We start from the raw sequence: 57,671 nt of genomic DNA, 5'->3' as shown, positions 1-57,671 counted from the left end.
CAACTCCCAGCAGCGCAACCGTCGCCGCTTGATCGCAGCAGGAGCAACAGTGCTCTCGGCCGGACTCCTCGTTGGCTCCATTTATCTTGACGATGCAGCAACTCCGCCGGCTAACGCCATCTCAGCGAGTGCAGCAGAAGGCGTGCAGTCCAGCTCGCACATCCAGCTGACGTCGTTCCTCACGCCGAACCGCGAGCGCACCCACGAGTACGCAGAGTCAACCATCGCATCGGCCAACCAGGTCATCGCCAGCGCGCAGGGCAAGGTTGACGCCACTCCGCTCGTGTCATCGGTCGCCTCACTCGGCAACTACCGTTCTCTAGACTCCGTCACCATTGCCAGCCTCGCGAAGACGACACAGACCACTGCACAGTCGGTCCAGGCCGCCGCCGCAGAGGTTGACCGTGTTGCAGCAGAGGCCGCCGCGGCTGCACAGGCCGCCGCAGAAGCACAGGCAGCAGAAGCCGCAGCCGCGGAAGCTGCAGCTCGGGCCACTGCACAGGCCGCGGCAGACGCCGCAGCCCTCGCTGCCTCCAGCGCTTCGAAGACGCCGGCCGCCGCGAAGGCAGTCGCCCGCAGCATGGCCTCCTCTAACTATGGCTGGGGCGAGGGTGAGTTCAGCTGCCTCGTCAACCTGTGGCAGAAGGAATCCGGCTGGTCTTACACGGCATACAACTCGAACGGTGGCGCCACCGGTATCCCGCAGGCACTTCCGGGCAGCAAGATGGCCTCTGCCGGCTCAGACTGGCAGACCAACCCGAGCACGCAGATCGCCTGGGGACTCCAGTACATCAAGAGCTCGTACGGCTCACCCTGCTCCGCATGGTCACACTCCCAGGCAATGAACTGGTACTAAACCCGCATCAGCAGCATCACGAAGCGCGGCCTCGGTTTTCGAACCCGGGCCGCGCTTCTGTATGTCCGGGAGCAGACCAGCCCTACTGCAGACCCGAGGTCAGCCTGGCCAGGTTGTCGAGCACGCTTGAGCGCAGCGGCCGCTTCAGCCACTCTTCCAGCGTCAACTCCCGACTGACGGCGCGATAGCCGGCTTCGATCTCGCGCATGTCAGCAACGAAGCTGCGCCCGCGCACCATCAGAGACACCTCCATGTTCAGACTGAACGAACGGATGTCCATATTGCTCGACCCGATCACTGCCACGTCTTCATCGATGGTGAAGTGCTTAGCGTGCAGGATGAACGGCGCTTTGTACATCCAGATCTGCACACCGGCCCGCAACAGCGCCTCGTAGTACGAGCGCTGCGCGTGGAAGACGAGTGCCTGGTCGCCGATCTCCGAGACGAACAGCTGCACCTCGACGCCCCGCTGCGTCGCGGTCGTGATGGCGTACATCATCGACTCGTCTGGCACGAAATACGGACTCGTGATGATGATGCGCTCTTCTGCGTTGTAGAGCAGCGCGAGAAACAGGCGCAGATTGTTTTCACCCTCGAACCCCGGCCCGCTCGGCACGACCTGGCAGTCGAGCGGTGCGTTCGGGTTGTCCATGACATCCGCTTTAATCGGTTCGATCTCGCGGCTGAGCAGTTCGTCGGTCTCGCTGAACCAGTCGGTGATGAAGATCGCGTTGACGCCAGACACGATCGGACCGTGCAGCCGCGTCATGAGGTCTTGCCACTTCAGTCCCCGTTTGATGTTCTTCCGGATGTTGTAGCTGCGGTCGATCATGTTCTGCGACCCCATGAACCCGACATGGCCATCGATCACCAACAGCTTGCGGTGGTTGCGGAGGTCCGGGCGCTGGTACTTACCCTTCAACGGCTGCACAGGAAGCATGAAGTGCCACTGCACACTGATTTCGTTGAGCTTGGCCACCGTCTCCTTATGCCGCGGAGACCGCATGGATGCCACGTAGTCGAGAAGTACCCGCACGACGACACCGCGCTTGCCGGCGTTGTCGAGGGCCTCGAAGAAGTCGGCAGTGACATCGTCGTACGACATGATGTAGAACTCGCAGTGCACGAATCGCTCAGCGCGGTTGACGTCGGCTGTCATCGCAGCGATTGACTCGCCATAGTCGCCGAGCAAGGTGGCCGAGTTACCGCCAACGAGGGGCATCGCGCCCAGGGTGCGATTCAACCGCACCACAGACTCCAGCCACTTGGGCCACGGATGCTTGCGCAGCACCAGATCCATGCCTTCAGTGCTGTCAAGGATGAACGTATTGATCTGTTCCTGCTTCAGACGCCGTGACTTCGGCAGCTTCGAGCTGCCGATCAACAGGAAGAACAGCAGCCCGACATACGGAATGAAGAACACGGCCAGCAGCCAGGCCGTGGCGGCCGTCGGTTTGCGATTGCGCGGAATGACGATGAGCGCGACGATTCGAATGATGAAATCGATCACCAGCAAGGTGGGACTTATCACAGCCGACAGGTCGAAATCGGTCATCTGATCCCCCGTCTAAAGCGCAATGTTTTCCCTCACCGTAGTCTGTATCAACGGGTTAGGGTGGGCAGCATGGCACTCGTCCAGATCCCCTTTCCCGGGCTCCCCCTCGAGTACGGCCGCACCAGCAACCCCGTTGTGGTCATCGTGCACGACTGGTACGGGCGGCTCCCGTGGCTGGAGGACTACGGTCGCGCCATCGCCCAGCAGGGCTTCCACGTGCTCATTCCCGATCTCTACAACGGATGGGCGACCACCGACGAAGCAGCCGCAGAGGGCCTGCTCGACAAACTCGACCTGGCTGGCGCGCTCGACCACATCGGCGACCTCGCACGCAGTGAACGAGCAGCAGGAGCGCCTCACATCGGATTGATCGGCTTTTCGATGGGCGGCTGGTTCTCGCTCACCCTGGCCAAGTCGGGTGAGATTGATGCCGCCGTCTCCTATTACGCCACACTCGACGATGACGAACATCGGGTGCTGCCGTGCCCGGTGCAGCTGCATTTCGCCGAGATCGACGAGTGGGCGCCGTCCGGCGACCCCGACTCGTTCGTCGAACGGCTCAGGGAAGACGGCACAACCGTCGAACGCCACGACTATTTCGGCACGGAGCACTCATTCGCCAACGCCTCAGTCCCCGATCTGCTCGACAAGAACGCCGCGGCACTCGCTTTTGCGCGCACCACGTCATTTCTGCAGCGCCAGCTCATCGACTAACCGCTAGGCGGTCGCGAGCACCAGCTGGCTGGTCGTGACCGTGCGCTTGCGCGCGATGGCCAGCGTGGTGATCAGGAGTGAGGCGAGAGCCCAGACGACAAGTCCGACGATCGCTCCGCCACCGGCGCCGCCCGAGATCACAGCGCGGAAGGCCTCCTGGGCTGGCTGCACCGGCATCACGCCGAGCACGTCGTCGAGCAACGCCGGAGCCGTCGCAATGATGCTCGTGCCGATGAGGACCAGTGCAATGATCATCGAGACGAACCGACCTGCGCCACCGAGCAGGGCTACGAGCGCCTGGTTGGTCGCGGCGAATGCGATGCCGACAAGGACGGCGATGCCCGTGAAGGCGAACCATCCGCCCACGTCGAGATCGACCACAGTAGACAGGATCCCGGTGACGAAGAGCCCTTGCAGCGCACCGACGAGTGCGGCGGGCAGCAGCGCCTTGACGGCGAGCGAGAGTGACGACCTGGTCGAACCGAGCGCGCTGGTCGGGACCGCGCGAAGCACGATCAGGCTTGCGAGACCGCCGAGCCACAGGGCGAGCGTGGCGTAGAACGGAACGCCGTTCGTGCCGAAGCCGATGCCGCTTGAATCGTTGGTGACCACAGGCTGGGCCACGACAGTAGCCAGCTGGGTGCGCTCATCATCCGAGTATGTGGGCAGCTGGTCGACAGCCGTTTTCAAGCCGGTGGCCAGCGAGGCCGCACCATCGTTCGCGCTTGCAACGCCATCGGCGAGGCCCTGTGCGCCCTCGGCCAGCGTCGAGACGCCGTCCGACAGCTCTGCGGTGCCGGAGTTCACAGCGGATCCGGCTGCGGCCAGGGCTGCAGCACCGGATGCCGACTGACCGATTCCGGCGGTCAGCGCGGGCATCCCAGCAGCGAACTGCGACATTCCGGCTGCGACCTGACCTGCTCCGCCCGACAACTCGGTCGAGGAAGACACAGCGCTGAGGGTGCCTGCTGCCGTGCCGACAACAGTCGCAATCGAACCGACCTGCTGCTGGATCGACTGGCAGAGGGCGGGGTCCGCCGGTGCCGAAGCTCCGGCCGACGGGGTGCAGACTGCCACCGCTATGCCCTGCAACGCGGCGAGCTGCGCCTGCAGCTGCTCAGCCTGCTGGGCCATGACGCCGTTGACCTGAGTGATGCCGGTCGCGACACCCTGCGCACCGCTGGCCAGCTGGCCAGCCTGGTCGGGGAGGGCTGCCGTCTGTTGCTGCAACGTAGTGAGTCCGCCCGACAGCTGCGAAACACCATCGGTCAGCTGCGAAATACCTGATGAGAGGCTAGAGGCACCTGCCGCGAGCTCTGAGGTTCCGTCGGCGAGCGACGTGGCGCCATCCGACAGCGCTGTCGCGCCGGAGGCCAGCGAGCCAGCCCCGGTCGCAGCTGTTCCCAGCTGGTCGCCCAGCGTATTGAAGCCGAGGTAGATGTTCTCGAGGTAGGTCGTGGTGAGCTGGTTGCCGACCAGGCCGGCAGCCGTGGTTGTGATGACCTGGCTGATGGCGTCATCCACGAGCCGACTCTTGTCGCTCGTCGAGACGTCGATCGTCGCCTGCTCGGCATCCGCTGCATCGCCAGAGAACGAGGTGGCCGCTGCCGAGAAGTTCTCTGGAATCGTCACCACAGCGGCGAAGCGGCCACTGGCCAGCCCATCCGCTGCGTCACTCTCATCGGTGATCACCCAGTTGTAGTTGAACGAACTGTCAGTGCTGGCGGTATCGCTCTCGCTGCCGGACGCCGAGTCGGCTCCCCCGACGAGGCCTGCAGAGAGTTGCCGACCGAGTGGAACCATCTGGCCGTCGATCGTGACGGGTGCGTCGTTGTTGACTATCGCGGCATTCACGGTGTCGAGGCGGTCCTGTGGGTTCCAGAGGGACCAGATCAGGATGCCGGCGATCACCAGCGGTACCAGGATGACGCCGACGATCGATAACCAGGTCACCCTGCCGTTCGTGCGGGCGAGACCAAGACGTGCGAGCGGGGTGCTCATGCGGTCACCTCTTCGGTGTGAGACAGGTCGGACGAGGACAGAAGCACGGTTTCGGCGACATCAGCGCCGGGAATTGCATCGAGGATCAGGTCGGGATGCGTGGTGCCGACGACGATCGCCAGCGTGCGTCCCGACTGGCTGGCCGTGACGCCGGCCGAGACCAACAGGTCGTAGATGTTGCGGCGCACAACTGCATCGCTCACGTGGTCAAGACCGTCGATCGCGATCATCCGCGGCTTCTCCCGCAGCGCCGCAGCCATCGTGCGTGCCGGGTCAGCAGCCTCGCCGAGCGAGACGAATGCGACCCGAGAGCGCACCGATGCCGCCCGCACAGGCAAGACGAAGCCGGCCACTTTGAGGCGTCCCGCATCCGCTTCCATTCGGCCGGAGACGGTGAGCACCAGCGCGGTGACTGACACCTCACGCTCGCTGCTGATCACCAGCGTGCCGTTCTCGGGCAGCGAGAACGCGACATCCGAATACAACGGGGTGCCGGCGGCAGACAGGGTGAGACCCTCGGCATTCGCCACGTCGTGCGAGCCGGCTGCCGGCCAGTTGCGCAGCGCAAGTTCCTTGTGCAGGCCATCCCCCTCGACGTCGAACGACGGCAGGATGCGGTCGAGCCACTTCGGCATGTACCAGGCCTTGTCGCCGAGCAGCGCGAGCACTGCAGGCACCAGGGTCATCCGCACGATGAATGCGTCGACGAATACACCGACGGCCAGACCGAGCGCGATGGGCTTGAGGTTGACGTCGCCCTCCGGAACGAATGCGGCAAAGACGGCAAACATGATGATCGCGGCAGCCGTGACGACCTTGGCCGAGCCGACGAAGCCGGTCTCAACCGACTGCCTCGCCTTGCCCGAATGCACGAAGTCTTCGCGCATGCGGGCGACGAGGAACACCTCGTAGTCCATGGCCAAACCGAAGAGCACACCCATCAGGATGATCGGCATGAAGCTGATGACCGGGCCTTCTCTCGTCACGTTGAGCAGGTCGGCGAACCAGCCGTATTCGAACACCAGGGCGACGACGCCGAACGAGGCGGCAACACTGAGCAGGTAGCCGAGCGTCGCCTTGATCGGTACGGCAATTGAGCGGAACACCATGGTGAGCAGGATCAGCGAGAGGCCGACGACGATCAGGCCGAATGGAACCAGGGCGCCGCCGAGCTTGTCCGACACATCGATGCCGACGGCGGTGAACCCGGTGACCGACACGTCGATGCCGTATTCGTCGAGGAAATGCTGGTGCAGTGAGCGCAGTTCACTGACAAGCGCCTTGGTCTCTTCAGAGTCGGGGCTGCCGGTGGGGATGACCTGCACGATTCCGGTGTCTGCTGCCTCGTTCGGGGTGGAGAGCGGCACAGCTGCGACACCGTCGAGGCCAGCGATCTCGTCGCCCAGGTCATCCATCAGGCCAACGGGGTCAGTGCTCGAGACGATGCTGCCCGTGACGATCAGCGGACCATTGAAGCCCTGACCGAAGTGCTCAGAAACGAGGTCGTACGTGATGCGCGCCGAGTTGTCCTCCGGCAGCCCCCCGGCATCCGGCAGGGCCAGGCGCAGTCCGAGCGCTGGGGCGGCAACGAGCCCGAGCCCGACGACAACGGCGACGATGGTTACGATCGGGAAGCGCGTGACAGCACGCACCCAGCCCACGTAGAAGCGGTTCTTGCCGGCGTGCAGTTCGGCGGATGAGGCGCCAGCGGCTGCGGGGTGGCCGGTGTACTCGCCGCTGGTTTCGTCCGTTGTCATGGTGGCTGTTGGCGCATCTGCTGCCGTGGTGGCTGGCGCGGTTGCCAGCGCGGCTGCCGGCGTCGCGACGGCCTTGCGGCCCCGGCGGCGCGAGCTCGTGGTGCGCGAGCGCTTCGGACGCAGACGGTCGCCGGCGAATCCGAGGAAGGCGGGGATCAGCGTCAGCGAAACAAGCACCGCGACCGCCACACCCACGGCGGCTGCGACACCCATTGTGGTGAGGAACGGGATACCGGCGACGCTCAAGCCGACGAGCGCGATCATTACGGTCAGACCAGCAAAGATGACGGCGGAACCGGCGGTTGCCACGGCGCGTGCCGCCGACTCCTCGGCGTCGAGGCCGTCTGTGAGCTGCTCCTGGTGTCTCGCAATGATGAAGAGCGCATAGTCGATGCCGACCGCCAGTCCCAGCATGAGCGAGAGCATCGGGGTCGTCGAGGTGATCGGGCCGAAGGCCGTTGCGACGAAGATCAGCGCGATGGAAATGCCAACACCGAGCAGGGCGCTTGCGAGCGGCATGCCGGCGGCCAGGAACGAACCAAAGGTGAGGATGAGCACCAGCAGGGCAACTCCGACACCGATGAGCTCGATGAGGCTGAGCGCTGGGAAGCTCTGACTGAACAGCTGGCCGCCGAGCGAGGCGACAGCGTCCTCCGGAAGCGCGGCCTGCAGTGCGGCAGTCTCGTCTTCGAGTGCCTGCGTGGTGTCGGGGGTGATGTCTGAGGCTTCGCCGTCGAGTTGCACGCTGATGAGCGCGGCCGTCGCGTCGTCGCTTACCGCACCAGTGAGGTTTTCATCGAACGGTGAGACTGCCTGCGCGACCTGGTCGAGGTCGTCAATCGCGGTGATGGCATCCGTGATGGCTGTCTTCATCGCGTCGTCTTCGACGGTGCTGCCCTCTGGTGCGACGACGATGATCTGGGCCGATGCCCCACTCACCTGCGGGAACGTTGTCGCCAGGGAGTCGAGTGCTTCCTGCGATTCTGTTCCGGGGATGGAGATCGCGTTGTCGAGGCCCTGATTGAAGACCAGCGCACCACCACCAACGAGGGCGAGCACCAGGATCCAGCCCACGAGCACCAGTCGCCTGGCCTTGAACGCCCAGCGGCCGAGCGAATACAGCAGTGAGGACACGCGATCTCCCTAGAAGAGTGTGCTGATGTGGTGCAAAGAAAAGTCTCGAGGAGTGAACGCGCGCAGTCGCTGCGGGCGTTCTAAATACAACGCCGTATCCAATACGCAAACGTATCCAATACATTCGTGTATCGCAATTTCTCCCAGCAACGTTTCAGCCTGTGCGTGTCGATTCAACGCATAAGAGGCACTTGCGCATCAAATATCCCCCAGATTCGATACAGTGGTGTATCGCAATCTACTGTTTTTAAGGTGGCAAGATGCAGCAGCATGTGGCCCACGAGGTCGGTCAGGGTGACACCGCCCGGCGACGCAAGACCCGCGAGCGTCTGCTCGAAGCCGCATACGAGGTGTTCGCAGAAACCGGCGTGCACGCCTCAAGCGTCGAGGCGATCACCGAGCGCGCCGGGTTCACCCGCGGCGCCTTCTACTCGAACTTCGACTCAAAAGAAGAGCTGTTCTTCGCGCTGGCCGAGCGCGAGATGCTCGCCCGCTTCAATGAACTGCAGCAGGGCATCGATGAGATCCTCCCTGGCCTTGACGCGACGTCGGCGACAGACAGCGTTTCTGTCTCAGACATCGTCACCTCCTTCCTCAACCTGCAGATGGATGATCGACGCTGGACCCTCATGCAGTCAGAATTCCGCCTCCACGCCATGCGCGACATCAGCCAGGCCGCACGGTTCCTTGAGTATCAGCACGATTTTCGACTCCGCCTGGCCGAGCGGCTCGATGCGGCCCTGGCCAGCGTCGGGCTGAAGTTCATCATGGATTCAGTGGACGCCACGCGGATGATCATCGATGTCTGCGAGTCAGCAATGCAGGAATCGATCCTGTCAAACGATAAATCCCCGAACGTTGCAACCTCGCCATATGCGGTCCGCACGCTCCCGCTGGTGATCATCGCGCTGACAACGCCCCTCTGACCCTGATTCGGCGTCAGCTCACATCGTGCAGGTGATGGGCGGGGTCATGCACGAAATACTGCCCCATCGTCGTCACGGTGAACGATGCACCGTCGCTGCGACGCCCCGACCTGTCGCGTTCGTCTGCAGGAACAGCTTCGAATGCGGATGCCACCACCTCGGCAGCTGCCGCCAATTCTGTGGCGACCGTCGCCGGGTCTTGCTCGTTGTATCGTTCGGCAATCGCCGTGGCGTCCTGGTCCCAGTTCGCAAACAACGGGTCATCCTCGTTGCGCATCAGCGCCAGGCGTACGGCAAAGATCCGAAAGACGTCTCGCACGTGCACTGCGTATTCCAGCGCGGACCAGGTGTGGTCATCAGGGCGCACCGCGACATCCGCTCGCTTGAGAACGGGAACCCACGCGGCAGCATTCTCCCTGACCAGAGTCGGTATTTCGTCGAAATCCACCGCCGCAGACACAAAGCCGCATTCGGGGCAGGGTCGCTCAAGTACCCAGGTCCAGTCTTTGCTGTCAGGCGTGATCGTCATGCCTCAAGCCTAAGGATCGAGCAGAATCGACGCCCCCGATATCGTGCCAATGATCAACGAAGTACTGACAGCGGATGCCCGGTGGGCGACCACTGGACGGGTCAACCTGCAGGCGGCTGGCACACGGCACCGGCCTTCATCGCCGCAGTTGCCTGATCTTCTGACCACGGCAGCTCGAGCCCGGGTGCTCGGGCTCCCCCGACGGCAGGGGCCTGGGCGGCGATCGACACGAATCGCTCCGCCAGCGCCTCGGCGAAACCGACTCCCGCCGTCGAGTTGTTCAGCATCACCACGACGGTCAGGCCGCTGTCCGGGTCGGCAAACGCCGCAGTGACGAAGCCAGGGATCGAACCGCTGTGCCCGCGCATCGGACCCAGTTGCTGCACGCCGAGACCGTAACCCTGCCAGGACGCCGCGTTGGCGCCCTTCGGGATCGTTGTCCACTGCGCGGTGGCCGACTTCTTCGACACCAGAGAACCCTCAGCTAGTGTGCGCGCCCACTTCGACAGGTCGCCGACAGTGGATACGACTCCCCCAGACACCCACGACATCGAGTTCGACAACGCAGTGTCATTGACCATCGGGTCGCAGACAGTTGAACCGTCGGCATTGATCCCAGCTGAATAACCCTGAGGAGCCGGCGCGGGAAGCGAGAAATCGCTGCGGTCAGGGAACGAGGTGTCGTCCATTCCCACGGGATCAAAGATGTACTGCTTGTACAGCGAATCCCAGCTCTGGCCGGTGGCCGCCTCTAGCGCGAGTCCGAGCATCACGAACCCGGAGTTGGAATCCGCCCACCCGCCACCGGGAGTTTCCGTCCGTTCCTTGGCAAGCCCGGTCGAGAGCAATTCCACAGGTGGCCAGATCCTCGTCGGATTGCGCACGAACTGTGTGGCGAGATTGGTGGTGTAGTCAGCGATACCCGACGTGCCCTGGCAGAGCTCACCGAGGGTGAAGTCCTCGGCATCCGGCATCCGGGTGAGGTATTTCGAAACCTTGTCGTCGAGCGCAACCTCGCCGGTATCGACAAGCTTGAGCAATACGGTGCAGGTCATCGGCCTGGTGGTTGAGCCGATGCGAAAGTGCATGTCCGCTGCCATCGGCGTCGCGCCGCCAATCGTTGTCGTGCCGCTGCCGACGACCCATTTGCCGCCCCAGGGTGCCGACACGTCGGCGATTCCGCCCGAGGACGCCGACCAGGCGATTCCGTCGGCAAGAGCGGCGTTCAGCTTCTCGGTGGTCGCCGCGTCGAAGGCACTTGAAAGCTGCCCGTGGCCGTCGATCGCCGCATCTGCAGCTGGTGTACACCCCGAAAGTCCTAGTGCTGCGATGGTGAGCATCGCCAGCAGTGCAGCACCCCTGGCGTTCTTTTTGTGCATATTCATGGCTTCCCCAAACCGACGAACTTCCCCCTGTACTTGGGATACTACCTGCGCCGAAAGCGCAGAGGGTCATTCCTAAGAATGACGTTCTGGCCACAAATTTACTCAGCGTCATGCAAGGTAAGAACCGTGCATCAATGCCCGAATCGGCACTAGTGTCGAGCAATGACCGGCCGCCCAGATAAGCACCTGCCCGCAACGCTCGCCGAGTTCTCTCGAGCCGTGCATGCCGGCAACGTGGTGGATGCCGGCAGCGGCGCCATCCGCACACCGATTGTGATGGCGAATTCATACGCGTTGCCGGCGGATCCATCGTCGGTGAGCTGGTCGGGCACCGACATCCCGCTGTACACGCGCAATTCCGGCGCCAATCAGCTGGGCCTGCAGCAGAAACTGGCGGCACTGGAAGGCGCAGAGGATGCCGTTGCATTGGCCAGCGGAGTTGCCGCCCTGCACGCGGTGTTCTTCACCCTGCTGCGTAGTGGAGACCATGTCGTTGTCGCGAGTGTCACGTATGAGGCGACCTACCGTCTGCTGACCGAGCTGCTGCCCGAGAAATACGGCATCCACGCCACACTGGTCGATGCCAGTGACCCGGAGGCGGTGCGTGCAGCGATCACCCCCGAGACCCGGCTCATCCACGTCGAGGCCATTGCCAATCCGACGACCGCCGTCTCCGACATTGCGGCAATCGCCGAGGTCGCGCACGAGGCAGGCGCACTGCTCGTGGTCGATTCCACCTTCACTCCCCCGCCGCTGCTCCGGCCGATTGAGCTCGGAGCCGACCTCGTCGTGCACTCGCTCACCAAGTACATCAACGGGCACGGGGATGCCATGGGCGGTGCCGTCATCGGCCGTCGCGACCTGGTGCAGCTGGTCAAGAACGACGCGATGGTCGATGTGGGCGGTGTGATCAGCCCGTTCAATGCCTGGCTGATCATGCGCGGATCGGTGACGCTGCCGCTCCGGCTGCGTCAGCACATGGCATCCGCCGCCCGGATCGCCGAGTTTCTGGATGCCGACCCCCGTGTGGCATACGTGGCGTACCCCGGTCTGGCCTCGCATCCGCAGCACAACGTCGCAGTGCGACAGTTCAGCCATGGGTTCGGCGCCATGTTGGCATTCGCCGTCGATGGTGATTCCGAAACTCAGAACCGCTTCGTCGCCAACCTGCGCCTGATCACCTCGGCAGTGTCGCTTGGGCATGACGAGTCGCTCATTGTGCACGTGGGCACTGAGGGTGCACGAGTCGCGCACTATCCCGAGGAGTTCAAGCGCTTCGGGCACCTGCGTTTCTCGGTGGGGCTGGAAGACACCGACGACCTCATTGCAGACCTGCGCGGAGCGCTCGATGCAACTTTCGCGGTCTGATCAGGTAATTAATTCCGGTCAGACCGGGCGCGCACTCGCGCTCATGAAGCGCTGCACGTTCTCGTCGACCATGATGTCGCTCGGGCGCAGTGGCCTGGTGAGATAGAGACCCTCCAGGCTGGTGAGCCGGCTGAGGGCGACATATGTCTGTCCGGGGCTGAAGGCGCGGGCACCCAGGTCGACGACTGCACGCTCGTAGGTCGCACCCTGCGACTTGTGAATGGTGACGGCCCAGGCCAGGCGCAGCGGAAACTGGGTGAACTCGGCGACCACGTTGCGGCTGAGTTTCTTTGTTGTCGGGTTATACGTGTACTTGTACTTTTCCCAGATCGCCGGCTCAACCTCGTGCGTTTCACCGTCGATGTCGACATAGACCGTCGAATCGATCTTGGTCACGGTACCGATGCTGCCGTTCACCCAGCGAACGCCACCGTCGGCAGGTGAGTCGTTGCGCAGGAACATCACCTGCGCGCCGACCTTGAGTTCAAGCGTCTCGTCGGCAGGGAACGTGCGGCCACCGAAGTCACCTGTCACGTCGGCTTTCGCCGTCAGCGCGCGGCCGGAGAGCTTTTTCAGAGCCGATGCGTTGATGCGGTTCACCGCGTCGTTGCGGGTCGCCAGGGTGATCGCGCCCTCTGTCGGCGCTGGGCGTGCGCCCATCGCGTTGAGCGCGCCGGCGATCTCGGCGGTGACCTGGCCGTGGCGCACAGCGTTGAGCATGAACTTGAAGTCGGCATCACGCTGGCGGTGCACATTAGACAGCTCGAAGATGCGCAATTCGGCATCGCGCCACACCTTGGCATCGAAGAACCAGAGGGAGCGATAGGTATCGGCAAAGTAGGCGCGCTCATCGGCATCACCCGGCACGGGAGCCAGCTGGTACGGGTCACCGAACAGCACGATCTGTACGCCACCGAATGTGTCATTCGGGCGCTGCCTGGCCTGCCTGAGGCTGCGGTCGATGGCATCCATCAGGTCGGCATTCACCATCGAGACCTCGTCGATCACCAGGGTGTCGATGGTGTTCAGGAGTTTGCGCACCTGGTCGTTCTGATCGATCGGGTGGTCGGCGATCACACCGATGGGCAGCCGGAACAATGAGTGGATGGTCTGGCCGCCCACGTTGAGCGCGGCGACACCGGTGGGCGCTGCAATCACGATCTGCTTGCTGGTGTTCCACGACAGGTGGTTCAGCAGGGTTGACTTGCCCGTACCGGCACGGCCCGTGACGAACACGTTCTGCCTGGTGCCCTCGATGGCGGCAAACACTTCTGCCTGCTCGAGCGACAGCGGAAACTCAGACACAATGACACTCTCACCTTGACGACCGGGACATCCAACTGTAACCGTCCTCGCCGGTAACCGGCTGGTTATCCCCACCCTGCCACGCCAGCTGGGTCATCACCGCGAGGTTACCCAGTCAGGGTTGCATAGAATGGGGCGGTGAGCACCGGGGGCGAGGGGAAAAAGCGCGGTCAATTTCGCGCGATCATCGCTATTTGTGTTGTCGCGATCCTGCTCGTCATTGCCCTCGTTTCGGCCATCGGAGCACTCAACCGCGATGTATACAGCGCCGGTGGCTTCGTTCGCCAATACCTTGACGCCCTCGCCAGAAAAGATACTGTCGGCGCCCTCGCGCTTGCCGGCGTTGAGCCCACGAACGCATCCCTCGAGGCAGCTGGCCTCCCCCAGAACCTGCCAGACACGCTGTTGCGTCCCTCTGTCCTTGGCGATCTGACCGACATCAGGCAGGTCAGCGACACCGAGACATCACCCGGCACGCACACCGTCGTCTACGAGTTCAGCGTCGACGGCGAGGTCGCGAGTATGTCGTTCTCCGTCCGCGGTGATGGCACATTCGCTGGCGTCTTCAACAGCTGGAGCTTCGCAGCCAGCCCACTCGCGGTTCTCCAGGTCACCGTGCTGCATGCGGCGACCTTCACGGTGAACGGCCTCACGCTCGACACCCGAGCGCTCGACAGCGCTGACGACCCTGCAACCTTTTCGAACCAGGCCGCTTACCTCGCTTTCGCTCCCGCGCGCTATACGGTGCAGCACGATTCAACACTGCTGGGCTCTGATCAGGTCATCACAACAGTGACGCAGGCAGCCGCCGTGGACGTCACTGTTGACGCCCAACCGAACGCGAACATGATTTCGCAGGTTCAGAGCGAGCTCAACAACTACCTGGACAGCTGCGCAGAGCAGCAGGTGCTCCAGCCCTCGAACTGCCCGTTCGGCATCGAGATCAATGATCGAGTCAAGGGCCTTCCGACCTGGAGTATCCCGAATTACCCCGCCGTCACGCTCTCACCCGGCCAGACAACCTTCGACATGGCGCCCACTCCTGGCGTCGCGCACATCGTCGTCGAGGTGCAATCACTCTTTGATGGTGAGATCAGCACCAAGAACGAGGATGTCGATTTCGAGGTGGGCCTGAGCGTCACCGTCAACGGTGACGGCTCCCTCGTCATCCAACTGCACTAGTCCGGCTGCACTCGTCCGGCTGCACTCGTCGCGCATCCGCTCAGCTACTTGCTGTCGCGCGCCGACAGCTTCTCGAGGCGCGCGTTGTACTCGGTGAGCTCTGCTTCGCCGGTGCGGTCGGCATTACGGTCGAGGCGCCGGGTCTCTTTCTCGTCGCTTCGGCTCCACTGGATGGCCACGGTGATGGCCAGCGCAATCGTCGGGATCTCGCCGATGCTCCAGGCGATCCCGCCGCCGTTCTGCTGATCGAGCAGCGGGTTCGGCCCCCACGTGCGCCCCATGGCGCCGTACCAGTCGGCCAGGAACAGCCCGGTTCCGGTCATGATCGCCAGGCCGAAGAAGGCGTGGAAGGCCATCGTGCCAAGCAGCAGGAGCAGACGGAAGGGATACGGCAGCCGGTATGGCACCGGATCGATGCCGATCAGGGACTGGACGAACAGGTACCCGGTGATCAAAAAGTGGATGATCATCCACTGGTGCCCGATGTGGTCGGTTGTCGCCCAGCTGAACAGCGATGAGTAGTAGAACACCCAGAGCGACCCCGCGAAGAGCAGCGCTGCGACGATCGGGTTGGCCAGGAAACCGGCCGGCTTTGAATGCACGGCGAGCAGCACCCACTCGCGCACTCCCCTGCTGCCGTCCTTGCGCTTCTTTACGGCCCTCGCAATGAGCGTGACGGGCGCACCGGGAACCAGCAACACGGGTACCAGCATTGTCAGCACCATGTGCATCATCATGTGGGTCGAGAACAGGTACTTCTCATACACGCTTACGCCACCGTTGGTGATGTAGAACAGCACGAGCATGCCTGCGATCCATAGCGCCGTGCGGTAAATGGGCCACTTGTCGCCGCGACGGCGCAGGCGCACCACTCCTGCAACGTAGAAGAATATGCCGAAGCCGCAGAAGAGCATCCAGGCGATATCGAAGTTCCACACCGTGAAGTACTGCGAGAACGTGAGCTCGGGCGGCAGTGCCTCGCCGGTGAGGATCTGCGCCGGAGTCGATGTCGGGATTTCAGTCACCACGGTCTGGGCGACCGGGGTTGCGGTGCGCGCCAGTGCGGCGGCCACACCGGATGCCACACCCATGAAGGCGAGTTCGGCGACGACAAGCCACCAGAACCAGCGTCCTGCAGGGTTGGCGCTCTTCTGCATCTTGCTGATGAAGTAACGACGCTGCAGGATGCCGAAGAAGCCCAGCACGATGAGCGAAGCGACCTTCATCAGCACCAGGATGCCGTATGGGGTGAGCAGGTTGTCAAGGGTGCCGATGCGCAGCTCGGCGCTGACGTAACCGGAGGCAGCCACCACCACGAAGCAGACGATCGCCAGCGTTGAATATCGGCCGATGATCGCCGTGAGGCGTCCGCCATCCAACTGCTTTCGCAGTACGACGATGGTGAGCAGCCCGCCCAGCCAGACGGCGGCGAATGCCAGGTGCAGGCCGAGGGCGGTGATTGCGGCGTTGTGGCCCTCAGCGCCCGCTGAGTGGCCCTGCTGGGCCATCGGGACCAGCGCGCCGATAGCCAGGACGGTGACAAAGACCAACGCTGTCTGGTTACGCACGGCAAAGCACAGCACGGTGACCGCCGCGGCAATGAGTGTCGTGGCGAGCCACGCCTGTCCGAGAGCGATTTCCGAGATGAACTGGCCGAGAGTGGCGCTGAAGCGATCATCGAAGCTGAGCGGCACGTTCGTGACCTGCAAGAACGTGAAGAAGCCCGTCGCAGCCGACGCGACGGTGAAGAATGCAGCGGATGCCGCCGCAAAGTCGAGCGCGCTGTTGAACTCACGTTCCTTGGGGCTCAGCGCAAAACAGGTGAGGACCAGGGCGCCGATCGTGCCAGCTGCGCCGATGTTGACGAACAGCTTGACGATGGGGAGTCCCCACCGAACTGCGGGGCCGGGGTCTGCCAGCAACTGCGGGTCGGCTCCCCCGCCGAACGCCAGTCCAAGAATCGTCGAGAGCACTGCGGCAAGCAGGAGGACGCTGGGGCCGATGATGCGTACTGAACGGGACACTAACCAAGCTTAACCGCCCCCGACCGCACCGAAGTCCGCCTCTGTCCGCCATTCCAGTGCGCGAAACCGGAGTTGTGGTCGTTATGACACCCACATAACGACCACAACTCCGGTTTCGCGGAGACATGCAGACACGAAAAAGGACATGCAGACACAAAAAAGGACATGCAGGCACAAAAAAGGACATGCAGGCAGGAAAAAGGACATGCAGACATAAAGAAAGGGCGCCGACCACTGGTCGACGCCCTTTACTCAGTATTGAAGACTACTTGGCGGCAGCCTTGAGCTTGCTACCAGCGGTCAGCTTGACGCGGTGGCCGGCAGCGATCTTGATCTCTTCGCCGGTCTGCGGGTTACGGCCGGTGCGAGCAGCGGTTGCGGTGCGCTCGACGCCGAGCCATCCCGGGATGGTGACCTTGCCGTCGTTTGCAACGGTGTCGGCGAGGGTCGCGAAGAAAGCGTTCAGAACGCCATCGACGGAAGCCTGGCTCTGACCGGACGCCGCGGCAACGGCGGCAACGAGCTCGGTCTTGTTCAGCGACTTGTCAGCCATTGAGTGTCCTCCTCGGACCTTGGTCTGTAAAAACAGCAATTTCTTTGTTCCAGAGAAGCTCAGAAAAACTCCGCTGGTGGTCGGTTCGACCGCGTTGAATCTAGCAGAAATCCGTGAAGTTCCGCGGATTTACGCGACTTTTGGGCCATTTCTCCCGGCGCGTCGCCCTGTTTTCGCTGTGCGCGGAAAACTACATGCGGTTGAACGGATATTCGGGGACGATAAAAAACGACGAAAGACAACAGAAGGGGATGCCGACTCGAAAGTCGACATCCCCTTCTGAAAGTTTCAGACCGGAATTACCAGCTGGACTTGGTGATGCCCGGCAGTTCACCCTTGTGGGCCATGTCGCGGAAGCGAACACGTGAGATACCGAACTTGCTGAGGTGTCCGCGGGGGCGTCCGTCAACAGCGTCGCGGTTGCGCACGCGCACCGGCGAAGCGTTGCGGGGGAGCTTCTGCAGGCCGAGGCGTGCAGCTTCGCGGGACTCGTCGGTTCCGTTCGGGTCGACGAGAGCCTTCTTCAGCTCCAGGCGCTTGGCTGCGTAGCGTGCCACGATCACCTTGCGCTTGTCATTCTTGGCAATCATGCTCTTCTTCGCCATGTTTAGCGCTCCTCGCGGAAGTCAACGTGCTTGCGCACTACGGGATCGTACTTCTTCAGCACGAGACGGTCGGGGTTGTTGCGACGGTTCTTCTTGGTGACGTAGGTGTAACCCGTGCCAGCCGTCGAACGAAGCTTGATGATCGGACGTACGTCCTGAGCCTTAGCCATTAGATTTTCTCCCCACGTGCGAGCAGGTCCTTAACAACCGACTCGATGCCACGGGCGTCAATGACCTTGATTCCCTTAGCTGAAAGCTGCAGCGTGACGCTGCGGCGAAGCGACGGAACAAAGTACGTCTTCTTCTGAATGTTCGGGTCGAAACGACGCTTGGTGCGTCGGTGCGAGTGCGAAATGTTGTGTCCAAAGCCGGGAATGGCTCCGGTCACCTGGCAAGTTGCTGCCATGGTTTCCTCCATATACCGAAGGGCGAGTGCCCTTCCCAAGATCTCTTGTCGGCGAACCAGAAACCACGCACTTCGAGAAGAGTGTGGGAGGCCAGTCCGCAATGCGCGCACAGATATGCACAGCAGCTATCAACATTACGCGCTCCGGGCGTGTCGCGCAAACCGAGGGTCGGGCGGATCCGGGATGGCGCGGTGCCGCTGACCCTGCGTCATCGTGAAGCCGTCACTCCGACGCCGCTGCGGGCAACGTCTCTTGCTGGATGGCGTCGAGCTTGCGGGGGCGGGGGATGGCCAAGGTGGTGATCAGGCCGAGCACGAGTACCCCAGAGCCGGTGAGCGCGACGAGCTTCGATGCGTCGATCAGGGCATCCGCTGCCGCCTGCCCCTGCTTGGCCGTCTCGGGATTGGCCTTCAGCTGGGGAATGATCGACCCGTCGGATGCCGTCACGGCGTCGGTGATCTTCGTCACCTGTGCGGTCGGAAGATTCTGGTCCTCGAGCGACGCCCTGGTTGAAGACCCGAGTACGGCGAGCAAGATCGCCCCCATAATTGCGATGCCAAACGCCGAACCGATCTGTCGCCCCGTCGACTGCGCGCCTGAGGCCTGGCCCGACTCGGCCTCCGGCACCTCGCTGAGCACGATGTTGGTCAGCTGGGAGGTGGTCATTCCTGTGCCGATGCCGTAGATGAACAGCCAGGCGGCGATGCCCCAGCCGGTGATGTCGGCCGAGATGCTGAGTCCGAGCCCGAACAGGGCCACTGCCTCAATCGCGACACCGATACGCACGATTGTGCGGGTGCTGAGGTGGTGCGCAAGGTTGGGAACCAGCGCAGAGATGAAGAACGTACCGATGGCGAGCGCAAAGATCAGCCAGCCAGTACCGAGCGCACTGAATCCGAGAGCGTTCTGCAGCAGCAGGGGCAGCACGAACAGCAGCCCGTACTCACCGAGCGCGATGATGAGCGACGTAGTGGCACCGAACCTGAACGTTTTGATGCGAAAGAGTGTGAGATCGAGCAGCACCGTCTTGCCCGCGCGCCGCCTGGAGCGTTCAAGCAGGATGAACCAGATCAGCGCGACGATCCCAATGCCGAAAGCGAAGGGGACGGGCGAGACAGAGCCATCCTTTTGCACGAACCAGCCGTAGAACTGTCCTTCGATCAGCCCGAAAACGATTCCGCCCATACCGATCGCCGACAGCACGGCTCCGCCGACGTCCAAGCCATGCGCACCCTCTTCAGAGTTCTCCTTGAGGAACAGAAACGCCCCGATGAGGACCAATACCGCAAACGGAATATTCAGCCAGAACGCCCAGCGCCACGTCACATCCGTTGCTAGCCAGCCGCCGACAAGCGGCCCGACTGCAGCCATACCGCCGATCACCGCCCCGTAGGTGGCGAAAGCAATAGAGCGATCGCGGCCGACGAACATCACGTTGAGAGTCGACAGGGCAGTCGGCATGATCATTGCCGCGCCGACACCCTCGATGAACCGCGCAGAAATCAGCATCTCGCCGCTCACCGCCGAGCCGGCGAGCACCGATCCGATGAGAAAGACGATCATCCCTGACACGAAAACGCGACGCCTGCCGTAGAGATCTCCGACTCGACCGACGGTGAGCAGCAGGGCTGCAAACACCAGGGAGTAGATGGCCGTCATCCACTCAACCTGCGAGGAGTTCATCTTGAGGTCACGGAGCACGACAGGGGTTGCGACATTGGCGATCGTCGAATCCATGATCACCAGCGCAACGCCGACAACAATCGTGTAGAGCGCCGGCAACTTTGCGGGATCAAGGTGACGCGCTGACCGTCCCCGCTTTTTACCGCCTGCAGCTGCTTTTTCCATTACCGAGCTCCCCCGAACGTCTGACGCTCAACAAGCCTGTATCTTTCGAGACTACGAGCATTGCCGGGGTTCGACGACCCCTCGGTTTCACAGCGGATGACGTACCGTAAACGGATGACGTATCTGCGGATCAATGAGGTGGACCTGTATTCAGAGGTCGACGGTGACGGCGATCCCGTACTTCTGCTTCATGGTGGTTTTTGCTCACTCGAGTCGTTGCGGGCCCAGTCCGATTCCCTGACGCAGCACTATCGTGTGTACGCGTTCGAACGCCCGGGTCATGGGCGGTCGGCCGACATTGCCGAAGACTTCAGCTACGCCAGGGGACTGGCAGACACAATCGCATATCTCGATGCCCATGGCCTCGAATCGGTGCATGTCATCGGCTACAGCGACGGCGCCATCCTCGGTGTGATGCTCGCGCTTGAGCATCCGGAGCGCGTCCGTTCCCTGGTCGCAATCAGCGCGAATCTCGACCCGTCTGCCTTCGATACCTCGGCCGACCACCAAGCCCTCCTGCTCACGCCACGCCCGCCTGCTGAAGCGGACGCCGGGGGACCGGCCGTCGAGAATCCTGACGTCGAGAAGCCCGACGTCGAGCGGATGCACTACGACAGGTTGTCTCCCGACGGCCCCGAGCACGCCGATATCGTGCTCAACAAGCTGTTCCGCCTGTGGACCACTGAGCCGCACATCGACCCGAGTGATCTCGCGGCGATCACCGCACCAACCCTCGTTGTCGCGGGCGACCGCGACTCCATCAGGCCTGAACACAGCCTGCGCATCGCGGCCTCGATTCCGGGTGCCCAGCTCTGCATCGTTCCCGGCGCGTCACACGGGCTCCTCGCCGAACGTCCAGAGCTGATCAGTACCGTCATCCGCGAGTTCTTGCCCTAGTCGACACCGGGCCGACGCGGACTCCCGCTACTCGCGGGAGCGGTGCAAGAGCCAGATGAAGTATGGCGCCCCGATCAGCGCAATCATCAAGCCGGCAGGTACCTGCGCCGGCGAGATGACGGTGCGACCGAGCGTGTCGGCGACGCACACGAGAAGGCCACCAAGCACCATTGCCATCGGAATCGTGCGACCGTGCTTGGCACCGACGATTGCCCGAGCCAGATGCGGGGCGACCAGGCCAACGAAACCGACTGCTCCGATGGCGACCACGCTGAGCGCAGCGAGAATGGCGGCGAGGGCGAGCATCCCCAATCGTGTGCGCTCGAGTCGCACGCCGAGGATACGCGGGGTGTCTTCGTCGATCGCGAGCAGGTCGAGCTGCCGCCGCATCCCGATCAGCAGCGGGATGGCAATAACAAGCGCGACGGCAACGGGCGCCACGTCGGGCAGCGTTCGTCCGTAGGTCGTTCCAGAGAGCCAGGTGAGGATGCGCGGAGTGTTCCACGGGTCGGCGCGGAGCAGCAGGAACGTGGTGATCGCGCTCAGACCGTAGCCGCAGCCGATTCCGATCAGGACGAATCGATCGGGCAGGAATCCGCCGCGCCACGTGAGCAACGCGATCAGGCCGAAGGTGGCCAAACCCATCACAACCGCCATGACGACGAGGAGTGGCCGCCCGCCACCCAGCGAGGTGACGACGATTACCGCGCCCAGGCTGGCACCGGCGGTGATGCCGAGGATGCCCGGTTCGGCGAGGGGGTTTCGGACAGTGCCCTGCACAACGCACCCGGAGAGCGCGAGTGCTGCGCCGGCGAGCACAGCGGCGGCCACGCGCGGCAGCCGATCGTCGAGCGCACGGCCGACAAGGTCAGAAGCACCACCCTGCAACCACAGGCCGATGTCTCCTGTGCGCAGCCACAGGCTGCCGGCCAGCATGCCGACAATGATCGCCCCGACGAGCAGCGCGGCCGCGATGACCAGAGCAGTCACGAACCGACGATGGGAACGCGGGCCACCGCGCGCCTGCGGAGGTTGGCGGACCGGACCTGAGTCGCGCAAACGGAGCGCAAGGATCACAATCACTGCTGCGCCGAGCAGCGCCGTCGGCACGCCCGTCGGGATCGACGTGGCGCCCTCAGCACCGAGGATCGCGCGCAACGTCGCGTCGGCGAGCAGGATCAGCAATGCGCCCAGGAGGCCGGAGACGGGGATGAGGTAGATGTGCCGGTTGAGCACTCGAATGCGGCTCGCGAGCAAGCGGGCGAGAACCGGGGCGCCGAGGCCGACGAAAGCAATGGGGCCGGCAAGCGTCACCGAGACACTCGTCAGGAAGACAGCGCACACCACGGCGATAATCCGCGTCGAACGCACAGGCACACCGAGCGACGATGCAGTGTCGTCGCCGAGGCCAAGCACGTCGAGGCGCCGCGACAACAACAGCGCTATCGCCAGCATGACAATGATGACTGGTGCAGCACGCACCGAGGCATCGAGATTGAGTTGTGCCAGCGATCCGCTGCCCCAGGCGAACAGCCCTGTGGTGTTCTCCTTGAACAGGATGAGGAGCATCGCCGTTGCCGCGTCGAGCGCCATTGCTGTCGCGGAACCGGCGAGGATGAGCCGGGTCGTGCCGGTACCCGCCGAAGTGCCTGCAAGGCCAAGCACGAGTGCGGCCGCGAGTAATCCGCCGATGAAAGCGACGCCGCTTGACGCCCAGAGAGGAACTGACAGGCCGAACGCGGCCACAGCGGAGAGGGCGAAGTACGACCCAGCGGTCACCGCGAGGGTGTCAGGAGACGCAAGCGCGTTGCGGCTGATTGACTGCAGCAATACACCGGCGACGCCGAGCGCGAAACCGACGGCCACACCGGCGAACAGCCGAGGAAGGCGTGATCCGGTCAGCACATCACTGACCGGCACGCCGTTCACGCTCTCCTGCGCGCCACCGAGGAGGCGCAGCAGACCCCACATGTCAACACCGGACGTTCCCTGAGTCACATGCCATAACCCGACGAGGATGACGGCAACGAGCAGGACAGCCAGTATGGCTGTCCCGCTCATTGCACTGCGGAGACCGATAGCGGATGACGGCCGCCTGAGAGTCGTGTCCACGCTAGGTGCTACTCGGGCGGGAAGGCTCAACCCTGCTGCTGCGTGAGGATGTCAACGTAGGCGTCGATTGCCTGCTGGTTGGACAGCGGACCGCCCGCACCCCATACGCCGGCGGGGAAGGCGTACGCCCGACCATCCTGTACAGAGGGGAGTGACGACCAGATGGAGCTCTTCTCGAGCTCGGCGACATAGCCATCAGCCGCTTCATCGCTTGAGTAGAAGAGAGTGGCGTTGCCGACGGCGATCAGGCCCTCAATGTCGGTCTGGCCGAGGCCATACGCGGGGTCGACGCCGCCGCTGCCGTATGCGGCATCGATTTCATCGGTCCACGCTGCGGTCAGGCCGAGCTCCTCGCCGAGCGCGGTGAAGAGGGCGCCCTGCCCGTAGGGGCGGATGGTGACGTTACCGCCCTCGATCCAGCCGTCGAAGAAGAGGAAGTCGGTGGTTGGCAGGGTCACAGATGCGACCTTGTCCTTGGCCGCAGCGAGGTGGGCGTCGAACTCGTCAAGTACCTGGCCGGCGCGCTCGGTGCGTCCCGTTGCCTCGGCGATCATCGAAAAGACGTTCTTCATATTGCCGATCTGGTCGGCGCCATCTGCACCCACAGTGGCGAGCACGGGAACGCCGCGCTCCTCAAGCTGGGCGATGAGTTCGTCGTCGGCGCTGAAGGCCTCGACGATGATGAGGTCAGGGTTCGTGGCGTACAGCGCATCCATGTCCGGCTCGCCGCGGGTGCCGATTTCGGCGACGCCCTCTGGGATGGTCTCTGCACTCACGTAGGTGGAGTAGCCGTCGGAGTCCGACACCGCGACGGGCGTGACACACAGCGTCAGGGCATCCTCGATCTGCTGCCATTCGAGCACGGCGATGCGCTCGGCAGGCTTGTCGAGCTCAACAGTGCGACCGACGCCGTCAGTCATGGAGACCGGATCGGTCGAGGTCTTCGTCGTGTCGGCCACGCACGCCGCCGAGGTCGATTCAGCGACGTCAGAACCCGCCGCGTCGACTGTCGTCGTGCCACAGGCGGTCAGGGTGAGAGCCGCGATGGCAAGCGTTGCCGCAGTGGCCGCGAAGGAACGGGGGCGGATCATTGATGGTCCTCTCAAAGGGGTCAGGGTCAGGAGTGAAGCTGAGCTGAGACGGCCCCGCGGGCGGAGTGTCGTCCGACAGGGTCGATACGGATACGGAGCGTGCCTGGATCGACGGTGACCTCGACGGGGATTTCGTAGACCTCGCTGATGTTCTGAGTCGTCAAAACGTCACTCGGGTCACCGGCAGCGTGGATGCGCCCGGCGGATAGCAGCAGCAGCGTGTCGGCGATTCTGGCCGCGTGATCGAGGTCGTGGAGCACGATGCCCACCGCCACACCATGCAGGTCGGCCAGATCGCGCACAAGGTCGAGGGTCTCAATCTGATAGCGCAGGTCGAGGTGGTTCGTGGGCTCGTCGAGCAGCACGACTCCGGTCTCCTGCGCTACACATGCAGCCAGCCAGACGCGTTGCACCTCGCCACCTGACAGCTCGCCGACAGGCCGGTCACCCATGTCGTGAACGCCAGTGGCACGCATCGCGTGATCGATCGATGCGCGGTCGGCGGGGGAGAGGCCCGCGAATCCTCGGCGATATGGATGGCGTCCGAACGCGACGACATCGCTCACCGTGAGGCCCTGAGGCGCAGGCCTCGATTGCGAGAAGAGAGTCACCTCGCGAGCGAACTGCCGTGCGCTGAGTAGCGACACCGCACGCTGGGGATGCCCATCGCGCGCGCCGAGCGTCACCTCGCCTGAATCAGTGGGATGCAGCCGGGCAAGTGAGCGAAGGAGCGTTGATTTTCCGCTGCCGTTCGGTCCGATGAGGGCGGTGACACGGCCAGGTTCGAGCGCCATCGAGACGCCGTGGATCACGGTGTCTTTGCCATACCGCAGGACGAGTTCTTCGCCACTCAGCGCAGTGTTCAACGTCATGCGTGTGATTCCTGGCAGGCGGCAATCGCGCGAGAAGCGCAGGACTGTGCGTCTGTCGTGGGCATGGGAACCTGTGTCCGAACGAAGGGGAGAGGTGAGAAGGTAAGCCTATCCTAATCGGACGCACGTGGTCGTGGAGCGCAGGGTGCCGCTATTCCGCAGGCGTGGCCGCGAGCGCAGAGCAGGTGGCGCAGAGCCCGAACACGTCGACGACGTGCGCGGCCTGGGTGAAGCCGTGCTCAGAGGCGACCGACCGCGCCCACTCTTCGACGGCATCCGCTTCGATCTCGACGGTGAGCCCGCAGTTGCGGCAGATCAGGTGGTGGTGGTGACTGTCGGTGCTGCAGGCGCGGTACAGGCTCTCGCCCTCCGGCGACTGCAGGGAATCGGCCTCACCCTGGGATGCGAGGTCGGAGAGCGCCCGATAGACGGTGGCCAGGCCAATGGGGGAGCCGGTCGCATGCAGGCTGGAGTGCAACGCCTGAGCACTGACGAATCCGTCGGTGGAATCGAGTGCGTCACGGACCGCTTCCCGTTGCCAGGTGTTCCTTTTCACTGCCATCACGTCACCTCGTTTCGTCGATCGGATGATTCTGCTGCCACCCTCGGCAGTACCTACAACCGTAGCGGCCCGCCGGTTATGCCACCTGTCGCCCGGCTTCGCATCGCGCGTGCTGCCCTAGGCAGCGCTCAGCACTCGCCCGTTCACGCCGCGGCGAACCTTCCAGGCCGCGATAAGTCGGCAGACCACGTAGATCGCGAACGAAATCGTCGTGACGTACGGGCTGATCGGAATCGAACCGCCGAGCGCCAGCATGATGCCACCGACGAGTGAGACGACCGCGAATAGCATGCTGAGTATGGGTACGACAACGGGGGAGGACGAGAGTCGGAGTGCGGCGGCGGCCGGAGTCACCAGGATCGACAGCACGAGCAGTGATCCGACGATCTGTACTGAAACCGCAACGGCCAGGCCGAGAAGCAGCATGAAGAAAATCGACAGGCCACGTACCGGGATGCCCCGCGCTGCGGCTACCGCCGGGTCGACGCTGGCAAACGTCAAAGGCCGCCAGACGAGCAGCAGACCGATCACGACGATGACCGAGATAATGATGAGCGATTCAAGACTCGGGTTGTCAACGGCCACGATCTGACCGGTCAACAGGCCGAATTTGTTGGCGGTCCTGCCCGGATAGAGCGCCAGACACAGGATGCCAAGGCCAAGCCCGAAGGGCATCAGCACGGCGATGATCGAGTTACGATCCCTCGATTTTGAGCCCAGGATGCCGATCAGGAGCGCCGCGATCATCGACCCGATGATCGAGCCTTCGACAACACCGATACCGAACAACAGTCCGGCGGATGCCCCGGCGAACGACAGCTCGCTGATGCCGTGCACGGCGAACGCCATGTCGCGTGACATCACAAACACACCGATCAGGCCGCCCACAACGCCGAGCACGGCACCGGCGATGATCGAGTTGTGCAACAGGGCGAGGAGCTCGCCGTAGTTGGAGAAGTTGAAGATCTGCGACCACAGGTCGTCAGAGGTCTCGAGTGCGATCACGGAAGCCGTTCCTGTGGAGAGATGACCGACGTCTCGTCGTGATGCGCGGCATCCGTCTGGCCATGCGGACTATCGGGGGCACCCACCACGATCACGCGACCCCTGGTGCGGATGACGTCGACGGTTGAACCATAGAGCTCGCTCAGCACATCGGAGCGCAGCACCTCGTCTGGTGTGCCGATCCTGAATGAGCCACCGGCCAGGTAGAGCACCCGGTCGACCATGCCGAGGATGGGATTGATGTCGTGGGTGACGAACAGCACGCCCAGATTGCGCTCACGTCGGTGGCGGTCGATCAGCTCACTGACGCCGGCCTGGTGGTTGAGGTCGAGGGAGATCAGTGGTTCGTCACAGAGGATGAGTCTGGGGTCGCCGGCCAGCGCCTGCCCGACCCGCAGCCGCTGCTGCTCGCCGCCGGACAGCGTCGAGATCGGCACGTTGGCATATTCCGTCGCACCGACAGCGGCCAGCAGCTCGTCGACCTCGCGATTACGGGCCCTCGATGGCCACGGTGGTCCCCAGACGTGACCATTCAGGCCGAGTGCGACCAGGTCGCGCGCCCGCAGTGGGGTTCCATCGTCCGCGAGCTTCTGCTGCGGAATGTAGCCGATCTGCCGACTTCCCCTGCTGACCGGGCGTCCGAGGAACGAGATCTCGCCTGCACTGAGTTGGTTCTGCCCCAGGATCACCTTGAGCAGGCTGGTCTTGCCTGACCCGTTGGCGCCGAGCACCGCGATGAACTCGCCGGCGTGCACGTCGAGGTTTAGACCACTCCACAGCGTGCGGTCGCCGAAGCCGAGTGAGGCGTCTCTGAGCCGCAACACCGAATCGGCCGGCGATCCGAAACGGGATCGACCAGCCGAGTGGGCAGTAGGTGGCGAAAAAGTCATTGTTCGAAGATTACTTGCCCGAAGCGGATGCCGTGAGCGCCGCCGTGAGTGCGTCGAGGTTCGAGGTCATCCAGGAGATGTAGTCGGTGCCTTCAGGCAGGATCTCGGCGACCGAAACCACTGGAACGTCGTTGCTTTCTGCGGCCTTCAGCACAGCATCGGTCTGGGCGCCAGAGGTCTGCTCGTTGTAGACAAGCACTCCGATGGAGCCGGTGCCGAACATATCGGTCACCTCGGCGAGAACGTTGGCCGGAACATCGGTTCCCTGCTCGACGGCCTCGCTGAACTGCTCAGGGGTCTTGTTGACCAGCCCGCTGGCCTCAAGCATGTAGAGCGGCACCGGTTCGGTGATTGCAACGCCTGTTCCGCCGTGATCGGCCTTGATCTGGGCTTCCTTTGCCTGGAGGTCTTCGATCTGGGCGATGAAGGTCTCTGCGTTCGCATCGTACGTTGCGGTGTTGTCAGGATCGAGCGTGGCGAATTCGGTCGCGATGTCCTTCGCGAGCGTGGCGATAGTGGGGAAGTCGTACCAGAGGTGCTCATTGAACTCACCGTCGGCCGGGTTCTGGTCGTAGCCGGAGATATCGGCGACGTTCAGCACAGCGGCATCCTCATTGCCCGATGCCGAGAGCATCGTGTCGACGAAGTCGTCGTATCCACCACCGTTTTCTATGACGACGTCGGCCTTCGAGAGTGACAGTTGGGTACGGGCATCCGCCTCATACTCGTGGGGATCTTTGTCTGCACTGTCAATGATCGACGAGACAGAAACCAGGTCGCCGCCGATCTGAGACGCGATATCGCCGTAGACGTTGGTCGAGGCGACGACGGTGATCGCTCCGCTGTCGCTGGCGGGGGTATCTGGGGTGCCGCTGGTGGTGCATCCGGTCAACGCGAGGGCGGATGCCAGGGCGACGGCAGGAAGAATCAGAAGGCGGCGGTTCACAGGGACGGACCTCTCAGGGAGTCGGACGGGACTCTCCGAGAATACGCTTATTGATAATGATTGTCAAAAGCAGGAAGACACCGCGTCGGCGCTGATTTTGGCGACGCTCGAGCCGGAACTTTCGGCTCGAGCGACACCGTCTACTCGAGCAGTAGCGCCGGTTCCTCGATGATGCTCGCGACATCGGCGAGGAAGCGGCTGGCGACGTCGCCGTCAACGACCCGGTGGTCAAAGCTGGCGCCGATCGTGGTGACGTAACGCGCACGCACTTCACCGTCGACGACCCACGGCTTCTGCTTGATCGTGCCGAGCGCAACGATTCCGGCCTCGCCGGAGTTGAGGATCGGCGTGCCGGTGTCCATGCCGAAGACACCGATGTTGGTGATCGTGATGGTGCCGTTCGACATCTGGGCCGGCTGGGTCTTGCCGTCACGTGCCGTGATCGTGAGCTGCTCGAGCGATCGGGCGAGCTCGAGCAGGCTCATGTCCTGCGCTTCCTTGATGTTCGGCACAATGAGTCCGCGCGGGGTCGCCGCCGCGATGCCCAGGTTCACGTAGTGGCGAATGATGATCTCTTCGTCGGTGAACGTGGAGTTCACCGTGGGGTTGCGGCGCACTGCCCAGATCATTGCCTTGGCCATGATCAGCAACGGCGACACCTTGACACCGGCGAAGTCGGTTGAGGTCTTCAGTCGCTTGACGAATTCCATCGTCCTGGTCGCGTCGACGTCTACGAACAGGCTCACGTGCGGGGCAGTGAACGCGCTGGACACCATGGCCTGCGCGATGGCCTTGCGCACACCCTTGACCGGGATGCGCTCCTCGCGGCTTTGGGGCCACTCAGGGGTCTGGATGTTGCGGAACACGCTCGCCTGGTTCGCCTCGCGCACCACGTCGTCGCGGGTGATGTCGCCGATCGGTCCCGTCGGGGTCACGAACGACAGGTCAACGCCGAGGTCTTTGGCCAGCTTGCGGATCGGCGGCTTGGCGATGACGGGCCCGACTGATTCCTTGGGCGGCAGCACCGGAAGCGGTTCAGCGGCAACGGCCGGCTCGGTGTGCACCGGGGGAGGGGACATGGTTTCGTGCGCGACGGCCTGCGGATTGTGACGCTTGCGGCGAGTCGCCATCGTTGCAGAGCTGCCGTGGCCGACAAGCATGGCACCCGGCTTCTCGTCAGCGGGCTTTTCGTCAGAGATGGTGGCCTGTGCATCCGCTGTTGCTTCAACAACTTCAGCGCGGGCAGCGGATGGCGCGGCCTGCAGCTCGGGAAAAGCAGCCGGGGGAGTGGCGGCCTGCGGGGCATCCACACCGGATTCAATGGTGATGATGAGGGTGCCAACGTCGACTGTTGTGCCTTCGTCGACCAGGATCTCGCCGACGACGCCGACGTACGGTGACGGCAGCTCGACCAGGGACTTGGCAGTCTCGATCTCGACCAACACCTGGTTGATCTCGACGGTGTCGCCCGGGGCGACCTTCCACGAGACGATCTCGGCCTCGGTGAGGCCCTCGCCGACATCCGGGAGGGTGAACTTTGACAGGCTCATCATGTGCCTTTCTTACAGATCTGCGTTCGTGCAGGCGGTGAATCGGGTTTCGACCAGGTCAGTCAGGTTCGAGCAGGTCAGTCAGTAGGAGAGCGCGCGATCCACAGCTTCGAGAACGCGGTCAGGGCTCGGCAGGAAGTGGGTCTCCACTGCCGCAGGGGGGAACGGGGTGTCGAAGCCCGAAACGCGCAGCACAGGGGCCTCAAGCGAGTAGAACGCCCGCTCGGTGACCGTTGCGGCGATTTCGGAGCCGAGACTGACGAAACCTGATGCCTCCTGAGCGACGACCAGGCGACCGGTCTTTGCCACAGACGTGAGGATCGGGCCGTAGTCGACGGGGGAGAGCGAACGCAGGTCGATGACCTCGATGCTGATGCCCTCAGTCGCAGCGATGTCGGCAGCCTGCAACAGAACACTGATCATGGCGCCGTGACCGACGACGGTCACATCTGTTCCGGAGCGCACCACACGGCTGGAGTGCAGCGGAACGCCGCTCTCGGTGAAGTCGACTTCGCCCTTCGGCCAGTAGCGGCTCTTCGGTTCGAAGAAGATCACCGGGTCGTTCGATGCGATGGCTTCCTGCATCATCCAGTAGGCGTCGTGCGGGTTTGACGGGCTTACCACGCGCAGGCCGGGAGTGTGCGTGAAGTACGTCTCCGGACTCTCCTGGTGGTGCTCGATCGAACCGATGTGTCCGCCGTACGGAATCCGGATGACGACGGGCATCGAGACGCCGCCCTCGTGCCGGTTACGCATGCGGGCAAGCTGAGTGGTGATCTGGTTGAAACCGGGGAACACGAATCCGTCGAACTGGATCTCGCAGACCGGACGGTATCCGCGCATGGCCAGGCCGATGGCCGTGCCGATGATGCCGGCCTCTGCCAGCGGGGTGTCGAGAACACGGTTCTCGCCGAATTCGGCGTGCAGCCCTTCGGTCACCCGGAAAACACCGCCGAGCGGGCCGATGTCCTCGCCCATCAAGAGAACCTTGGGGTCGTCCTGCATCGACTTGCGGAGGCCGGCGTTCAGCGCCTTGGCCATGGGCAGGTTCGCCGACGTCACCTGAACGTCACTCATGCCTGGTCCCCTTCAAATGAAGCCTCGTAGCGGTCAAGCCAGGCCTTCTGTTCGTTGATCAACGGATGCGGTTCTGCGTAGACGTTGTCGAAGATGATCGACTTCTCCGGTCCCCGGATTTCCAGGGCGCGGCGGCGCACGTCAGCGGCGAAGTCTGCGGCCTCTTCGTCGACAGAGGCGAAGAAGTCGGATGGAGCGCCGAGGCCTTCAAGGTAGCTGCGGAAGCGCACGATCGGGTCGCGCTTGACCCAGGCAGCCAGGTCGGCCGGATCGCGGTATTTGGTGGGGTCGTCTGCGGTGGTGTGCGCACCGATCCGGTAGGTCATCGCCTCGATCAGCGACGGGCCGCGGCCGGCGCGGGCGTCATCCATCGACTTGGACGTGACGGCGAAGCTCGCGAGCACGTCGTTGCCGTCGACCTGGGTGCCAGGCATGCCGAATCCGCCTGCGCGCCGGTAGAGCGGCGTGCGGGACTGGCGCGTGACCGGAACCGAGATGGCCCAATGGTTGTTCTGGATGAAGAAAACCTGCGGCGTCTGGTAGCTGGAGGCGAAGACGAGCGCCTCGTTGGCCTCGCCCTCAGAGGATGCCCCGTCGCCGTAGTAGACGATGACTGCCTCGTCGGTCTCCGGGTTACCGGTTGCCGTCGCGCCGTCGAACTTGATGCCCATGGCGTAGCCGGTGGAGTGCAGGGTCTGCGAGGCCAAAACCAGCGTGTAGAGGTGGAAGTTGCCGTGCTCTTCAGGCTTCCAGCCGCCGAGCGTGACGCCACGCAGCATCCTGAGGATGTCGACGACGTCGACTCCGCGGATCATGCCGACGACGTGCTCGCGGTACGACGGGAAAACGTGGTCCTGTGGCTTGGTCGCATACGCCGAACCGACCTGGGCTGCTTCCTGACCATGGCTCGGAACCCAGAGGGCGAGCTGACCCTGGCGCTGCAGGTTGGCTGCTTCGGCGTCGAACCGGCGCACGACCGCCATGTCGCGGTAGAACTTACGGTAATCGTCGTCGCCGAGTCGCTCGAGGTATGGCAGGAATTCTGCCGACCTGTCGTTTGTGACCAGTTTTCCCTCTGGAGAGAGGAGCTGGACCATGGGATCAATGTCTGGGTTGCCTGCCACCGTACTAACCTAGCTTCCGCGCCGGGTGGCCCGTTGGTAGACCGTGAACAATCTCTTCGCAGATCTGTAGGAGTTTCTCCACAGCTTCTTCCTCGCCAATTGACACTCGGATGCCCTCAGGGGCGAATGGACGCACAATCAAACCGGCGTTGTCGAGTCGCTGGGCAACCTCGCTCGTCTCGTCGCCGGTGGGCAGCCAGATGAAGTTGCCCTGCGGTTTGGGGATGTTCCATCCCGCGGCGGTGAGCGCGTCCCACAGCCCGTCGCGGCGAGTCGCGAGGTGGCCGACGCGCTCAAGCAGCTCGTCTTCTGCGTCGAGGGACGCAAGTGCTGCGGTGGCGGCCTGGCCAGTCACCGAGAGGGGGATCGCCGTCGACCTGGCCGCGTTCAGGATGCTCTCGGCACCGAGCGCATAGCCGACCCGCAGACCCGCGAGGCCGTATGCCTTCGAGAACGTGCGCAGCACAACGAGGTTCGGGTAGCGGGAGAGGAGTGTGGGCCCGTTGGTGGCGGCGGCATCCGTCACGAATTCGATGTATGCCTCGTCGAGAATAACCAGCAAGTCGTTTGGCACGCTCGCCATGAACGCCTCGAACTCGTCGGCGGTAACGATGTTTCCGGTCGGATTGTTCGGGCTGCACACGATGACAACTCGGGTGTTGTCGGTGATCGCTGCGGCCATGGCGGCCAGGTCGTGGCCGTGATCGGCGCGGTTGGGCACCTGGACGCTGGTGGCGCCGGCGACGGCGACCAGCGTCGGGTATGCCTCGAATGAGCGCCAGGAGTAAACGACTTCGTCACCGACACCCGCTGCGGCGAGGATGAGCTGGGCAAGGATCGCGACTGAACCAGAGCCGATGTGCACCTCGTCGGGCGACAGGCCGAAGCGTGCAGCGAGACGTTCTCGGAGCGCCAGCGCCGTGGCATCCGGATACCTGTTGAAGGTTGTGTGTGCAGCGACCGCATCGATGACCGACGGAAGCGGTTCGAACGGATTCTCGTTGCTCGAGAGCTTGAATGCGTCGTCTGAAGCGGGCTTACCCTGCTTGTAGGCAGGCAATGCCACGATTTCAGGGCGCAGGCGGACAGTCATCGGGTCACGTTGGCTCACCCGGCGAGTCTACAAGTCTGAATATTCTGGCAGCCGAATGTACTCACAGCGCTGCGGGACTCGCTTGCCCGAGAAGTCTTCTGACGCGCAACTCGCGGGTGCAATAGTGTGGATGTATGGGCTTTCTCATCAAACTCCTCCTGAACGCAATCGCTCTCTGGCTCACCAGCCTGATCGTCGCCGGCGTTCATATCGAGCCGTACGCAGACAACACGATCGCAATCGTTCTGACCTATGCGCTTGTCGCACTGATCTTCGGTTTCGTGAACAGCGTGATCGGCACCTTCGTGCGGATCGTCGCATTCCCGCTGTACATCCTCACGCTGGGGTTGCTCTCGTTCATCGTGAACGGCCTGCTGCTGATGCTCGCGGCCTGGATCTCGAGCTGGTTCGGCTTCGGCCTCGTTGTCGATGGCTTCTGGTGGGGTGTGCTCGGTGCAATCGTGCTCGGCATCATCAGCTGGCTGCTCGGCCTGATCTTCCGCCCGTCGGCAAAATCGTCCTACTAACACACATGGGTCGCCCATTTTCGCTAGTGCGAGGTCGCCTGCACTAGCAAAAGTGGGCGATCCATTGGTTTTTGGGGCCCGGTTTCGGTGCCTGGTTTCGCGGAGAACGGCGCTATGTGGCGGGCGCGAGGCGCGTGCCTCGCCAGTACGTGACCGCACCGGGAGCGGATGTCGCACCACCCAGGGCTGCGATCCCCGCTGTGAATGCGACGATGCGGGGCTCGTTCGACTCGTCGATAAGCGACGCGGTCTCGGCGTACGTCGCCATGCGATGGGCCGGAAGCGCTATGTCGTCAGGCAACGCCGTCTCTCCGTAAACCTCGCGCCTGACCAGCAGGTGAGCATTGCCGTCCGCGGTGGTGTCCCTGGCCGTTCCGCCGAGAGCAGGCACCACGTCATCGGTGTGGGCGACGGCAAGCATGGGAACGTCGGGCGGAACGGCCACCTGACCGGCCGGTGCCCCGAAGGTGAGCACGGCAACGGTGTTGAACCGTTCCGCTGCGGCAATCTGGGCTGCGACCAGCCCTCCCTGGGAGTGGCCGACCTGGGCCACAGGATCGTCCGGCCCGATTCCGGCCTGCTCCATCGCATCGAGCACCGCCCGGTACGAGCCAGCCTGCTGCTCGGCGACGCCCACGATGTTGGACGTGAGATCCCACGGCTCTGCTGCCGGCTCCGGATTCCAGTCGATCGTACCGCCGACGTACACGATCCAGCTCGGCGCATCCGCTGAACCGTAGCGCTCGATGCGAACCTGTGGATCGCCGGCCTTCGCCCGGGGGATCCGCTCGGCCAGGCCGTGCACGCCGACAGGAACGCCGACCGGGTGGCTGCGCCCGACCGGAGCTGCCGCAACCGGCGTTTCGTTCATCACCCCGAGCTGATGGGCGGCGAACAGCACGGAGGCCGCAGAGGTTGAGACTCCCAGAATGCCGAGCCCGTCGTCGCCGAGCAGATGCATGACCGGAGGCGGCACCCGCAACACGCCCGCAGCCGCGTCATCGACTGACGACACCAGCACCCGAACCAGCGCAACGAATGCCGGGTTGGTGAGTAACCGGGGATTCCGGCTGATGGCTGCAGCGAGGCCGCCCATGCTCGTGCCCGTCATGACCGAGGCGAGGAACCATGCCGTCACCGCGGAGGTGAGCATTGGGATAGTGAGCAGCGCGAGGGCGGGGGAGAGGAACCCGAGGAGCGCTGCAAGCCCCGAACCGGTCAGTCGCGTGAGTCGTGCGACCGAACGCTCCGTCTTCCCGTACGACTCGGCTGCCGCGCCGAGGGCTCCGGCCAACGCGCTGCTCGTGGTCGCCACCTGATCCAGCGCGCGAGCGGCGGCAAACAGGGCATAGTCAGGACCGGCGCTGGTCCAGGCCGGCGCAGGGATGCTGGATGTCGCCTGGATGCGAACCAGCTCGGCACCCCACTCGGCACTCTGGACCCGCAGAACCTCAAGTACCGCCCGCTCCGCCAGCAGGTCATCTGTGGAGACAGCTGTACTGCCGCCGCCGGAGACCACCAGGATGTCGTCGTTCACTCGGCCGCCCGCAGCTCACGAATGGCCCGCTCAACCGACGCCAGGGCGTTGTGAGCCAGCGCCGCCGCCCTGTCGAGTTCGTCCTGCAGCTCGCCCCGCCTGGCCGCGTAGAGCCGGCCGGCGTGTGAGCGCCAGGTACGGTCGCGCTCACCTCCGGCGCCGGTCCTGAACTGGGCCGCGGCCACGCCAACCTCGTCGCATACTGCCTGCAGTCGCATCCGTTGTGACTGCAGCGCAGCTAACCGCTCGGCATGGGCCGCGGCGCCGCCTCCGCCCACAAGCAGGCTGTCGATGTCGTCCACAACGTCCTCCCTGTGTGTGGTGGAAGCGGGGTCGGGCTGGGAGCGTCCACCACCGGTGTCGGTCTCAGCCTGAAGCGGGGGCGCAACAGACCAGACCACACCAGAATTTTGGTGCGCTCGACCGCAAATCAACAGGTGTGGAGGGAGCCGTCTTGCCCCACAATGGAGAAATGAGTTTTGAGGCGCTCAGCCCAGACGAGTCCACCCCATTTCGGATCATTTTCGTGTGCACAGGCAACATCTGCCGGTCGCCGATGGCCGAAGTGGTGCTTCGCGATCTCGTGACTCGGTCTGGCCTCGGCCGCCTCATCACCACGAGCTCTGCCGGCACAGGCGACTGGCACGTCGGTGAGCAAGCCGACATCCGCACCATCAAAGCGCTGGCGAAGAAGGGGTACGACGGCAGCCACCACAGGGCCAGGCAGTTCGACCCGGCCTGGTTCGCTGATCTCGACCTGGTTGTCGTGCTTGATCGCTCGCAGGAACGCATCCTGCGCAACTGGGCGACGAACGAACACGACAGAAACAAAGTGCGTCTGTTGCTCAGTTTTGATGCCAGTCAGGCCACTCTGCACGACGTTCCCGACCCCTACTACTCGGACGATGCAATGTTTGACGCAGTATTGGGCATGATTGAGGGTGCAAACCTCGCGCTGTTCAAGCAGCTCGCACCCGCAATCAGACAGGGAGTCCGATGAGTCCACTACCCCCACAGGTCCTCAGTCCACTAGACGGCCGCTACCGTGCCGCCGTCACCGAACTGGGCGAATACCTGTCAGAGGCAGGGCTCAACCGTGCTCGCGTGCAGGTCGAGGTGGAGTGGCTGATCACCCTCACCGACCGCAGCCTGTTCGGTTCAACGCCGCTCGAAGCTGAGCAGAAGGCCGCACTGCGCGCCCTCGTCACCGACTTCGGCCAGGCCGAGATCGATGAGCTGGCCACGCTCGAGGCCACCACCCGCCACGACGTCAAGGCCGTCGAATACCTGGTTCGTCGCCGCCTGTCGGCACTCGGACTCGACCACATTGCCGAGCTGACGCACTTCGCCGCAACCAGCGAAGACATCAACAACCTCTCCTACGCCCTCACCGTGCGCGAAGCTGTGCACCAGGTCTGGCTGCCGAAGTTCACGGCCCTCATCGAGGCAATCCGTGTTTTGGCGCTCGATTACCGGGCGGATTCCATGCTTGCCCGCACCCACGGACAGCCCGCGACGCCGACCACCATGGGCAAGGAGCTCGCGGTCTTCGTCTACCGCCTCGAGCGCGTGCGCGCCCAGGTCGCTTCCAACGAATTCCTCGGCAAGTTCAGCGGCGCGACCGGCACATTTGCAGCCCACGTCGTCGCTGAGCCGTCTGCTGACTGGCCCACCATCTCCCGCGAGTTCGTCGAAGGCCTCGGCCTCACCTGGAACCCGCTGACCACCCAGATCGAGTCGCACGACTGGCAGGCCGAGCTGTACTCGCGGATGTCACACGGCAACCGCATCCTGCACAACCTGGCCACCGACATTTGGACCTACATCTCGATGGGCTACTTCCGTCAGATCCCGCAGGCCGGGGCGACGGGCTCGTCGACGATGCCGCACAAGATCAACCCGATCCGTTTCGAGAATGCCGAAGCCAACCTCGAGCTGTCGAGCGCGATCCTCGACTCCCTCGCTGCAACGCTCGTCACGAGCCGCCTGCAGCGTGACCTCACCGACTCCACGACCCAGCGCAACATCGGTGTCGGATTCGGTCACTCGCTGCTCGCGATCGACAACATCGTGCGTGGCCTGGGCGAGATCGACCTCGACCGCACGCTGCTGGCATCCGACCTCGACTCCAACTGGGAGATCCTGGGCGAGGCGATCCAGACGGTAATCCGCGCAGAGGTCACCGCAGGTCGTTCATCGATCGAAGACCCGTACGCGCTGCTCAAGGAGCTCACGCGCGGCAAGCGTATCGGTCAGGACGACCTGGTCGCGTTCGTCTCAGCGCTGGAGATCGGCGACGACGCGAAGTCCAGGCTCCTGGAGCTCACACCAGCGCTGTACGTCGGTCTGGCTGACTCGTTGATCGACTACCTGAAGTAACAAAAGCCGAAATACCGGTGGTCGGGCGCAGCGCGCTCGGCCATCGTTCGTTAAGGGGTGCCGCGAGATGAACCGCGGCGTATTGTCATTTCATGATCGACGATGACGATCCGACGGTGACCGATCCGGAACACTACCGGGTGCTCTGGGAGAACGAATTCGTACGCGTTCTCGACTACAGCGACACCCCAGGAGACATGACGCACGAACATGAGCATCCGAACAGTGTGATGGTCACGCTCAGCTCATTCGAACGGCGCCTTAGCTCCGGTGGTCGCTCCACCGATGTTGCCCTGCCGTCCGGAGTTGCGGTGTGGCTGGGTGCCCAGCGCCACTCGGGTGAGAACATCGGCTCGACGGGCACCCACACGATCCTCGTCGAGCTCAAGGGAGCATCAGGGGGCGAGCCGTCAGAGTCGAGCCTCGGCCCGACTCACCGCTGACTGCGCCTAGTGGTTCTTGGAGTTGCGGTTCTGCTCATCGAGGTCTGACTGTTCGGCCTCATCGGGCTTCATGCCCAGCGAGAAGATCGCGATGACGACGAGCACGACGATGAACGTGATGCCGAAGCCGATCAGGGTGAACAGCACATCCCGGGTGACGAGCAACAGGACAAGTCCGACGAACAGGCCCATCACGCCGGAGAGGCCGACGAGTTCGGCAGGCTTCAGGCGGTCTGACTTGCTCGGCTGAAACTGGTGCGGGTTCTGGGCCGGCTTGTTTTTGGCTGGCTTGTTCTTAGTCACTTCTTGTCCGAATCTTGAGCTGCGGCGACGACTGGTGTGGCATCGGTCGGCGCCCATTTGAGAGAAAGTCCGGCGATAGCGAGGAAGACGCCGAGAACCACGAGGTATGCACCGAGGAGTCCGACAGAGACGACCGGATGCGGCGGAAGGAGCAGGAAGACCAGCGCCAGCACGGCGGTGAGCACGCCGGCAACCGTCCAGTCACGCGCAAAGGGAGAGCGACCGCGCGCACGCAGACCACTGTAGAGCTCGACGAAACCAGTGACGGCCGCCCAGACTGTCACGATGTAGAGGAAGACGGCGAGCCCGCCGCCGTGAAGTGCAAGTGCCGCCGCACCAGCAACGATGCCGACGATGCCCTGAATAAGCGTGAGACGACGGCTCACCCCGCCGAGAGTGCGCCAGCCCAGGACCGACAGCAGCAGGCCGTTCACCAGGGCGTATGCGCCGAAGACCAACAAGCCGAATGTGGCGGAGTGGTCAACGCTGAAGGTGATGACGATCGCCGGTATGACGGCAACGATGGCGCGCACGATCGGCACGATCCAATATCGTGAACCGGTCGGCTGGGCGCCCGACGACTGTGAGCCGGGAACAGATGCAGTGGGGGCGTTCGCCACGCGGCGACCTCTTTCATGACGGGTTTATTACCCGCCCAGTCTACGTCGCGCGCGGTGTCAGGATGCCGAGTGCCGAAGTGTCAGTGGCGTTGGCGCCAAAGTTCACTGCTCTGGGTGCGGTATCTGCGCGAAGGCGCGCACCGGGAAGGTGCCGAATCCCTCGATCTTCGGCGGCACGGCGGTGAACAGGGCACCACGCTCCGGCAGCTCCCCGAGGTTCGTGAGGTGCTCGACAACGTGGATGCCGGCCGCCAACAGCACGGAGTGCGCAGGTCGTTCTCCACCACTCTCGGTGTCGTCGATGTTGAGCGAATCAATTCCGACGAGCGCAACGCCAGATTCGACCAGGAATCGAGCGCCGGCTTCAGAGAGAAAGGGGGATCCCGAGGCGTATTCAGGGCGGCCGAAGTGGGCATCCCAGCCGGTGTGCAGCAGGACAGCCCTGTCGACCAGGGCGTGGGGGTCATCAGCCGTGTGCTCGGCGAAGATTTCAGCGCCGATGCCTCGGCCATGGCCGTTCGCCAGTTCGCGCTCGAGGTGGAACACAGCGGCGGGCAGTCCCACAAGGGTCTCGAGCGCGAGCCCCGCCAGATCCGGTCCGTCGGCATAGCGGTGATATGGGCTATCGATGTAGGTTCCGGTATTGCCGATCAGAGTCATCGTGTCCATCGCGAACTCGGTTCCCTGCGCATACTTCTGACGGGATTGCTCCCGCGTGAGGTGCGGCGTGATCACGGGGGCCGGCAACCCTGGGTACGTGATGAGTCCCGCTCGAATCGTGTGGCTCAGGTCAACCAACCGCGAGTGGGCCGCTGCTGGGCGGTTGTCAGGCCGACTGCTCATCAGCGCACCTCCGAGTTCCAGCGCCAGTTCGTGCTTTCACTTTCAGCGTGGCGGCCCGTGGCGCGCAGGAGGTCAGCCCACGCGTCATCGGTGCGCGCGGCATCCGGGAAGATCCGGTCGAGTACGCGGGCAACGATGGTGCCGTCTGGTCGATAGCCGCCGGTGCTGACTTCTCCGCCGTCATCAGCCACGGCAAGGATGTCGTAGCCGTGCAAGACCGCCTCGGCGATACCCATCGCGGCGAATCCCGACGCGTCAGAGATTCCGGCGGGGTGGAAGCCCCGACGCGAGGCGGGAACGGATGCCACGACAGCGGTCAACACGCCACCGGCGGCATCCAGACACCCGACGGCGCCCCGGGTTCCGGTGTCCGGATCGGGATAGAGCACGACCTGAAGCCCACCCTCGCGCCACGCGGGCGGCTCGAGGAACTCAACGTATGACGTTTGCGGAGGTTGGTTTCCCGCGATCTGCATTGCGTAGAACACCAGGTCATCGCAGAGGTGTCCGATGGCCTCGCGCCTGGTCCAGGTCAGGTTGTGTGCGAACTCATCCCAGGATGCGTCAGGCAGGGTCCCGACGTGCACCATGAGGTCATCGATGACACTGCGCACGTCCAGAGAATCCGGTTTCATTCCTCGATCCTGTCCGAGACGAGCGCGCGTCGCAAGCACCCCGCATCAGCTCACCCGACGGGTACAGCGTTGACGCGCCTACAAGCCTGGCAGGTGGCGGATGTTTGACTTGGCGAGCTGCACAGCCTCGCCGGCACCTCCGTTGAACACCACCTTCGTCATTGCGAGGGCGAATCCGGTGACCTGGGCTGCCGAAATCGTCGGCGGCAACGAGAGGGCAAGCGGATCGGTGACGATGTCGACCAGGGCAGGGCCGTCGTAGGCGAACGCGTCGGTCAGGGCAGTCGTGAGGTCCTGTGGATCCTCGACTCGACGGCCGAAGAAGCCAAGCGACTGCGCGACCGCGGCGTAATTCGTGTCGGGTACATCGACCCCGAAAGCCGGAAAGCCGTCGACGAACATCTCAAGCTTCACCAGGCCGAGCGTCGAGTTGTTGAACACGATGAGTTTCACCGGCAGCTTGTATGACGCAACCGTGATCATCTCTCCCATCAGCATCGACAGTCCACCATCGCCAGACAACGACACCACTTGGCGGCCGGGATAGGCAACCTGGGCGCCAATGGCCTGCGGCAGGGCGTTCGCCATCGATCCGTGCAGATACGAGCCAATCAGCCGGCGGCGTCCGTTCACCGTGATGTACCTGGCCTGCCAGACATTGCCCATGCCGGTATCCGCCGTCACGATTGCGTCGTCAGCCAGCAGGTCGTCGAGTATCGTTGCCGCGTATTCGGGGTGGATCGGCTTCATCGTGTCGACGTCGGTGTACTTACCGACGACCGAGTGCATCAGGCGGTCATGCCGTTTCAGGTTGTCCTTCAGGAATGTTCGACTCTTCTTGCGCTTCACCTGCGGCGTGAGCGCTGCCAACGTTGCCTTCACGTCACCCAGGATCGGGTGCTCGACGCTGGTTCGACGCCCGAGATGGGCGGCATCCCTGTCGATCTGGGCGACGGTGACCGAGTCGTCATCGGGCAGGAACTGTTCATATGGAAAGTCGGTTCCGAGCAGGATGAGCAGGTTGGCGTTGTGGATCCCCGCGTGGGCAGCGCCGTAACCGAGTAAGCCGGTCATGCCAACGTCGAACGGGTTGTCATACTGAATCCATTCTTTGCCGCGAATAGAATGCCCGATCGGAGCACCTATCAGCTCGGCAAAGGCGATGACCTCATCATGAGCACCTTGCACCCCGGCACCGGCGAAAATCGCCACACTCGCCGCCTCGTTGATGGCCTCTGCCAGCCGGCTGACATCCGTTGCAGCCGGCACCAGCGATGGTTCTGCTGGGATGACGAATGCCGGGAAGCTGCCGATGGCCTCGTACTCGGCAACATCACCCGGAAGGGTGATCACGGCAACACCACGCAGCCCGACAGCGTGCCGCAGAGCCGAATTGATCACCCTCGGCGCTTGTTCTGCCGCCCCGATGAACTCGCAATAGTTGGAGCATTCGACGAACAGACGATCGGGATGCGTCTCCTGGAAGTAGCCGCTCCCGATCTGCTTGCTCGGGATGTGACTGGCGATCGCCAACACGGGCGCGCCAGAACGATGCGCATCGTAGAGGCCGTTGATCAGGTGCAGGTTGCCCGGCCCACAACTACCGGCGCAGACGGCAAGCTTGCCGGTGAGCTGCGCCTCGGCCCCGGCCGCGAAGGCCGCTGCCTCCTCGTTTCGCACGTGGATCCAGTCGATACCGCCCTTGGTCGACCCTCCCGATCTGCGCACTGAATCGACTACCGGATTGAGACTGTCTCCAACGATGCCGTAGATGCGGTGAACTCCCGCATCGATGAGCTGGGCGACAAGCTGGTCTGCGACTGTTTTCTTAGCCATGGGCCCAGTATGTGCCGAGGTCTACGACGGATCTAGGCTCGGGCTACGAAAGCTCAACGGTGTTGTGCATGGCAATTCCGGATGCCTGCCCTGGGTACGTCAACCCGGCGAAATAGTGCGAGGTGTGCGCGACGATCTGCTCGCCGCTTTGGCGATCTCTCGGCCACGGGCGATGGGGTCTGCGGGGCTGCCCCGAAGAAGGCTCGCGAGGGTTCCGTTGTAGATGAGAAGAATGTCCGCAGCCAGCTGTTCGGCTTGAGCACCCGCTAGTGGCGCAGCGAGGTCGCGGAGGCGCCGGTTCAACAAAGTCGTCTCCGCCGCCAAGAGGGCAGACACCGGATGGTCGGTGCGAGTTTCGACAGCAGTCGAGAGAAACGCGCACCAGCGCACGCTGTGTTGGCGTTCGCGGTAAAGCGTGAGCGCATCGAAAACCGCCAGCAGGCGATCCTCGTCCGATTGGGCAGCGCTGATTGCCCCATCCCAGCATTCCCGCCACCCCTCAAGCCGCCGTTCAAGGCTCGCCTGGAGCAGACCGTCTTTGCTTCGGAATTGGGCGTACAGGGTGGCAACGGAGACATGTGCGCTGGCCAACAGGTCATCAACCCCCGTGCGGGAGATGCCGTTGACGTAAAACAACTCGTCCGCGGCATCCAGCAGTCGCACCCTCGCGGATCGTCCGTCGAATTGCGTTTCCATATCCACAACTATAACGTTGGTTCTACCATAACGCTGGTTCTAGTGAGGAGGTTGGGTGCGCAATCAAGTCCGATTTGTTGTTAGTGCCACCGCCCTCATCGCCGCCACCTACGGTTTGACCCGATTCGGATATGGGTTGTTCGTTCCGGCATTGAGCCGGTCATTCGATCTGACCCCCGCCATAACTGGAGCGATCTCGAGCGGCAGCTTCTTCGCCTACTGCATTGGGGCCGCCGTGGCCTACCGCATGGCCAGGGTTCCCCGGCTGACAGTGGTGCTTGCGGGTAGTGTCGCCGCGGTCGGCAGCATGAGTGTGGCGCTCTCTGGTTCCGCGATGGTCCTGGCGGTCAGCATGGTGATCGCCGGCGCAGGTGCCGGGTTCGCCTCGCCAGGTTTGGTCACTCTGGTTCAGGAGAAAGTCACATCCACTGCTTCTGCTTCGATGCGGGCGCAGGCAGTGGTCAATTCAGGCACGGGATTCGGTGTCGTCATAGCCGGCCCACTTGCCCTGATCCTGACCGATCACTGGCGGACAGCGTGGTGGATCATCGCCGCCATCAACCTTGCCGCCGCCGCTGCCGTACTGGCCACGAGTAGGCAGCCCTCAACACGGGCGCCTTCCCCGGCGCGTCCGACCTTTCGGCTAGGCGACCTGAAGCCGTTGAGTCTGGCCTCCGCCGCCGCCTTGCTCGCGGGAATGTCGAGCGCCGCCGTATGGACCTTCGGCCGGTCGCTCGTCACCACGGAAGGGCAGATGGGCGGTTTTGAAGCGACCATCTTTTGGATGATCCTTGGTACCGCCGGCGTAGGAGGGGCCTTCTCCGGCGATCTCGTCACCAGATGGGGTCTGCGTACGGGGTGGATCACCACGGCAGCGCTGGTGGGTGTTTCCACTTTCCTCATTGGCGCCTGGCCTTCCAGCATCGTTGCCGTATATGTGGGCGGCGCAATGTTCGGGGCCAGCTATGTCGCGCTCAGCGGTGTCCTCATCGCTTGGGCAAGTGATTCACTCCCGCGACACGCAGCAGCAGGGACCGCTGCCTTGTTCATCGCACTGGCTCTCGGTCAGTCCGTTGGCTCGCTGCTCCTCGGCAACGTACTGGAGGCCACCAACCCAACGGTGACCTTCACCGTCGCTGCTGCAATCGCTGGCATGAGCTTCGTCCCGGCAATCCGCGGAACACCATCATCCACGCGCCGGACTTCTCTGCTCTCCCGATGAGTGAACCCGCATCAGAACGGCGCGGGCCAGGGAGTGATCCTACGCGGATCCTCGCCTGACGAGTTCGGTCGGGATGGTGATCGCGGCGGCTGGCTGGCCTTCGATGACCTGCATCAGGAGGCGCACCATCTCCTGACTGATCCGCTCGAACGGCTGTCGCATCGTCGTCAGCTGGGGAGTCGTCGTGATAGCGACGGGGGAGTCGTCAAAGCCGATGAGAGCGACGTCATCGGGCACCACACGACCTGATGCCTGCAGTACGTCAAGCGCACCAACGGCCATGATGTCGTTCGCCGCGAAGACACCATCGATTTCGGGATGCCGTTCCAGGAGTTCACGCATCCCTGCCGCACCGCTGGCCTTGCTGTAGTCGCCGTAAGCGACGAACGACTCGTTGTAGTCGCTGCCCAGCTGCTCGCGGTAACCGGCGAATCGGTTGGTTCCACCCGACGTGTCGAGCGGGCCGGTGATGATCGCGATGTGGCGCCTGCCCTGATTCTGCAGCAGCTCAACGGCGGTACGGGCGCCGTCGGCATCCGCTGCTGCGACGTAGCCGATGCTCCGTTCGAAACCGAGCGGGATGCCACAGGCGATCGCCGGCACCTTTGAGCTCACCAGCTCGGGAATGAACGCCTGTCGGCCGCTGTGCGACGAGACAAGCAGCACGCCGTCGACGTGACCCGCCGTAATGAAATCGGTGGCTCTGCGCTGTTCGGCATCAGACCCCGCCATGAGCAGCACGAGAGGGATGTCCCGTTCCGCTAGTGCCTGTGCCGCGCCCCGCATCAGGATCGAGAAGTTCGGGTCTTCGAAGAGGCGCTCGTGGGATTCGGTAAGCAGGAATGCAATGGAGTTCGCGCGGTTCGTGGCCAGGCTCCGTGCATGCGGGTTGATCCGGTAGCCGGTCTTCTTGATCGCGTCGTTCACCGAGGCCAGAGCATCGGGGCTCACCCAGTGACCGCCGTTCAGCACACGGGACACCGTCCCCCTGGATACGCCGGCCTCGAGAGCAACATCGTCGATCGTGGGCCGCCGTCGCCGCAAAGTAGTGTCGGTCACGCGCCCAGCCTATTGGAGTCCATCATGCTCGTCTCCACCTTTTTACTTGACGGCACCGGCAGCCAAATCAACCTTCCAGTAGCGCTGTAGCACCAGGAACAGCGCGATCAGCGGAATGATCGACAGCAGGGCACCGGTGATGACGAGCGTGTAGAGCGCCGGAACCGTTGCACCCTGGTTGAGCAGACCGTTCAGGCCGACGGTGATCGGGAACAGCGTGTCACTGCCGAGCATGATGTACGGCAGCATGAAGTTGTTCCACACCGCGACGAACTGGAAGAGGAAGATCGTCACGAGTCCTGGCATCATCATCGGCAGAGCGATGCCGTGGAAGATCCGCAGTTCTTTGGCACCCTCGGTGCGCGCAGCTTCAATGACCTCGGTCGGCACCGAACCCGCGGTGTAGATCCGCGCCAGGTAGATGCCGTACGGGCTGATGATCTGGGGGAGCAGCACGGCCCAGTAGGTGTTGGTCAGGCCGATCTCGGCCATCAGGAAGTACTGCGGGATGGCCAGGATGACACCGGGAACCAGCACGCCCATGAGCAGAACCTTGAAGACAAAGCCCTTGCCGGGGAACGAGAACTTGGCCAGGACGTAGCCAGACATCGCCGAGATGTACGTCGACGCGAGGGCTCCGACCCCGGCGTACAGCGCGGTGTTGAGCATCCAGCGCCAGTAGAGTCCGTTGCGGTACTGCGTGAGTTCGACGATGTTGTCCCACAGGTGAGTGCTGGGCGCGAGGGTGAAGGTCGAGAAGAGCTCTGAGCCGTCCTTGGTGGATGCCATCAGCACCCAGAACACGGGGAAGAGGCAGTAGATCGCACCAATGATCAGGATGCTTGTCGAGAGAACACTCGGGCGAACCCTGATGCCGTTGTCCTTGTTGGCCCGTCGCTTGGCGGGCGACGGCTTGGACGTGGCGCGTGGCGCAGCAACATCCTGTCGGCTGGACTCCGTGGTTTCTGCAAGGGAGGTCATGTCAGTCTTCCTGTCCGAAAGCGCGCTTCTGGACGATGCGAAGGAATAGGAACGAGAGCGCGAACGTCGCCAGGGCGATGATGATCGACGTGGCAGCAGCCGAGTAGATGTCGTCACGCGTGAACGCATCGCGGTAGACCAGCATCAGCGGCGACCAGCTGGTCGACAGGCTGTTGGTCAGCGGACGCAGTGTCGTGGGTTCGGCGAAGACCTGCAGAGTGGCGATCATCGAGAAGAGCGCGGTCATGATGAGCGCCGGGGCGATGATCGGGATCTTGATTCGCCAGGCGATCTGGATTTCGCTCGCGCCATCGATCTTGGCCGCCTCATAGATCTCGCTGGAGACTGACTTGAGGGAGGTGTAGATGACGATCATGTTGAAGCCCACTCCACCCCAGAGCGCGATGTTCGCAATTCCGAAGGTGATGAGCGATGGCGACATCATCGACGGGACATCCCAGCCGAATTTGTCGAACACATAGTAAAAGGGGCTGACTGCCGGAAGGTAGAGGAATCCCCAGAGCAGCGAGCTGATCACAGCGGGAACCGCGTATGGCAGGAAGATCGAGATGCGGGAGAAGCTCTGTGCCCGGGTGCGGCGTGAGTCAAGCAGCAGCGCGAAGAGCAGCGCAAGCCCGAGCATGGTGGGGATGAGCACGGCACCGTAGACCAGGACGCGGCCGACGCTGGCCCCGAATTCTGGGTTGGTGAGGGTGCCAATGTAGTTCTGGAATCCGGCGAAGACCTGCGTCTGACTTCCCGAACCGAGACCGAGGCCGACGACCTGTTTCTTCTGGAAACTCAGGTAGAGCGTGTAAAAGATGGGGGCGGCCATGAAGACCGTGAACAGGATGATGCCGGGTGCAAGCATCGCGTAGGCGCTGCGCGTCAGGGAGCGCTGGTTGCTCGACCCCTTTCGGCGCGGCAGGACCGCGGCTGGCGCCGCGTCCCGCGGGGTGTCGACGAGTGTCGTCACTGCAAATCTCCGTTCTGGGGGTGCTGAGGGCCTGCCGAAAAGTTTCGGCAGGCCCTCAAATGGGTACTACTTGACGTTGAAGCCGCTCTTCTTCAGATCATCCGTCGTGATTTTCTGCATGTTGGTTACTGCAGAAACGAATGCTGACTGAGTCTTCGCGTCTGCGGCCTTGGCGAACTCATCGTTGTACGCGCTGAATGCCACGTTGACGTTGGGTCCGTAGGTGAACGGGTTGACTGCCGATGCCGCAGCTGCTGCAACCGTGTAGAAATCGGCCTGGTTGCTGAAGAACTCAGGCGATTCGGTCAGGGCTTCGGCGGCTGCCTTGGTGTCGGCCGGGTAGATTCCGGCGTTGTCGACGAGAGCCTGAATGGCCTCTGCATCGGTGTTCAGCCAGGTGATGAACTCGAGGGCTTCCTTCGGGTGCTTCGACTGAGTCGTCACAGCCGTGCTTGAGCCGCCCCAGTTACCGTTCGTTGCTTCGCCTGCGGTCCACTGCGGAACCTCGGCTGCAGTCCACTTACCCTGCGTGTCTGCCGCGTTTCCAGCCAGAACACCAGGACCCCATACCGACGAGACCCAGCCGGCCTGGCTGCCGTCGTTCAGACCGGCATTCCACTCGGGGGTGTACATCGGCTTGTTGTCGATGACGCCTTCTTCAACGAGCGCGCCCCAGTATGAAGCGACCTGCTGGGTAGCTTCCTTGTCGATGTCGACGCCCCAGGCGTCGCCGTCGATTGACCACCAGGAGGCTCCGGCCTGCTGGGCCAGACCGGCGAACCAGCCGGCGTCGTTCGCCGAGAACGTCCCGAGGTACTTGGTCGGGTCAGCAGCGTGAAGTGCGCGAGCAGTGTCTGCGTACTCATCCCAGGTGGTCGGCACGGTCAGTCCGTACTGGCTCAGAATGTCGGTGCGGTAGTAGGCCAGCATGGGGCCGGTGTCCTGAGGAATCGAGTACACGGCATCTCCGCCGAGTGTGACCGAGTTCCAGGCGCCGCTCGGGAAGTTGCCCTCGAGGTCGTCTGCGCCGTACTCGGACAGGTCGGCAAGAGCGTCAGAACCGACGAGCGTCGGGATCTTCTGGTACTCCGCCTGGATCATGTCTGGGGCGCCGCTGCCTGCCTTGATGGCGGTGAGCAGCTTGGTGATGGCGGGGTCGCCACCGTCCTGCTTATTGACAGTGACCTGGATGTCGGGGTGCGACTCGTTCCAGATATCTGCAACCTTGTCGAGGTTCGGTGCCCATGCCCAGTACGTGAGTTCAACGGGCCCGGAGTCACCTCCCGTGGTATCAGCCGAACATCCGGTCATCAGCAACGCCGAAACTGCGATTGCCGTAACTGCTGCTGTGCGAATTGAACTGCGCATTCGTCCTCCTTGTCGAAAGCCACCAGTAGGTGCATTGGGTCGGCGTGCTTTCGTAATCAAGCGAGAACGTCTGCGTACCTGTGAGCGGTACTAGTAATTCACAGATCGATTTCCTTGTCAACACGGGGCTGTTGTCTGGCTTTGGGTCTGTCGGCTGTGATAGAACTGTGACCGCACACAGTCGAAGGAGAACCAATGCAACTCGAACGCCCAGAGGCAATCTCGCGGTCCCAGACCGAACAGGGCGCGACTGTCGTGCCGGCACCGTCCAACGATTCACAGCGCGGAACCAATGGACGGTGGATCCCCGGAACCACCCAGATTCGATTCGGTGGCGACTACAACCCCGAGCAGTGGAGCCGCGAGACCTGGCTCGAAGACATCGAGCTCATGCAGCAGGCCGGCATCAATATGGTGAGCATCGGCATCTTCTCGTGGGCTCTTCTCGAACCGCGCGAGGGCGAATACGACTTCAGCTTCCTTGACGACATCATCGGCCTGCTCGGTGACGCGGGCATCGACGTCGACCTCGGCACCCCGACGGCGTCTCCGCCTGCCTGGTTCTGGAAGAAGTACCCGGAATCGCACCCCGTCACCCGCGACGGCAACCGTCTCGGTTTCGGCTCGCGCGGCATGGTCAGCCCGAGCTCGCCCGAGTACCGGAGCGCGGCCAGCGGCATTGCCGGAGAGCTCGCCAAGCGCTTCGCACCGCACCCTGCCGTCGTCATGTGGCACATCCACAATGAATATGGCGCACCGATCAGTGACAGCTATGACGATTACTCGGTCGCGGCTTTCCGTGACTGGCTGCAGGCCAAGTACGGCACCCTCGATGACCTCAATCGCGCCTGGGGCACACTGTTCTGGGGCCAGGTCTACGGTGAATGGGATGAGATCGACGCCCCGCGCCTCGCTGCCAGTGTGACCAACCAGGCGCAGCGCCTGGACTTCCAGCGCTTCACCTCTGATGCCCTGCTCGCCTGCTACATCGCCGAGCGCGATGCAATCCGCGCGCACGACCAGATTCGTCCCATCACCACCAACTTCATGGGGACGAACTGCCCGTCGGTCGACTACTGGAAGTGGGCGGCAGAGGTCGACATCGTTGCAAACGACCACTACCTCGTCGCCGAACGCACCGACAATCACATCCTGCTCTCGATGGATGCCGACTTCACACGCTCACTCGCGGGCGGTTCGCCATGGATCCTCATGGAGCACTCCACCTCTGCCGTCAACTGGCAGCCGCGCAACATCGCCAAGCGCGCGGGCGAGATGGCCAGGAACAGCCTCACCCACGTCGCCAGGGGCGCGGATGCCGTCATGTTCTTCCAGTTCAGGGCGAGCCGCTTCGGTGTTGAGAAGTTCCATTCCGCGATGCTGCCTCACGGTGGCACCTCGACGCGCATCTGGAACGAAGTGGTCGCCCTCGGCAGCGACCTGGCTGCGCTGTCGCCGCTTACCGGCTCGCGGGTGAAGGCATCCGTCGCCATCGTCTGGAGCATCGAATCGTTCTGGGCCCAGGACCTTGAGTGGCGCCCCACCGTCGAGCTCGAGCACCGCACTCGAATCGAATCGTTCTACACGGCGCTCTGGGAGCGCGGCGTGACGATCGACTTCGTACACCCGAGCCACGACCTCAGCTCATACGACGTCGTCTTCGCGCCCAGCCTGTACCTGCTGGACACCGAGTCAGCGGCGAACATCGAAGGCTATGTCGCCGCAGGCGGATCGCTCGTCGTCTCGTACTTCTCGGGCATCGTCGGCGCGAACGACGAGGTTTATCCCGGAGCATCACCAGGTGCGCTGCGCGACGTTCTCGGCCTGGAGATCCACGAATTCCTGCCGCTCCACGAAGCGGAGACCGTCACGCTCAGCGATGGCAGCACCGGTTCGGCGTGGACCGAAGAAGTCGTGCTCACCACCGGCAACGCACACGCCATATATGCCGATGGCCCGGCCGCAGGAAAGCCCGCCATCGTGCGAAATGCCCATGGCGCAGGGCAGACCTGGTACCTCTCGACCGGGCTGAACGGGTCCGATCTGTCGTCGCTCATCGAGAGCGTGCTGACCGAGACCGGAACCGCATTCAGTACTCTGCCGACCGGACTCGAGCACGTCGTTCGGGCAAGCGGTGACGCCGAGTACGCGTTCTATATCAACCACGCAGACACGGATGCCGTGGTGACGGCCCGCGGCGTTGACGCGTTGACGGGCGAGTCGGTCGACGGCGAGGTCGTCGTGCCCGGCGCCGGCTTCCGCGTGATCACCAGCGCGAGCTAAGCAAGAACCAATTCTGCGTGGCATCAGCTCGCAGAGCCCAGAAGGGGCGCCCAGAGTGAAAACCGTGGGCGTCCCTTGTGTGTTGGGACATGGGCGAGAATGGGCAGATGATCACCCCTGACGCTTCCGATACGCGAGCAAGACTCCTGGCTGCGTACGACACGCAACTACGAACGGACGCGGAGACCCCGAGTGCCATCGATGTCACGCTTCTTGGCCCGCTCAGGCTGGTGACCTTCATGGGTGGTCGCGGCTTCATCACCTATCAGGACCTCGGCAACAGAGATGCAGAGGCTATTACGCGGCTCGTTCCCGAAGCGCTGAGTCATTTCACATCCGACCCCGAAATCACGCGGGTCGAGTGGAAAACGCGAGGGCACGACTACGCGCCAGGGCTGCACGATGCTCTCGTGGAGAACGGATTCATCCCTGACGAACCGGAATCGATCATGATCGGGGAGGCAGCAGCACTTGCCGTCGATGTTGTGCTTCCGAAGGGCGTGACCTTGCGCCAGGTGAGCGAGGGCGCCGACGTGCGCGCTATGAGCGCGATGCAGGACGAGGTGTTCGGTGAACCCGTTTCAGAAGACGAAGCGAACGCGTTGATTCGCAGGCTCTCTGCTGACGACGGCATGGAACTGTGGGTGGGTGAGGTCGGAGGCGAAATCGTGACCGCCGGACGACTCGAACCGGTCGAGGGTTCCGACTTCGCCGGAATCTGGGGCGGTGCGACGCGCACGGAGTGGCGAGGGCAAGGAATTTACCGCGCCCTGACTGCCGCCCGTGCCCGCTCAGCAATCGCCAAGGGCAAAACCTTTATTCACAGCGACTCGACGGACTACTCACGCCCGATTCTTGAACGGTCCGGATTTCTAGCCGTGTCGACAACGACCCCGTATCTCTGGAAGCGATAGCGACCCACGCACTGCGGTTCTGCGGCTACCGCGAACGCGAGAGACTGGGGGAGTGACACGTACGCCGTTCGACCCGTCGAGGATCGGTCGCGGGCTCGCATTTGCGTCGGCGATCGATGACCTGAGTGCCGCACTCGATCGGAGCCCCTCCGTCGTCGTCAGCGCACCGCCTGGCACCGGAAAGACAACACTTGTCCCGCCACTCGTCGCAGACCGCGTTCGGGGTCGGGTGATAGTCACGCAGCCTCGCAGGGTCGCTGCCCGCGCTGCTGCCAGACGACTCGCACAGTTGGACGGATCACCCATCGGTTCCCGCGTTGGATTCACTGTTCGCGGTGAACGCCAGGTGAGTCCGTCAACCCGGATTGAGTTCGTCACCGCCGGCGTTCTGCTGCGCCGGCTGCTCGACGACCCTGGTCTCGAGGGGGTCGGCGCCGTCCTCATCGACGAAGTGCATGAGCGTGCGCTGGAGACGGATTTGCTGATCGGGCTGCTCGGTGAGGTCCGGGAGCTCCGCGACGACCTCGTCGTCATCGCGATGTCCGCGACGCTCGATGCCGAACGGTTCGCGACAGTCCTCGGAACTGATGTGTCGCCAGCCCCGATCGTTACCCAAACGGTGCCGGCGCATCCGCTCGAGGTGCGCTGGGCACCCTCTCCCCAACCTCGACTGGATGAACGCGGGGTGACCTGGGCCTTCCTTGACCACGTCGCGAGCACCACGGTTGCCGCACACCGCGACCTCGTGCGTACCGATCCGGACGCCGATGCTCTCGTCTTCGCGCCGGGGGCGCGTGAGGTCTCCGAGATCGCCGGACGCATCCGTGGTCTCGCCGCCGAGTTCGACGTCCGCGAACTGCATGGCCAGATCCCGCCCGCAGAGCAGGACGCGGTGATCAGCGGGCGCAACGCGGGCGCCCCTGCACGGATCATCGTCACGACGTCACTCGCCGAATCCTCCCTGACCGTCCCCGGTGTGCGCCTGGTCGTCGATACCTGCCTGTCTCGCGCTCCGCAGCGGGACGCAGGGCGTGGCATGAGCGGTCTCGTTACAGGTCCAACGCCCAAGGCGTCCGCCATCCAGCGCTCTGGGCGCGCCACGCGGCAGGGGCCCGGCATCGTGGTCCGGTGCGTTGACGAGCGAACCTTCGCCACCGCACCGACGCACGCTGCCCCTGAGATCCAGGCGGCAGACCTCACCGACGCAGCCCTGCTCCTCGCCTGCTGGGGAGCACCGGGCGGTGTGGGACTGCGGCTGGTGGATCCGCTTCCCTCCGGCAGTCTGAACGAAGCCCTCGCCGTCCTAGGTGGACTTGGCGCGATCGATGCCGATGGCCGCGCCACCGACGAAGGGCGACAGCTCGCTCGCATCCCGGCCGACCCTCGCCTCGCCCGCGCACTGCGCGCGGGGAGTGACCTGGTCGGCGGGCGCACAGCGGCCGAGGTCGTCGCGCTGCTCAGCGGTGATCTCCGCGTTGCCGACGGAGATGCCCAGGCCGCGCTCACCGCGCTGCGTTATGGACGCAGCCCGGATGCCCGCCGCTGGGAGCAGGAGGTCCGGCGTCTCGAGCGGTTCACCGGGGCGACAGGCCGATCTACGGTGCGAGGCAGTGCTGATCAGACCGGGCTCGTCATCGCGCTCGCATTCCCCGAGTGGATCGCCCGCCGCGTTGATCAGTCACCGCACGGCGCAACCTTTCTTCTCGCCTCCGGCACCCGTGCCGGGATTACCGGTCCGCTCGCGAGTGCCGAATGGTTGGCGGTCGCGGACGTTGCCAGGGCCCAGGGGCGAGCGGCCGCAGGAACAGGAGCCATCATCCGCTCCGCCGCCATCTTCTCTGAGGACCAGGCAGAGCTGGTGGCGCCTCATCTCTGCACCGACAGAATCGAGGCAGAGTTTGTGAACGGGCGGGTCGTTGCGCGCCGTGAACGTCGGATCGGCGCGATCATTCGCGCGTCGGTCCCGGTGCGCGTGCAGGCTGAGGATGGCGGACGCGATGCCGTCCGTCGCGCCATCACAGAACAGGGACTCGGAGTGTTCGTCTGGTCAGAGGGCGCCGACGCACTGCGGCGTCGACTTGCCCTGCTGAATCGCGAGCTCGGTTCTCCCTGGCCGGATGTCTCAAACGCAGCTCTACTCAGCGCTCTCGATTCCTGGCTCGGCCCAGAGCTTTCAGAGCTGGCCGCCGGCACTCCTGCCGCGCGCGTCGACCTGGCCCCTGCGCTCCGGCGCATCCTGCCGTGGCCCGCTGCGGTCGAGCTCGACACGCTGGTTCCGGAGCGCCTCGAAGTGCCAAGTGGCTCGCATGTGCGTCTCAGCTACCCGCCTGTCGATGATGCAAACGCCCGGCCTGTCGTCGCGGTGAAACTACAGGAATGCTTCGGGTGGGCAGAGACTCCGCGTCTTGTCGGTGGACGAGTGCCGGTGTTGTTCCACTTGCTTTCCCCCGCCGGGCACCCTCTGGCCGTTACCGATGACCTCGCCTCGTTCTGGGCGGGGCCGTACGCGCAGGTGCGCGCGCAGATGCGTGGCCGCTATCCGAAGCATCCATGGCCTGAGGACCCATGGTCAGCAGTGCCCACCCGGCACACCACACGCCGCGCCGCCCTGGATTCAGGGACGTGATTACGCGCTGGGTTGAGGCAGCGGACGGCGCGAATGGCCGCGAAGAAGGCTAGTCCGGTGATGGGCCCTTTCGAGGCGTCTTCGGGCGGGTTGGTGTCGAGGGTTCGTGTACAGCTGCTCGAAGCTGCGCCCAGTGGGCCAGCCGTTCAGTAATGGCCCGCTCGTATCCGAGGTTGGTTGGTCGGTAGAAAGTCTCTCGGGGCATGTCGTCGGGAAAGTAGTTCGCGCCGGAGAATCCGGTCTCGGTGTCGGGGTCGTACTGGTAGCCATCGCCATAGCCCAGGTCTTTCATCAGCCGAGTCGGGGCGTTCAGAATGTGCGCCGGCGGCATCAATGACCCGGTTCGTTTCGCCGCAGCACGCGCTGTGTTGAACCCGCGGTACACGCCGATGGACTTCGGTGCGGTTGCAAGATAGATGACGGCTTGCGCGATGGCGAGTTCACCTTCGGGAGAGCCGAGGCGTTCGTAGACGTCCCAGGCAGCGAGGGCCTGTTGCACGGCCTGAGGGTCTGCCATGCCGATGTCTTCTGTGGCAAAACGGGTGATGCGGCGGGCGATGAACAGGGGATCCTCACCACCGTCGAGCATCCGCGCCAACCAGTACAGTGCCGCGTCTGGATCAGAGCCCCGCATTGCCTTGTGCAGCGCAGAGATGAGGTTGTAGTGACCTTCCTGCGCTTTGTCGTAGAGCGGTGCCCGCTTTTGCACAGCCGCAGCAAGCACGGCCGTGTCAACGGGCGCGGGAAGGCCCTGCACTTGCTCGATCATGTTGAGCAGGTAGCGGCCGTCGCCGTCCGCCATCGCAACCAATGCCTGCCTGGCGTCAGCCGTGAGCGGCAGTGGTGCTCCGAGGAGGTCCTCGGCGCGAGTGATGAGAGTCTCGAGCGCATCGTCGTTGAGGCGCTTGAGCACGAAGACCTGGGTTCGCGACAGGAGCGCGCCGTTCAGCTCAAAGCTGGGGTTCTCTGTGGTCGCTCCGACGAGGATGATGGTGCCGTCCTCGACGTAAGGCAAGAATGAGTCTTGTTGGGCGCGGTTGAATCGGTGAATCTCATCCACGAACAGCAACGTGCCCTGGCCAAGCTCACGCCGGCGCTGCGCTGCGGAGAACACCTTTCGCAGGTCGGCGACGCCGGAGAAGGTGGCGGAGAGCGGTTCAAACGCGAGGTCGGTCTGCTCGGCGAGGAGCCGGGCGATCGTTGTCTTGCCACATCCCGGCGGACCCCACAACACCATCGACACCAGGCGCTGTCCATCCACCATCCGGCCGATCGGCGCGTCTGGAGCGAGCAGATGGTCCTGCCCGACGACGTCGTGCAGGGTGCGAGGCCGCAGCCGGTCAGCGAGCGGCCGTGAGGCATCGTCGACATCGAAGAGGGAGGGTGCGTCGTTCACGTAGCTCCTCTCAGATCGTGCGTTCTCGATCGTCCCGAACGAGACCGATACCTACGAGCGTACGCACATGGTCTGACAGGGCGACACTGCGCTCTGGTTAAGCCCCAGGAACCATATCGGCGAAGCGCGAGTAGTGGCCGTGGAATGCAACGGTCACCGTGCGGGTCGGACCGTTACGGTGCTTGGCGACGATGAGGTCTGCTTCGCCCGCGCGCGGGTTGTCTTTCTCATATGCACTCTCACGGTGCAACAGGATGACCATGTCGGCATCCTGCTCAAGTGATCCGGACTCACGAAGGTCGGAGATGGCCGGCATCTTGTCTGCACGCTGCTCAGGACCACGGTTCAGCTGTGACAGTGCGATGACCGGAACCTGGAGTTCTTTCGCGAGCAGCTTGAGCGCACGCGAGAACTCGGAGACCTCTTGCTGGCGCGATTCAACGCGCTTACCGGATGTCATCAGCTGCAGATAGTCGATGATGACCATCTTGAGCCCCACGCGCTGCTTAAGCCTGCGGCACTTGGCCCTGATCTCGACCAGGGTCATGTTGGGGCTGTCGTCGATGTAGAGCGGGGCATCGTTGATGCGGCCACGGGTCGACGCGATGGTCGTCCAGTCGCGGGCATCCACTGTTCCCTTACGCATGCTCTGCAGCGGCACTGACGCCTCAGCAGAGAGCAGACGCATGGCGATCTCGCTGCGACCCATTTCAAGCGAGAAGAAGATGCTGGGCATGTCGTTCTTGATCGATGCCGCACGGGCAAAGTCGAGCGCGAGCGTTGACTTACCGAGTGCCGGACGAGCTGCGACGATGATCAGCTGGCCACCGTGGAAGCCGTTGGTGAGTTCGTCGAGTTCGGCAAATCCGGTGGGCACACCGGTCATCGAGCCGTCGTTGCCCTTGGCGGCCTCGATCTCGTCGATGGCCGTCGTGACGGCTTCGGTGAGCGGAACGTAGTCTTCGGTCTCGGTGTTGCCTGTGACCGAGTAGATCTCGGCCTGGGCGGTGTTGACGATGTCGAGCACTTCGCCCTCACCGGCATAACCCATCTGCACGATGCGGGTACCGGCTTCGACGAGGCGACGCAACAGCGCGCGCTCGGCGACGATCGACGAGTAGAAACCTGCGTTGGCCGCCGTTGGGACGAGGCTGGTGAGCGTGTGCAGGTACTCTGCACCGCCCGCACGGGAGAGCTCGCCGATCTTAGTGAGCTCGTCGGTGACTGCGATGACGTCGGTGGGCTCGCCGCGAGAGTACAGCGACAGCAGGGCGTCGTAGATGATCTCGTGCTTCGGAATGTAGAAGTCGTTGCCACGAACTGTTTCGACGACATCCGCTACAGCGTCCTTGCTGAGCATCATTCCACCGAGGGCGCTCTGCTCTGCGAGGAGGTCGTGTGGGGGAGTGCGCTCCGTGTGTCGAGTCTCCGCTCCGCTGCGCTGATCGGACAGACCGAGGTGGGCAATCGACACTCCGCGCCTCCTTCTATATTTGTGATGCTGTGGTGATAACTCAGGTGTATCAATGACCACTGACAGTGGCAGTGACGAACACACACCGGTATCCGGTGTGGCTCATGTCACCCTACGGAGCCACATACCCCACAACCAAACCGCCCTGTGGATAACTCTGTGGAGAATCTGGGCGAAACGCCGCG

The 57,671-nt window shown here is 63.5% G+C and carries 51 protein-coding genes (1 of these 51 only partly in view); 14 read left to right on the top strand and 37 right to left on the bottom strand.

Annotation, left to right across the window (positions count from 1 at the left end; genetic code table 11):
* Nucleotides 1-856: the 3' portion of a phospholipase gene (locus ACMT3I_RS11555; RefSeq protein WP_414804635.1), read on the top strand. The gene continues 83 nt to the left of window position 1, outside the view; only the last 856 of its 939 coding nucleotides appear in the window; its start codon lies beyond the left edge, outside the window; it ends in the stop codon at nt 854-856.
* Between the two features lie 82 nt (nt 857-938).
* Here the strand turns inward: ACMT3I_RS11555 and cls are convergent, their stop codons facing one another.
* Nucleotides 939-2,411 carry a cardiolipin synthase gene (gene cls, locus ACMT3I_RS11550; protein ID WP_414804634.1) on the bottom strand — a complete coding sequence of 491 codons (1,473 nt, stop codon included), beginning with the start codon at nt 2,409-2,411 and terminating at the stop codon, nt 939-941.
* Between the two features lie 69 nt (nt 2,412-2,480).
* Here cls and ACMT3I_RS11545 point away from each other — a divergent pair, with 69 nt between their 5' ends.
* Nucleotides 2,481-3,125 (top strand): dienelactone hydrolase family protein, encoded by a 645-nt coding sequence (locus ACMT3I_RS11545; RefSeq protein ID WP_414804633.1) that lies wholly within the window; start codon nt 2,481-2,483, stop codon nt 3,123-3,125.
* 3 nt (nt 3,126-3,128) lie between these two features.
* Here the strand turns inward: ACMT3I_RS11545 and ACMT3I_RS11540 are convergent, their stop codons facing one another.
* Together ACMT3I_RS11540 and ACMT3I_RS11535 are read right to left on the bottom strand one after the other, a co-directional pair.
* Nucleotides 3,129-5,126: a YhgE/Pip domain-containing protein gene (locus ACMT3I_RS11540; RefSeq protein ID WP_414804632.1), complete on the bottom strand. Its 1,998-nt coding sequence runs from the start codon at nt 5,124-5,126 to the stop codon at nt 3,129-3,131.
* Complete coding sequence (locus ACMT3I_RS11535) at nt 5,123-8,017, bottom strand: MMPL family transporter (protein ID WP_414804631.1); 2,895 nt, start codon at nt 8,015-8,017, stop codon at nt 5,123-5,125. Before ACMT3I_RS11535 ends, ACMT3I_RS11540 begins: the two co-directional genes overlap by 4 nt.
* A gap of 260 nt (nt 8,018-8,277) precedes the next feature.
* Between ACMT3I_RS11535 and ACMT3I_RS11530 the strand changes: the two genes are divergently transcribed.
* On the top strand, nt 8,278-8,943 hold the full coding sequence (locus ACMT3I_RS11530; RefSeq protein ID WP_414804630.1) for a TetR/AcrR family transcriptional regulator: 666 nt from the start codon (nt 8,278-8,280) through the stop codon (nt 8,941-8,943).
* Nucleotides 8,944-8,956: 13 nt separating this feature from the next.
* On the opposite strand, the gene ACMT3I_RS11525 is transcribed toward ACMT3I_RS11530, so the two are convergent.
* Complete coding sequence (locus ACMT3I_RS11525) at nt 8,957-9,472, bottom strand: DinB family protein (protein ID WP_414804629.1); 516 nt, start codon at nt 9,470-9,472, stop codon at nt 8,957-8,959.
* 101 nt (nt 9,473-9,573) lie between these two features.
* On the bottom strand, nt 9,574-10,851 hold the full coding sequence (locus ACMT3I_RS11520; protein WP_414804628.1) for a serine hydrolase domain-containing protein: 1,278 nt from the start codon (nt 10,849-10,851) through the stop codon (nt 9,574-9,576).
* Nucleotides 10,852-11,019: 168 nt separating this feature from the next.
* On the opposite strand from ACMT3I_RS11520, the gene ACMT3I_RS11515 reads away from it, so the two are divergent.
* The gene (locus ACMT3I_RS11515; RefSeq protein WP_414804627.1) at nt 11,020-12,225 is read left to right on the top strand and encodes a trans-sulfuration enzyme family protein; all 1,206 of its coding nucleotides are present in this window, start codon (nt 11,020-11,022) and stop codon (nt 12,223-12,225) included.
* An 18-nt stretch (nt 12,226-12,243) separates the two neighbouring features.
* On the opposite strand, the gene ACMT3I_RS11510 is transcribed toward ACMT3I_RS11515, so the two are convergent.
* The gene (locus ACMT3I_RS11510; RefSeq protein ID WP_414804626.1) at nt 12,244-13,530 is read right to left on the bottom strand and encodes an ATP-dependent DNA helicase; all 1,287 of its coding nucleotides are present in this window, start codon (nt 13,528-13,530) and stop codon (nt 12,244-12,246) included.
* A 138-nt stretch (nt 13,531-13,668) separates the two neighbouring features.
* Here ACMT3I_RS11510 and ACMT3I_RS11505 point away from each other — a divergent pair, with 138 nt between their 5' ends.
* A complete protein-coding gene (locus tag ACMT3I_RS11505; RefSeq protein WP_414804625.1) occupies nt 13,669-14,712 on the top strand; it encodes a hypothetical protein in 1,044 nt (347 codons plus the stop codon).
* 44 nt (nt 14,713-14,756) lie between these two features.
* On the opposite strand, the gene ACMT3I_RS11500 is transcribed toward ACMT3I_RS11505, so the two are convergent.
* The 6 genes from ACMT3I_RS11500 to ACMT3I_RS11475 form a co-directional block, all read right to left on the bottom strand.
* Nucleotides 14,757-16,736, bottom strand: coding sequence for a cytochrome c oxidase assembly protein (locus ACMT3I_RS11500; RefSeq protein ID WP_414804624.1), 1,980 nt, complete (start codon nt 16,734-16,736; stop codon nt 14,757-14,759).
* Nucleotides 16,737-17,001: 265 nt separating this feature from the next.
* Nucleotides 17,002-17,289, bottom strand: a complete 288-nt coding sequence (locus tag ACMT3I_RS11495) for an HU family DNA-binding protein (protein WP_414804623.1) — start codon at nt 17,287-17,289, stop codon at nt 17,002-17,004.
* A gap of 299 nt (nt 17,290-17,588) precedes the next feature.
* Nucleotides 17,589-17,894 (bottom strand): 30S ribosomal protein S14, encoded by a 306-nt coding sequence (rpsN, locus tag ACMT3I_RS11490; RefSeq protein ID WP_414804622.1) that lies wholly within the window; start codon nt 17,892-17,894, stop codon nt 17,589-17,591.
* Nucleotides 17,895-17,896: 2 nt separating this feature from the next.
* Nucleotides 17,897-18,064, bottom strand: a complete 168-nt coding sequence (gene rpmG / locus ACMT3I_RS11485; RefSeq protein ID WP_066598602.1) for a 50S ribosomal protein L33 — start codon at nt 18,062-18,064, stop codon at nt 17,897-17,899.
* Nucleotides 18,064-18,300 carry a 50S ribosomal protein L28 gene (rpmB, locus tag ACMT3I_RS11480; RefSeq protein ID WP_414804621.1) on the bottom strand — a complete coding sequence of 79 codons (237 nt, stop codon included), beginning with the start codon at nt 18,298-18,300 and terminating at the stop codon, nt 18,064-18,066. The genes rpmG and rpmB overlap by 1 nt, the downstream gene beginning before the upstream one ends.
* A 223-nt stretch (nt 18,301-18,523) precedes the next feature.
* Nucleotides 18,524-20,149 (bottom strand): MFS transporter, encoded by a 1,626-nt coding sequence (locus tag ACMT3I_RS11475; RefSeq protein WP_414804620.1) that lies wholly within the window; start codon nt 20,147-20,149, stop codon nt 18,524-18,526.
* Between the two features lie 114 nt (nt 20,150-20,263).
* Here ACMT3I_RS11475 and ACMT3I_RS11470 point away from each other — a divergent pair, with 114 nt between their 5' ends.
* Nucleotides 20,264-21,046, top strand: a complete 783-nt coding sequence (locus ACMT3I_RS11470) for an alpha/beta fold hydrolase (RefSeq protein ID WP_414804619.1) — start codon at nt 20,264-20,266, stop codon at nt 21,044-21,046.
* A 27-nt stretch (nt 21,047-21,073) separates the two neighbouring features.
* Here ACMT3I_RS11470 and ACMT3I_RS11465 read toward each other — a convergent pair whose 3' ends face one another.
* From ACMT3I_RS11465 to ACMT3I_RS11415, 11 genes are all read right to left on the bottom strand, one after another.
* The gene (locus ACMT3I_RS11465) at nt 21,074-23,158 is read right to left on the bottom strand and encodes an iron ABC transporter permease (protein WP_414804618.1); all 2,085 of its coding nucleotides are present in this window, start codon (nt 23,156-23,158) and stop codon (nt 21,074-21,076) included.
* Nucleotides 23,159-23,184: 26 nt separating this feature from the next.
* Nucleotides 23,185-24,249 carry an iron-siderophore ABC transporter substrate-binding protein gene (locus ACMT3I_RS11460; RefSeq protein ID WP_414804617.1) on the bottom strand — a complete coding sequence of 355 codons (1,065 nt, stop codon included), beginning with the start codon at nt 24,247-24,249 and terminating at the stop codon, nt 23,185-23,187.
* A 26-nt stretch (nt 24,250-24,275) separates the two neighbouring features.
* Nucleotides 24,276-25,121, bottom strand: a complete 846-nt coding sequence (locus ACMT3I_RS11455) for an ABC transporter ATP-binding protein (RefSeq protein ID WP_414804616.1) — start codon at nt 25,119-25,121, stop codon at nt 24,276-24,278.
* 151 nt (nt 25,122-25,272) lie between these two features.
* Nucleotides 25,273-25,683 carry a Fur family transcriptional regulator gene (locus ACMT3I_RS11450; protein WP_414804615.1) on the bottom strand — a complete coding sequence of 137 codons (411 nt, stop codon included), beginning with the start codon at nt 25,681-25,683 and terminating at the stop codon, nt 25,273-25,275.
* A 117-nt stretch (nt 25,684-25,800) separates the two neighbouring features.
* On the bottom strand, nt 25,801-26,688 hold the full coding sequence (locus tag ACMT3I_RS11445) for a metal ABC transporter permease (protein WP_414804614.1): 888 nt from the start codon (nt 26,686-26,688) through the stop codon (nt 25,801-25,803).
* Complete coding sequence (locus ACMT3I_RS11440) at nt 26,685-27,578, bottom strand: metal ABC transporter ATP-binding protein (RefSeq protein WP_414804613.1); 894 nt, start codon at nt 27,576-27,578, stop codon at nt 26,685-26,687. Before ACMT3I_RS11440 ends, ACMT3I_RS11445 begins: the two co-directional genes overlap by 4 nt.
* A 10-nt stretch (nt 27,579-27,588) precedes the next feature.
* Nucleotides 27,589-28,524 (bottom strand): metal ABC transporter solute-binding protein, Zn/Mn family, encoded by a 936-nt coding sequence (locus tag ACMT3I_RS11435; protein ID WP_414804612.1) that lies wholly within the window; start codon nt 28,522-28,524, stop codon nt 27,589-27,591.
* A 140-nt stretch (nt 28,525-28,664) separates the two neighbouring features.
* Nucleotides 28,665-30,074, bottom strand: a complete 1,410-nt coding sequence (locus ACMT3I_RS11430) for a dihydrolipoamide acetyltransferase family protein (RefSeq protein ID WP_414804827.1) — start codon at nt 30,072-30,074, stop codon at nt 28,665-28,667.
* 81 nt (nt 30,075-30,155) lie between these two features.
* Nucleotides 30,156-31,151: an alpha-ketoacid dehydrogenase subunit beta gene (locus ACMT3I_RS11425; RefSeq protein WP_414804611.1), complete on the bottom strand. Its 996-nt coding sequence runs from the start codon at nt 31,149-31,151 to the stop codon at nt 30,156-30,158.
* A complete protein-coding gene (locus ACMT3I_RS11420) occupies nt 31,148-32,248 on the bottom strand; it encodes a thiamine pyrophosphate-dependent dehydrogenase E1 component subunit alpha (RefSeq protein ID WP_414804826.1) in 1,101 nt (366 codons plus the stop codon). The genes ACMT3I_RS11425 and ACMT3I_RS11420 overlap by 4 nt, the downstream gene beginning before the upstream one ends.
* Nucleotides 32,249-32,279: 31 nt before the next feature.
* The gene (locus ACMT3I_RS11415; RefSeq protein ID WP_414804825.1) at nt 32,280-33,368 is read right to left on the bottom strand and encodes a pyridoxal phosphate-dependent aminotransferase; all 1,089 of its coding nucleotides are present in this window, start codon (nt 33,366-33,368) and stop codon (nt 32,280-32,282) included.
* Nucleotides 33,369-33,502: 134 nt separating this feature from the next.
* Here ACMT3I_RS11415 and ACMT3I_RS11410 point away from each other — a divergent pair, with 134 nt between their 5' ends.
* Nucleotides 33,503-33,895, top strand: a complete 393-nt coding sequence (locus ACMT3I_RS11410; protein WP_414804610.1) for a phage holin family protein — start codon at nt 33,503-33,505, stop codon at nt 33,893-33,895.
* A 112-nt stretch (nt 33,896-34,007) separates the two neighbouring features.
* Here the strand turns inward: ACMT3I_RS11410 and ACMT3I_RS11405 are convergent, their stop codons facing one another.
* Nucleotides 34,008-35,432, bottom strand: a complete 1,425-nt coding sequence (locus ACMT3I_RS11405) for a hypothetical protein (protein ID WP_414804609.1) — start codon at nt 35,430-35,432, stop codon at nt 34,008-34,010.
* The gene (locus tag ACMT3I_RS11400) at nt 35,429-35,734 is read right to left on the bottom strand and encodes a hypothetical protein (RefSeq protein WP_414804608.1); all 306 of its coding nucleotides are present in this window, start codon (nt 35,732-35,734) and stop codon (nt 35,429-35,431) included. Before ACMT3I_RS11400 ends, ACMT3I_RS11405 begins: the two co-directional genes overlap by 4 nt.
* A 170-nt stretch (nt 35,735-35,904) precedes the next feature.
* Here ACMT3I_RS11400 and ACMT3I_RS11395 point away from each other — a divergent pair, with 170 nt between their 5' ends.
* The 3 genes from ACMT3I_RS11395 to ACMT3I_RS11385 all read left to right on the top strand — a co-directional run bounded on the left by ACMT3I_RS11395 (nt 35,905) and on the right by ACMT3I_RS11385 (nt 38,254).
* On the top strand, nt 35,905-36,432 hold the full coding sequence (locus tag ACMT3I_RS11395) for a low molecular weight protein-tyrosine-phosphatase (RefSeq protein WP_414804607.1): 528 nt from the start codon (nt 35,905-35,907) through the stop codon (nt 36,430-36,432).
* A complete protein-coding gene (purB, locus tag ACMT3I_RS11390) occupies nt 36,429-37,811 on the top strand; it encodes an adenylosuccinate lyase (protein ID WP_414804606.1) in 1,383 nt (460 codons plus the stop codon). Before ACMT3I_RS11395 ends, purB begins: the two co-directional genes overlap by 4 nt.
* A 92-nt stretch (nt 37,812-37,903) precedes the next feature.
* A complete protein-coding gene (locus ACMT3I_RS11385) occupies nt 37,904-38,254 on the top strand; it encodes a cytoplasmic protein (protein ID WP_414804605.1) in 351 nt (116 codons plus the stop codon).
* 6 nt (nt 38,255-38,260) lie between these two features.
* Here ACMT3I_RS11385 and ACMT3I_RS11380 read toward each other — a convergent pair whose 3' ends face one another.
* The 6 genes from ACMT3I_RS11380 to ACMT3I_RS11355 all read right to left on the bottom strand — a co-directional run bounded on the left by ACMT3I_RS11380 (nt 38,261) and on the right by ACMT3I_RS11355 (nt 43,187).
* Nucleotides 38,261-38,557: a hypothetical protein gene (locus ACMT3I_RS11380; RefSeq protein ID WP_414804604.1), complete on the bottom strand. Its 297-nt coding sequence runs from the start codon at nt 38,555-38,557 to the stop codon at nt 38,261-38,263.
* Nucleotides 38,554-39,177: a DUF308 domain-containing protein gene (locus ACMT3I_RS11375; protein ID WP_414804603.1), complete on the bottom strand. Its 624-nt coding sequence runs from the start codon at nt 39,175-39,177 to the stop codon at nt 38,554-38,556. The genes ACMT3I_RS11380 and ACMT3I_RS11375 overlap by 4 nt, the downstream gene beginning before the upstream one ends.
* A 102-nt stretch (nt 39,178-39,279) precedes the next feature.
* Nucleotides 39,280-40,020: a cyclase family protein gene (locus ACMT3I_RS11370; RefSeq protein ID WP_414804602.1), complete on the bottom strand. Its 741-nt coding sequence runs from the start codon at nt 40,018-40,020 to the stop codon at nt 39,280-39,282.
* Nucleotides 40,020-40,655, bottom strand: a complete 636-nt coding sequence (locus tag ACMT3I_RS11365) for a hypothetical protein (RefSeq protein ID WP_414804601.1) — start codon at nt 40,653-40,655, stop codon at nt 40,020-40,022. The genes ACMT3I_RS11370 and ACMT3I_RS11365 overlap by 1 nt, the downstream gene beginning before the upstream one ends.
* Nucleotides 40,656-40,733: 78 nt before the next feature.
* Nucleotides 40,734-42,491, bottom strand: a complete 1,758-nt coding sequence (locus tag ACMT3I_RS11360; protein WP_414804600.1) for a pyruvate dehydrogenase — start codon at nt 42,489-42,491, stop codon at nt 40,734-40,736.
* A 99-nt stretch (nt 42,492-42,590) separates the two neighbouring features.
* Nucleotides 42,591-43,187 (bottom strand): TetR/AcrR family transcriptional regulator, encoded by a 597-nt coding sequence (locus ACMT3I_RS11355; protein ID WP_414804599.1) that lies wholly within the window; start codon nt 43,185-43,187, stop codon nt 42,591-42,593.
* Between the two features lie 55 nt (nt 43,188-43,242).
* Between ACMT3I_RS11355 and ACMT3I_RS11350 the strand changes: the two genes are divergently transcribed.
* Nucleotides 43,243-44,409: an MFS transporter gene (locus ACMT3I_RS11350; protein ID WP_414804598.1), complete on the top strand. Its 1,167-nt coding sequence runs from the start codon at nt 43,243-43,245 to the stop codon at nt 44,407-44,409.
* Nucleotides 44,410-44,448: 39 nt separating this feature from the next.
* Here ACMT3I_RS11350 and ACMT3I_RS11345 read toward each other — a convergent pair whose 3' ends face one another.
* The 4 genes from ACMT3I_RS11345 to ACMT3I_RS11330 all read right to left on the bottom strand — a co-directional run bounded on the left by ACMT3I_RS11345 (nt 44,449) and on the right by ACMT3I_RS11330 (nt 48,793).
* A complete protein-coding gene (locus tag ACMT3I_RS11345) occupies nt 44,449-45,468 on the bottom strand; it encodes a LacI family DNA-binding transcriptional regulator (protein WP_414804597.1) in 1,020 nt (339 codons plus the stop codon).
* A 42-nt stretch (nt 45,469-45,510) separates the two neighbouring features.
* The gene (locus ACMT3I_RS11340; RefSeq protein WP_414804596.1) at nt 45,511-46,449 is read right to left on the bottom strand and encodes a carbohydrate ABC transporter permease; all 939 of its coding nucleotides are present in this window, start codon (nt 46,447-46,449) and stop codon (nt 45,511-45,513) included.
* A 1-nt stretch (nt 46,450) separates the two neighbouring features.
* Nucleotides 46,451-47,425, bottom strand: coding sequence for a carbohydrate ABC transporter permease (locus tag ACMT3I_RS11335; RefSeq protein ID WP_414804595.1), 975 nt, complete (start codon nt 47,423-47,425; stop codon nt 46,451-46,453).
* 66 nt (nt 47,426-47,491) lie between these two features.
* Nucleotides 47,492-48,793: an ABC transporter substrate-binding protein gene (locus ACMT3I_RS11330; protein WP_414804594.1), complete on the bottom strand. Its 1,302-nt coding sequence runs from the start codon at nt 48,791-48,793 to the stop codon at nt 47,492-47,494.
* A gap of 195 nt (nt 48,794-48,988) precedes the next feature.
* On the opposite strand from ACMT3I_RS11330, the gene ACMT3I_RS11325 reads away from it, so the two are divergent.
* The 3 genes from ACMT3I_RS11325 to hrpB all read left to right on the top strand — a co-directional run bounded on the left by ACMT3I_RS11325 (nt 48,989) and on the right by hrpB (nt 54,616).
* Nucleotides 48,989-51,076, top strand: a complete 2,088-nt coding sequence (locus ACMT3I_RS11325; protein ID WP_414804593.1) for a beta-galactosidase — start codon at nt 48,989-48,991, stop codon at nt 51,074-51,076.
* A 107-nt stretch (nt 51,077-51,183) separates the two neighbouring features.
* Entirely contained in the window at nt 51,184-51,990 is an 807-nt protein-coding gene (locus tag ACMT3I_RS11320; RefSeq protein ID WP_414804592.1) for a GNAT family N-acetyltransferase, read from the top strand.
* 52 nt (nt 51,991-52,042) lie between these two features.
* Nucleotides 52,043-54,616: an ATP-dependent helicase HrpB gene (gene hrpB, locus ACMT3I_RS11315; RefSeq protein WP_414804591.1), complete on the top strand. Its 2,574-nt coding sequence runs from the start codon at nt 52,043-52,045 to the stop codon at nt 54,614-54,616.
* Nucleotides 54,617-54,665: 49 nt separating this feature from the next.
* Here the strand turns inward: hrpB and ACMT3I_RS11310 are convergent, their stop codons facing one another.
* Both ACMT3I_RS11310 and dnaB read right to left on the bottom strand, forming a co-directional pair.
* The gene (locus ACMT3I_RS11310) at nt 54,666-56,012 is read right to left on the bottom strand and encodes a replication-associated recombination protein A (protein WP_414804590.1); all 1,347 of its coding nucleotides are present in this window, start codon (nt 56,010-56,012) and stop codon (nt 54,666-54,668) included.
* A 97-nt stretch (nt 56,013-56,109) separates the two neighbouring features.
* The gene (gene dnaB / locus ACMT3I_RS11305) at nt 56,110-57,486 is read right to left on the bottom strand and encodes a replicative DNA helicase (protein WP_414804589.1); all 1,377 of its coding nucleotides are present in this window, start codon (nt 57,484-57,486) and stop codon (nt 56,110-56,112) included.
* Nucleotides 57,487-57,671: the final 185 nt, after the last annotated feature.

Source organism: Leifsonia sp. A12D58, from assembly GCF_047530025.1.
In the GTDB taxonomy this organism is placed as follows: domain Bacteria; phylum Actinomycetota; class Actinomycetes; order Actinomycetales; family Microbacteriaceae; genus Cryobacterium.
Note: the sequence above shows the minus strand (reverse complement) of the source record. Positions and strands in the feature narration are given on the sequence as shown.

Coding starts and splice junctions, on each gene's coding strand:
- rpmG (WP_066598602.1), bottom strand. CDS start 18,064: ATGGCTAAGGCTCAGGACGTACGTCCGATCATCAAGCTTCGTTCGACG.
- ACMT3I_RS11515 (WP_414804627.1), top strand. CDS start 11,020: ATGACCGGCCGCCCAGATAAGCACCTGCCCGCAACGCTCGCCGAGTTC.
- ACMT3I_RS11355 (WP_414804599.1), bottom strand. CDS start 43,187: ATGGAAACGCAATTCGACGGACGATCCGCGAGGGTGCGACTGCTGGAT.
- ACMT3I_RS11340 (WP_414804596.1), bottom strand. CDS start 46,449: ATGACCTCCCTTGCAGAAACCACGGAGTCCAGCCGACAGGATGTTGCT.
- ACMT3I_RS11455 (WP_414804616.1), bottom strand. CDS start 25,121: ATGACGTTGAACACTGCGCTGAGTGGCGAAGAACTCGTCCTGCGGTAT.
- ACMT3I_RS11415 (WP_414804825.1), bottom strand. CDS start 33,368: ATGACTGTCCGCCTGCGCCCTGAAATCGTGGCATTGCCTGCCTACAAG.
- ACMT3I_RS11525 (WP_414804629.1), bottom strand. CDS start 9,472: ATGACGATCACGCCTGACAGCAAAGACTGGACCTGGGTACTTGAGCGA.
- ACMT3I_RS11520 (WP_414804628.1), bottom strand. CDS start 10,851: ATGCACAAAAAGAACGCCAGGGGTGCTGCACTGCTGGCGATGCTCACC.
- ACMT3I_RS11530 (WP_414804630.1), top strand. CDS start 8,278: ATGCAGCAGCATGTGGCCCACGAGGTCGGTCAGGGTGACACCGCCCGG.
- cls (WP_414804634.1), bottom strand. CDS start 2,411: ATGACCGATTTCGACCTGTCGGCTGTGATAAGTCCCACCTTGCTGGTG.
- ACMT3I_RS11325 (WP_414804593.1), top strand. CDS start 48,989: ATGCAACTCGAACGCCCAGAGGCAATCTCGCGGTCCCAGACCGAACAG.
- ACMT3I_RS11370 (WP_414804602.1), bottom strand. CDS start 40,020: ATGAGCAGTCGGCCTGACAACCGCCCAGCAGCGGCCCACTCGCGGTTG.
- ACMT3I_RS11470 (WP_414804619.1), top strand. CDS start 20,264: ATGACGTATCTGCGGATCAATGAGGTGGACCTGTATTCAGAGGTCGAC.
- ACMT3I_RS11430 (WP_414804827.1), bottom strand. CDS start 30,074: ATGAGCCTGTCAAAGTTCACCCTCCCGGATGTCGGCGAGGGCCTCACC.
- ACMT3I_RS11545 (WP_414804633.1), top strand. CDS start 2,481: ATGGCACTCGTCCAGATCCCCTTTCCCGGGCTCCCCCTCGAGTACGGC.
- rpmB (WP_414804621.1), bottom strand. CDS start 18,300: ATGGCAGCAACTTGCCAGGTGACCGGAGCCATTCCCGGCTTTGGACAC.
- purB (WP_414804606.1), top strand. CDS start 36,429: ATGAGTCCACTACCCCCACAGGTCCTCAGTCCACTAGACGGCCGCTAC.
- ACMT3I_RS11425 (WP_414804611.1), bottom strand. CDS start 31,151: ATGAGTGACGTTCAGGTGACGTCGGCGAACCTGCCCATGGCCAAGGCG.
- ACMT3I_RS11365 (WP_414804601.1), bottom strand. CDS start 40,655: ATGAAACCGGATTCTCTGGACGTGCGCAGTGTCATCGATGACCTCATG.
- ACMT3I_RS11540 (WP_414804632.1), bottom strand. CDS start 5,126: ATGAGCACCCCGCTCGCACGTCTTGGTCTCGCCCGCACGAACGGCAGG.
- ACMT3I_RS11385 (WP_414804605.1), top strand. CDS start 37,904: ATGATCGACGATGACGATCCGACGGTGACCGATCCGGAACACTACCGG.
- ACMT3I_RS11440 (WP_414804613.1), bottom strand. CDS start 27,578: ATGACTTTTTCGCCACCTACTGCCCACTCGGCTGGTCGATCCCGTTTC.
- ACMT3I_RS11495 (WP_414804623.1), bottom strand. CDS start 17,289: ATGGCTGACAAGTCGCTGAACAAGACCGAGCTCGTTGCCGCCGTTGCC.
- rpsN (WP_414804622.1), bottom strand. CDS start 17,894: ATGGCGAAGAAGAGCATGATTGCCAAGAATGACAAGCGCAAGGTGATC.
- ACMT3I_RS11320 (WP_414804592.1), top strand. CDS start 51,184: ATGATCACCCCTGACGCTTCCGATACGCGAGCAAGACTCCTGGCTGCG.
- ACMT3I_RS11410 (WP_414804610.1), top strand. CDS start 33,503: ATGGGCTTTCTCATCAAACTCCTCCTGAACGCAATCGCTCTCTGGCTC.
- ACMT3I_RS11330 (WP_414804594.1), bottom strand. CDS start 48,793: ATGCGCAGTTCAATTCGCACAGCAGCAGTTACGGCAATCGCAGTTTCG.
- ACMT3I_RS11360 (WP_414804600.1), bottom strand. CDS start 42,491: ATGGCTAAGAAAACAGTCGCAGACCAGCTTGTCGCCCAGCTCATCGAT.
- ACMT3I_RS11460 (WP_414804617.1), bottom strand. CDS start 24,249: ATGATCCGCCCCCGTTCCTTCGCGGCCACTGCGGCAACGCTTGCCATC.
- ACMT3I_RS11475 (WP_414804620.1), bottom strand. CDS start 20,149: ATGGAAAAAGCAGCTGCAGGCGGTAAAAAGCGGGGACGGTCAGCGCGT.
- ACMT3I_RS11395 (WP_414804607.1), top strand. CDS start 35,905: ATGAGTTTTGAGGCGCTCAGCCCAGACGAGTCCACCCCATTTCGGATC.
- ACMT3I_RS11450 (WP_414804615.1), bottom strand. CDS start 25,683: ATGGCAGTGAAAAGGAACACCTGGCAACGGGAAGCGGTCCGTGACGCA.
- ACMT3I_RS11420 (WP_414804826.1), bottom strand. CDS start 32,248: ATGGTCCAGCTCCTCTCTCCAGAGGGAAAACTGGTCACAAACGACAGG.